Here is a 57,671-nt window from a genome sequence, read left to right on the forward strand (position 1 = left end):
TTTATCCTTTCCAACCTGCCGCCTCTTAACATTTCCTTAATAAAAATAAGGTTACATGAGGCCGCATCCAACGAAGAAGGAAAAAACCACATGAAAGAAAGTGCAGCTATTTTTTTAGCCAAAATAGAAAAAATCCTACCCAAAAAATCCGATCCCCTTCTGATTAAGAAGATTTTAATTGAGTTAAAACTGGATAACCTGGATATAAAAGATAAAGAATTCGCCGAGTTTATAGCCAAAGCGCACATAGATAAAATCGACTTAACCAAACTGACCCTGCACCTTAAGGAAGCGCTGCTCGCGAATGAACCCCTTTGCCAGCTCTTAGCCTTTATTGAAGAAAAAGGCTTGATTGCTGATGCCGACCTTGATGCTATCGCCTCGACACTTGAACTGCAACTGAACATGCTGCTCCTATTTGAAGCTATGTTAGTGACCATGGCTAACAGTAAACACTTTGCTAAAGAAGTGTACGATCATCTAGTCAAATTAAGCGGCAATCGATTTCCAGGCAACCCTCTCGCTGACTTTATTTTTGGCGTACCCTATAATGCCACCTTGTTTGAACGTAAAATGGTTTCCATCAAACCGGTCATGCTGACCGTCCTCTTCCACCGCTCAATGGGTGAAAAGAAAGAAACCCAGGAAGACCTTGACGATTTCATCCGAGAAAACGGTTTATCCGGTTCCAATGCCTGGATTGAAACAACTGAGCCGCACGTGGTATCCGGTAAAACAGTCCCGGTGATGGGGTTAAATATTCTTGAAGCCGCCTGGGAAGACGCAACCGGCCACGCCAGGGACAACGGTGGTAAAGAAAATGCAGAATCCGCTATTGGGCTCATCCAAATCATGGAGCAGCAACAGTATGCCAATCAAATTACAAGGAAACACGGGTTTTATCACTATTTTTAATCGGTAATCTGTTTCTTCATGCCAGTAAAAATAACCCTTTTTTCAAAAACTTTACCTTGCAGAATGCGGATATTATCTTTAAAGAATGGGGTAAGATTAATAAAGAGTACGCTATCCAACAGCTGCACCAGCTTTGCCCCGAGGTACCTGCATCAGCTAAACCCTCTTTAGAAGACGTTTTCGGCTACCATACTCACCTTAATTTCTTAAAACACCTGTACAATTTTATCCGGGACTCCAGTCATTACCGTTTTACGGCTTCTTTTAAGAACCAACAGCCAGGGCCGCAATTCTTTGCACCAGTAAAAACGACCGGTCCCATGGTGTCTTTAAATTAGGAAAAAGCAGAATCGATGAGTCTTTAATCTTCATGGCCTGAAATCTCAGGCCATCTCTGAGATTACATTTTGTGTGATTTTAAAACATCCTGCTGGCAGGATTGCTCGCGCTTGGCCTCTGCAGTCGCCCAAAGGCTTAATGAATGTCCTGGATTGCCTGTCATGGTCGCGGCATATCTTGCCCGCTTACGCAGAGCGGAGTCGCCACATAATTCACCGCATTTGTCCATCATGGCATCGATGGTAGGCAATTTGAATGAATTGCTATTAGCCAGGCCACAACCAAAATAGGCATTATGAATTGAATCGGCTGAATCAAGCTCTCTGTCCTGAGCCAGATACAGTGATTTCCAGAGTGAAAATACCGTACCCTCATACTGGATGCGCCATTCGTTTAAATCTTCATCCTTATTGATTTCAGAAAGCCAGCGGAGTAAATAAAAATAGCCATTGGCTACCAGCAGATAACCTGGGGTTCCATGCCGCTTTGCAAGCCCCTCCTGGTTGTAAAGGATGGCGGCAATATCCTGTATCAATTTCAGATCAGGCTTTTCGACAGCCATAACAATTTCATGAATCCAGGCTTGAGCGGCATGGATGGAGTGGACACTTAACGCCTGACTTAAGTACTCTTGATAACGCTTCATGTCCCCTTGTGTTTTCTCACGCTGAGCCAACAGATAAAGCGTGTGCCCCACCGTTAAATCGGCGTCACATACCCCGTCCTGTGCTTTTAAGGCATATTTGCTGATTGCCTGTCGTCGCGCCTGCCAGAATCCATCCAACTCATTTGTTTTTAGAAGATCATAACTCTCCGGGTATTTTATACAGAACTCTGCGAGTTTGATGGCGCTCCAGGACGCCAACCTGTCAATGACCGCCTCAAACGCTTTCGCGTGCAGCAAATCATCTATAGAAGGGGAACTTTCGTCTGTCATGAGTACCTCAATGGTCAAAACCCGGGAAATATACTCTAATTTAACTACAAATTAACATTCTTTGCACTTATTTTTCCCAACAAGAACAAATAAATATCAAATAATAACCTATATTTACAGTAATCCTTATTCTTCATACTCGATGAGAACAGCATGCCCCTGTCAGAGCAAACCAAAATCAGCATCATTACGCGTTTTCTCACTGAAAACAGTATTCCGCCATTGGATAAAGAACTATCCGATGAAGAAATAAAAACCATGCCCTTGTTTGGCAAACTGAGCAGCAGTCTCGATATGTTGGCTGATTTTGACCCCGTCGTTAATTTTTCTGCCTTGAGCGCAGATATCAATCAGTGGCAATTGCTATCCAATGTGCTAAAAAGTGGTCTTGGTCTTAAGGCAGGTAGCCCATCTACGATCGAAAAGGTAGATTATTCCGCCATGCGGGCCTATACCGATCATCATGCCATCACCCATCTACCGCAACCAGACTATTATCAGCGCGTGCCGAAGCCCAACCCGGGAGCTCAGCAAATGCTCGATCCGCTGATTGACAACGCCCGCAACACACTGGTCAAACTGCTTAAAACATACCCCGAATTTGAAAAATTTGATCCCAATAACAACACAAACATCCAAAAAATTATGGAGATTCTTAAGGGCAATATCAAACAGGCGGAAACCTTTAACGATGACGTGAACCTTGAAAAATTCCGTACGCAACTGATGATATTAGAGGATTTATACAAAATTAATCAATTGAAAATCATCCAGATCCCCAATGAAAATGGCCCTGCTTTAAACTATTGCGAGCTGGCTGAGTCAGCCGGCGGAGTCACTGAAAAAGTGTCATTGATTAGCCTGTCTAAAGTCACAAGCCAATTAACCAGGCTGGTAACAGCCGCACCGACCACCGTTAAGGATTACACCGATCATCGTAATGACTATAAACTCAGTACCCAGGCGATTTTAAAATTACCCAAGCACGGCAAGATTGAAGAGGTTCAGCGCGAAGCCTTAGCCCTTAATTTTTCGCGCCTCTGTGGTCTTGATACCACTCAATCCTCCATGGTGATGTATGGAGGCAAACCCGCCCTGTTTGTTCCTTTTGATGACATTCGGCTGCTTAAGGATTTCGCCCATGGCAAAGTGTTCAAGGCTGGATTGACTGGCTCCCAGACCTATGAACATTACTCCACCATTGACCCGGTCGGTTCTGGTTTGCAATCCAATGTTTTTATTCATGATTTTGGCAAAGGTTTTGGCATATTTTATCTTTGCAGCGATCCGGATTTTGTCGGCGGTTACAATCAAAATAAAGCCTTGCGCAATAACCGCAGCCTTTTTATGTTTGATATGGTGGTCATGCCGGGCGATAAAATGAAGCTCGATAGCCGGTTAAGCCTTCAACCCAATGAATTTTTGGTCAAACATACCCGCCATGGGCAAGGACGAAACCGTACCCTGATTGAAGATTCCTCGTTTCATGAAAAATTCAATAGCCTGATGACCTTGATGCGAAACGATAATCGCATACTGGCCTATCTGGATTTGACCATCAGCAAACATGCCGCACACATTGAGGAGTTGAAAAAATCCCTGGACCATGCTTCCTCAGTCCAGGTGAAAGAAATAAAACAGGAAATCAAGCAGGTGGCCGCTTTACAAAAAGATGCCGAGCTTATCAAACAAAGCATGACCCAGCGCCTCAGCAAAATCATTGAGACATTTCCTGGCTACGACAAAATCAGCTATCACGGCCTGGCTAAAGGCCTTATCCTGGAAAAATTACTCAATAATCCCGCTCTCTTTACGGATGAAGGACGGCCCTACCGTAATCCCTGGACTTACCGCAACGAAATTCAGCTTACCTACATGAAATTTATCCCCGGGCAGGGTAAAGGCGAGGACAAGGTGCTATTAAGCTTTTCATCCATCGTTGCACCGCAAATGGTTGGCTTTCTCAAGCGGCACGGGGCTCCTTCGTTAACCGTCGTTCCGCATCGCAATGAATTTGAGCTCACCCACATGACCATTTCAGTGCAAGATTTGGCAGCTCTTCAGGAAAACATGCTTTACCCTGAAAATTATCTGGATGGACTTTTAAAGACTGACTACCTTAATCTTAACGATTTACAGGCCATTGGCAACGCCTATGGCGAAGGGCACCGTACCCGCATCATTGACTTAATTCAGGATTACAAGCAATTCATGGCCCAAACTGGCGAAAAAGAACCCAGTGTGCACAGTAAATTAAAAGCCATTAATACCGTGGATGCAGAATTGCTTGAATACAGGAATACAGCCAAAGACAAAGGGTTTGCCACTCATGTCCGTAAAAAATTTCAGTTTGAGATCCAGCAGCAATTGCGTAGCATGATTCCCTCAGAGGAACTACCTGACAACCTGGATGAAGCCTTCAGTGCCGCCTTGAAACTGGATCAGATTAGCACCTTCAATCGCGTCATGGAAACCGCCATAGAGACCAAACGCTGGAATTCCAAGAAATTTAAACAATTTCTTCAGGAATGCATTACCCAATATCGACGAGCCACTGATCATGATTTGGCAATCGATGCCAGCAGCAAAGTGGCAAAGGCCGGCGGAGAAGCCATGAACATCTTTAAACTCCCGTTGAAAGCAGTCTTAGCCCCCGTGTCTACAGGCAATAAATCAGAAGATGACAGCCTTCATGCAATCGATCCGCTTGCCATTCAGCACCAACAGCTTGAAGAGCAACGAGAAAAATTAGAAAAAACTGTTTCTATGGCTAATACTAATACTAAAGAGGAGGAAGTAGACGATCTGGAGATATCACCGCCTACTGTCAATGTAGAGGTGAAGTAACAGCACTTTAAAAGGGACTTGAGGAGTGATTATGCCGGTACATGAACGACGACAGCACTTTCGCATCGATGACCAGATTTACTTTGATTACAAGATCCTGCAGCCTGGGGGTTTTTTTTCTGATAAATCAATCACCGATGAGCTATTAGGGCAAAATGGCCAGCGTTACGTGGAAACAACCCAATATTTTCAAAGCCTTGACTACGAGTTGTCTGAACTCACTCAGGAAATCGCTTTGAAAGATCCCACCATGGCTCATTATCTGAATCTTATCAATGCCAAAATTGACCATCTCGCCCATCACCTGTTAATTGGTGAAAAAATACACCTGCGCAAGGTCAATATCAGCTTAGGCGGTATGGCCTTTAAAGCCAAAGACCGTATCAAGGAAAAAACCCGTTTAAAAATAGTGATTTATACTAAACCCAAAATGGTACCTATTATCCTTGATGCCACGGTGGTTTACAGCCAGTTTTTAGGTGAAAGCATGTATAGAACCGCTGTGCAGTTTGAAACCTTAACGAATGAGCAGGAGCAATTGCTGTCGCAGCATATCATGCTGGCCCAGGTCAGATGCCGAGCGGATTAAAATTTAATCACTGCATTGCTGTGTCTGACACAATCCAGCATAATTTGCGCTCCTTTGTTGCTTATTGCAGGTATTAACATGCCCAGACACGTCTTTTGTTCAAAATTAAATCAAGAAGCTGAGGGACTGGATACCCCGCCCTTCCCGGGAGAACTCGGCGAAAAAATCTATCACCATGTTTCAAAACAAGCCTGGACCATGTGGCTTTCCCATCAAACCATGCTTATTAATGAATACCGCTTAAGCCTTATTGATCCCAAGGCACGCGAATTTCTCCTGAAAGAAATGAATAACTATTTTTTTGGCGAAGGCTCCGCCAAACCAGCCGGTTTTGTTCCTGAAGAATAGGTGATGTATGTTTCATGATTTGCTAACTATCCATAGCGAAGTTTTCTCCGCCATTGCCAATCAACAGCCTGTCGTCGTCCTGGAATCGACCATCATTTCGCATGGCATGCCTTATCCTGATAACTTAGCGACCGCCCGTCTGGTGGAACAGCTCATTCGCGAAGAAGGCGCTATTCCGGCGACCATCGCGCTCCATCAAGGAAAAATTCATATTGGTATAGATGAGGAAATCATGGATGGCTTAGCGCAGGCTAAAGGCGTCATGAAAGCGTCACGCCGTGATTTAGCCTATGTGCTAAGTCAAAAGCTGACCGCCAGCACGACAGTCGCCGCCACGATGTACTGCGCTTATTTAGCGGGACTGCCCCTTTTCGCCACGGGGGGTATTGGCGGCGTTCATCAGGGAGTTTTAGACAGTTTTGACATTTCGGCTGACATCATCGAGTTATCATCAACGCCATTAACGGTGGTTTGTTCAGGGGCCAAATCCATTCTTGATTTGCCCAAAACGCTGGAAATGCTGGAAACACAAGGAGTCGCGGTCGTTGGCTACCAAACTGACGAATTCCCTGCCTTCTACAGCCATTCCAGCGGCATTCCCCTGGTTCATCGTTTAGACAGCCCGGAAGCCATTGCCGATATGATGCACTACCAGCGCCGCTTAAACATCCGTAACGGCATTGTGGTCGCTAATCCCATCCCCCGCCATGCTGAAATTCCTGATTCGGATATCACACCCATCATTGAACAGGCACATCGTGAGGCTCAACACATTCAGGGCAAAGCGATTACACCCTATTTATTGCAGCGCATCAGTGATCTCACCGCCGGCCGCAGCCTGACGGCGAACATTGAATTGATCAAAAATAACGCGATTTTAGGCGCCAAAATTGCCATAGCCTATCAAAATCAATTTTTAATAAAAAAATCATAATCCAGTACTTGACTCTGAATCGTTCTCGGAGTTTAATAGCAACCTCTTGGGGCCAGATAGCTCAGTCGGTAGAGCAGAGGATTGAAAATCCTCGTGTCGGTGGTTCGATTCCGCCTCTGGCCACCACGATTTCTTCAGTAAAATCATGGTGTTACCCCAAGCTAAATCACTTCGCTTACCTAACCCTTAAAATCCATTGTGGGACAGAAAATCCAAACAGTCATAAACAAAACACCTTACTTCTTTGAGTTGTTTCTTTCTCTTTTCGATTATTGGGATTGCGCAGTAACGCAAGAACGACCCCACTCTTCTGTTAATAAAATTTACTCTGATACAAAGCTCAACCATTAGACTATCATACGGGCTTTTCGGAATATCATCTTGGATTTCTCGGGTAATTGTTGGCTATTTTTCAAAGGTTTTACAAGATCTTAAAGTTATAAGAAGCGCTAGAGTTCCATTGAATGAATGTGTTCACTCTGCTCTAATAAATGCTTACATCGCTTAATGACAATTTCCTGATATTTTTTTAAATATTTTGCTTCTTTATCATTAATCAAAATAAGTCTGATTTCTTCTTGCAAAGCAACAGTTACTTTTCCAATCAAATATTTTAAACGTTTAGCTACTAATAATCTTGGCAACTGGCATGTATCTGCAAAATCAGCCAACTGATAAGCATTAATATTATTCCCTTCAAATTCATCCCCTAGTGCCATCGCCAAGCCATGCTCAAATTCAGGATACATTTTTATATTAACTAAATCATAAAATGGTGCGAGAGAAATGCCGTTAGCCCCAACAAAAAAACTGAGATTTTTACCGTGAGCATCGCAATTAAATATCAAGATATTAAATAAAACCCAGTCAAGTATTTGTTGCCTGGTTTTTGCAGGATTGATACATTGATTTGCAAAATCAAATAGCTTGGGCAAACTTACCCCATCTCTTATATTGGCCACATCTCGGCTATTTCCAAAATTCTGCTCATACTTATATTCCGGAGGTAAATTCAATGCCTGGCAACCATCTATTACGTGGCGTCTTTGCACTCTATTTGTGGTAATCATTTTCCTATCAAAACGCTCCACCAATAAAGCAGGATGCTGACCAAAGCGTTTCAACTGAACATTAGCAACATTCAATGAACAGCGTTTAGCGAGCTGCATACTTAGATATTCATTTAAAACTAAATAAGATAATTTTTGTTTTTCAAATTTAAGAATATGGGTAGAACACAAGCTGCCTTCTCCAAAACCAAGTTGCTCTTCTTTATTTAACACCACGTTAATTTTATCTTGTACTCCAGCAACTGAAAGACGTGGTTTTCCATCCCAAACCATTAAACTATAGAGATCACGATTATTTAAACGCTCTTCTAACTCCTCCTGAGTTATCAGTCGAAAATTCGCATGTTTAGGAAGTTCTTGATGTGATGGCAAGATCACTAATGATCCAGGTGTATCCAATCCTAAAGCTTGAATAAGTCCAAATGTATTATATTTACTTAAATGAAAAATATTGACTAATACTTCTAAAGGATTTCCTTCGGGTAATAAATTTCGCAGAAATCGCTGCACATTTAATGGTGGAATATCTTCATCTAAAGGTAAGTGTGGAGAAACAGCATATCCTGTCTTTTGCCAATGGGCATTATAATTCCAATACAATTGATCTTCGATAAGCGTGATATGGGCTATTTGATATTCTCCCTGATAGACATCCAAGTCCTGCTTATCTCCAATCATTTTCATCCTCACCATTTTCCATCCATGGCTTTATGTACAGATTTATTCCTAAACCGGAACAAATCTGTAACACACTTGCCAATCGACAGTTCGATTGCCCATGTTCGATTTTCATAAAGGTTTCTTTGGCTACACCACACAAAGCAGCCGCATCCTCTAGCCGTAAATCACTTTGAGTTCGGCGTGCTTTAATGACTTCCCCTAACAATTCTACGGTTAACGGCTGTTGAAGGTTGGGAGTCTTTAATTTTTTAATTTGCTTGGCCATATAATCCTACTAGAGTAGACTTAATATAAGAATTTCGATTTAATTATTCATTAATCCTATTATAGTAGGATTAAATTTAAAAATACAATAACAACCGATTAAAATCCTAACGAAACAGGATTATAGTAAAGATAATAGGTACTTTTAATCCGCATCCTCAACGACCTCTATGGCGCCAACCATCTGTCGATTTAAATAATCCAAAATCCGCTGCATAGGTTTTCTCAATCGCTCCACATGACGCATGATGTATCCTGCGGTTACATCATGCGTCATTTTATGATTGAGTAAACGCTTTAAGGCATAAGCTGGTAAATCAAGACTCTCTGCAGTAGTTGAGATAGTCTGATTTTTGCACTTACACTTTTTCAGTCTTTTATTGCTCAATCATGCTTTTTATTGCACAATATGATTGTATTTTTTCATTCAATAAAGCGCAGCCTTAGATGAGTAAACCTGAAGATCAATCGTTATTTTCCCACCTCCCAAAGGAGATAACGGCGTTAATCTTAAGCCAATCCTCCTTACTCACTAAAGACCCTGTGGCTTTGAGGAAGCTTGAGAAGGAGTTTGATGGTTTTTTTAGTTATGATTTCTGGAAAAAAACCGTCTACAGCTTATTTCCCCATATCACTGTCTATAATCCGCCATCCAAAACCGCCACTCCAGAAGAGGAAAGTCAATTCTTTAAATCGCTGATTCAAAAATAGGCGCCCTGTTTATTAAGTCCATTACAAATCCTGAATTAAAAAAACTCTATCAGGCCATCTTTCGCGACGACCTTCGCCGAGTAAAGGAGATTTTAAATGAATCAAGATTTGATAAAATAGACTTACTGTTGTTTTCGGATGCTATAAGCACCAAGGAATTTCTGCTGCCTGAATTATCCCCTGCCTCGTTAGCGGGCGCTCTGGAACGAAAAGAAATCCTTAGCGCTTTTTATGCGTGGGCTAATGATAATAATACTCCAATTAACCTCTGGTGGGCATGCGCCCTTAATCAATATGCGTTATTAACGCGGAAAAAAGCAGAAATAACCGACTGGAATCAACCGATATTGTATGACGCCACCCTGCTTTGGATTGCCTGTCAAAACGGCCATCTGGACGTGGTGAAAGCCCTGATTAATGCCCGTGCTGACGTCAAAGCATACACCAATGATGGCTCCACCCCGCTTCATATCGCCTGCCAAAACGGCCATCTGGACGTGGTGAAAACATTGATTACAGCCCGTGCTCAAGTCAATCTGGCGCGAACAGATGATGGCGCCACCCCGCTTTGGATTGCCTGCTACAACGGCCATCTGGACGTAGTGAAAACATTGATTACAGCCCGTGCGGACGTCAATCAAGCGCTAACCACTACTGGCATCACCCCGCATGACATTGCCCGCAAGAGGGGCCATACAGAAATCGCTCGTCTTCTCAAAGCACGAGCACAAATGAACGCGCTTGATGAATCCAGTGTGCTGGAGCAATTTAGACATTACGCGTCTAAATTTAATAAGCAGCTCTTCCCCACACACATAGTGCGGTTTTTTGGCTTTCCACTTGGCAATCACTTTGCAGACATTATTCAACAAGCCTTTTTGCAAGAAAAGGAAAATCCGTCTCTTATCGATTTTTTAGGCAGGCTTAAAACCATTGCCGCAGAGAAAAACATCAATTTACGTGCTTATCGTTCAGGCGAGTTAAATGCGCTGCTCACCCTGTCTGAAATGGTACTCGGCGAACCCTTCGAAACGCTTAAGCCGGCTGGCAATGCCGAAACGCAGCAAGCGCCCAAAGGAGCAGGATTCACCCAATGAACCCCCGTGGCTTGTCAAAGGAATGGACAGATTCATTTTTGAGATGAGCTTCAATAAATCAAAGTTCCGTTTTTCGCCGCCCATAGGGTAGTAGTAAGAGAATATAGGCTTCTCATTTGGATAATTTTTGGGCAATACCTTTCTCGTTTCTTGATTAAGTTGTCACCACTGCTTATTTTACAGCCATTATATTCGTTACTTCGATGAGCAAGGGTGTGTGATGGTGACCAGTATGAGCCATAAACATGGAGCCCTTAACCACGAGTTTATTTTGCAATAACCCCTTCCATTGCTGGTATTGTTCTGGAGTCAGCACGAGTTGAAATCGGGATTGGTTTTTTTCCATAATCATTTGTCCCGGATTGTTAAAATCTTCTCCCTGTCCGCAGTAGGGTTTATCGGTGATTAGAATCCAATAGGTTTCTGGTGTATCGCCCTTTTGGATACTTTCATAATCAGGAAGTCCGGCAAAGGTTTCAATATGAATGGTTCCACTTAATTGCGTCTCTTGTCCGGCCACAATACAAGGATCGGAGGTTGCAAAGGCAGAAAAAGAAAACAGACTCAACAATAAATAAAACATCCTATCCATAGCAGTCCTTAATGAATTTATAACTTTTTCTTCAATAACTTATAACAAAACAAGTCCTCATTAAGCTTAGACTATTAACGATCCAACGCGCCACCGTTGGTTTTTGCCACCCACTATAGAATCACGCGCCGTATTAAATATAATTCAGCATTTTTTATCTCTTTTAAAATGATGCTTACTCCCAATCTAAGGCACGCATTAAACCAACTCGAGGACAGAAATAAGCTTATCAAGCAACTGGATTTGTCAGTAAAAGGTGATAAGAAGCAAATTTACAAGCACGTGTTGGCCTTTTGGTTAGAATCCAATATCACACGTAAAAAAATTATCTGGCAGCCATTAACCTCTGGTTGTCAAAGATTCATTGATACCATGTATTGATACCATATATTTATACATCGTTGTATTGGATAAGCAAATGAATAGCCCTCGGGTAAACCATAGTCAGCTTAAATGAATTGTATTTTTGCCAGTCCGAATTAAAAGCTCTCGATATTGTTTACAGTTGAGCCATAAAGATCAATAATAACCCCGATTGTTCCCTTGCTATCAAATAGTAAAAATTAATGCACACTTAACTGGATTCATAGAAAGGAGCTTATGAAGGGCAAACAAGATGAAAGCTGTCTTCGGTTTTTCATTTAATACAACCCATTTGCTACAAGGAAGATTATTAAATAGTAATGACACGTTAAATGTCTTGCTTGACTTAAAAGGTGTAAAATGAAAAAAATAATTACAACTGGTGTAGCATCCTGTTTAATCCTTGCCTCTTTTTCGGTAGTGGCAGAAGACGTAAAGCCTGAGGGTTGGTATGTCAAAGGCTCTTATGAGAACCTCTTTTATAACAATGCCTTTAAATCATTATCCTGGAACACTAAAGACCCTGCTTTCGGAGCAAGTCTAGGCTATAAGTATGGTCGTTTGCGAGGCGAGGGGAAATACAGTTTTCAGCATTTATCGTCATTGGCTAATGCTCATTTATTCAGTGTGAATGGTTACTTTGATTTTGATAATCAAACGTTCTTTTCGCCCTATGTTGGCCTTGGGGTTGGAAAAACCGCTTTTACTCAGGTTAAACACGGGTACAGGATTTCATCAGACGTTCTGCCTGTGGCTTATGTCGGTACAAGGGCTTACCTGAATCAGAATGTTGCTCTTGATTTAGGGTATCAGGCAAGTCTCAATCATCTCTCTTCCAGTAAGGGGAGCGGTAGTGTAACGCTGGGGTTAGCTGTTCATTTTTAAATAAATGTATGCCGTGGCTATTCATTTTTCTTAATTTAAATTGAGCCACGGCATTTCCAGCAGGGAAGGCCTGTGGCTCACTGATTGAGAAAGGTAACTTAAACAATACATCATGCTATAAAATCATTAAAATGATAAACAAGACCCAGATTAAACTGACTGGTTGTTGGGTGTTTAAAGATTAGCAAGCGTAGCCTGTATTAGACGAAGTCGTAATACAGGGTCTATCCCGATCAAGTAATCCCCCTTATAATTTCAATTTGATATACACCTCATCCTCCAACTTAGAGAAACTTTTTCATGGTACGATATCCTAGGTTCCGTAAACCAATTTTAACGCATCCAGATAAGTACTCCAGCCAAATGTAAAAACCCGGAAAAAGCGGTCGTTGTTTTATCAAAACGAGAAAAAATACGTCTAAAATATTTGATTTTAGAGAAAAAAGTTTCAATTATAAATCGCTCTTTGTATTGCTCTCGATCAATTTCCCTTGGTTTTTTCGCGTTCTTTCTGGATGGAATGGTTGCAACGCAGCCTTGATTCTCCAGGGTCTCAACAAACTCTTTTGAATCAGATCCTTTAGCTGCAAGAATATATTCATGCTTTCGGTTTGTACAGGAGCGGCGCTTCATAGAATTTTTTTGTCCAGTACAAAGATGCTTTTGCTTTACTTCTATTCCTTTAATACTGCGTTCACAATTGTCATCTAAAATATAATAAAATCAAAGTGAGCAAATAAAATGCACTTAGTAATCTATTTTTGTGGAACTGGTGACAATGGGGATAGCTTTCCGGAGCAATATGATTATGTCAACAAAGAAGCCGGTGTGCGTACGGTTTTTGTTAAAGGCTGTGATGAACCCGAAGTATGCAACAGTGAGGTATTTCCCAATTTAAAAGGCTTTGCCAAGCGTTTTGTATCCACTTTATTTAAATCTGACGAAATTGATTTAACCTTAAAGGCAGGGAAAACCCCGGATCAAGGGGAAAAAGATGCTCCTAACCAAAAGAAAAAAAAGACCAGGAAGCTCACTGAAAATGAGATTTTAGAAAGCCTGGGTATACGCCTTGATCGCACAGACATTGGCACTGACGATAAAGATAAAAAAATTGAAAGCATCACTTTATGCGGCTATAGTCGTGGTGCGGTTACCTGTTTTGAGGTGGCCAGAGCACTCCATGCAATGAATCCTAAGGTTCCTGTTGATATCGTAGCCAATCAGCCTGTTCCAGGCAATACTTATCAAGGTCCACTCACTAATGCAAGAAGTATTGCGGATTGCAGTGATTTAACCAATCTCCGTAATGTCAGCGTTATTTTAGGGGCTTATACAGGTGAATTGGCCCACGTGAATTTACAAACAAAAAAGCAGCTGCCCAAGTCTTTAAATGCTTATAAAAATACTTACCTGCTGGTTGGTGACCCGCTCTATACAGTGAAAGAGACCGTCAATGACAGCGATCAAAAAGTACGGGAATTTAGTTCGAAGGCTGTTCTTTATTATGTAAATGCTCAAGGAGAAGCCACAAAAGTACCTTACAGGGATCATACTGTAGGTTCGAGACTTCACTCTCTTGATATACACCCAACCAAGGAAAAAAAATATTCCATATCCCCTAATCGATTTAAATCGTTGACTCAAGAAAAAATTGAAGAAAAGGCCTTGTCTTATGAGACCAGCCGCCTTGTCCACCGCGGATTTTTTTCTCAAATCCTACCCAGATTACCTCGCAAGGCGCATCGTGATCTGATTGTCATCCCCCGCGAAAGCCATCACCAGCTCCGGGTCAATGCCCCTTTCGGGGATGAACACATGCACTTACAGATGGCGAGATACCTGAATTCCAGTACAAACTCTGATTCAGGGGAGTCGGGTTTGGTCAAAAAAGGCCACATAAAAATAAAAGAAGAGGAAGCCCGTAAGACCTACAGCTATCACGCCACAGAAAGTGCTAACCCTTTCCCGGTAGCCAGTCAAATGCAGAGCTTTTTTGGTTTAAAAAAGGAGAGCGCTTATCGTTATATCGATAAATTACACCCTGACCGATTAGCCCGCAAAGGCATGGAGTGGCATTCCACCGAAACATTGTTTCAATGGTGGCAACGCCATGATAAAAAAACCTCAGGCTCCCCAACGCCATTGACAAAAGAACTGATCACGCTGCTTAACAGGGCAGGAGACCAACCAAGAGAAGCGTTGCTTAATGAGAAAGACACGTTGCTTACCCTGCTTCGGGAGACCGATCGCTGGCTCGTATTGAAAGAAAATACGTCTACCTCGCGCTATTACCAGGTTGAAAGCCTGCGTGCCCATGTCGTTGAGGCTTTAAAAGAAATTGGGGTTACAGAGGAGAAAATTGCTGATTTAAACCGTCAGGTATTGCATGAAACCGGGTATTTTCTTAAGCATTGGACGGAAGGCAGTCAAGCGGCTTCCTGGTTTAAAACAAAAGAAACCGAGGCATTGGATAGAGCCTTTCAAGAGCATAGTAAGAAAACCCCCTCCAAAGAAAGCGATGAGATCCTTTTAAATGCCATGGACGCTTGGCTTAATATAAAAGAAAAAGCAGGCGGCAAGAGCAGCCGGTACGACCTGGTTCTTGACATGTATGAGCAATTATCTGAGGTTATAGCCAGTTGCGATTACAACCCATCCTTAGCCATGGGCTTTAATATAGGTCAAGGAGTGCACACTTGATGGGATAATCTCCTTGCCTGTTAGCCAAAGCAACGCGTTTGATGTCCTTTAAAGAATAAAATGGGTTGCTTTAGGCGCTATATGCGCGCAATCTAATCATATTGATTCGAAGAAAGTACTGATGAATTGGATAGCAAACATAAGCCACATCCAAAGTGACTAAGGATTACCCAGAAAATCGATCATGCTTAAAGGAAGCCCTTGGGGGTGTCACTGCAATAATTCAACCTTAATCCGACACCACCAGACTAACTGAATCCATCCTCTATTGCTTTTTTTATTTCATCCACATCGACTTCCAATATCACCCGGATGTTATCCGGGATTTCTTCGAGGAGTTTTTGCATGGCTTCTAATAAATTGAAATCCCGGTTGCTGAATGCCAAATCGGCTAATTCTGATAAATAGGCCTTGGAATGGTTAAGGAAAATCTTCCCTTGCGGGTCACTTCTTACATCAATTTCTCCGGCTGTGAAATCATGATTTAACGAGATTTTTCCAAACCCGGACAAGGTTTTTTTTATAGTGTTTTTTTTCGCTGCAATAATAGCCAAAACCAAATCATAAATAATGACGCGTTGTCTTTGTCCCAGGCTTTCCGCATGAAAATAGGGTTTGAGGAAGGCGAGAATAAACTGATTGACCGCATCGGTTTTTTTTGCAATTTTTCCCATAAAATCAACATTATCTACGGTGATTTCATCGATAGCGCCAGGACCGAGAATGGTGAAATCACAAGTGTGCTTGAGTAATACATCTATTGCATGAGGATCGGCATACGCGTTAAATCCAGCCCCTTGTATAGCACCCCGCATTTTTGGGACAGGGAGATTTGCCATCATCAGGATCTTAATCGTCGCCATTTCTTCAGGGAAACGTTGAACCGCTTGAGCCAGATTGGTTGCAGGACCAAGCCCAAGCAAAATCATGTCCGGGTGTGCTCTAGCCGCTGTTGCAATGGCCGCGGGTGCATCCGTTGATAGCTTATCCAGGGGATGTTTTTTTTGACAAGCCCAAAGCCCATCTGGCCCCATGATTAATTTGCTAAAGCTAATGGGGGGAAAAACCAAGGGTTTTTCGGCCCCCATAGTCACGGGTATGTCTTGTCTCTTTATCACATCCAGTACCGTGAGGGCATTGTTTGTGGCATCCTGCAGCGTGCTGTTGCCACAGACTGTGGTCATTCCCAGTATATCGATGTGTTTCTGACGTGCTAACCAGATGATAGCCAGCGCATCATCAACACCCACATCAGAATCAATGAATAATTTAACAGCCTTGTCATGCGCATCCACCATGTGGGGTCCCCTTGGTCAGGCAATATTATTGTTTAATATTAAAAATTTAGATCATCATCACATCGGGTACGGTTCTTCAGGAGATTATCCAGCATATCGCCTACTCGACTGGTTTCATTGTCTGGAAAATCAAAAAAAGAAATGAACTGTTCCCGGTTTACCCAGTGCAGGGATTGGCCTTCCAGACCGAGAATGTTGCCGCTGAATTGCTCAATGAGCCAAACATCATACAACATCTCTTTATCTGCATAATGATAAGGTATTTTAACCAGGGGTTTTGCCTGAATGATTTCAATGCCAATTTCTTCTTTAAATTCACGCTGCAAGGCAGCCAGGGCGTTTTCGCCAGGCTCCACCTTCCCTCCTGGCAATTCCCAGGTGCCAGCCTGCGGCTGATGCTCGCCTCGTTGGGCAATCAGTAGCAGGCCCTTTTTATTGATAATAAGTCCCATCACCGCATGTATCATCTTATCCTTCCATTCTTTTAGAGAGGCAATTTCCCGTGTGAAAAGCCGGTTGACTCCCAACAATCTGAGTTTAAGCGTTCATGGTGTTGGCATGAGCGATAATCTTTTAAGTATAGATTCAAACCCGATGCAGGTAACAGGTTAATGGTTAATTCATCGCTATAAGAGAATGTCAAGCCTATCACTTCTTGCAATTTTCCAGCCATTGTGCAATCTTTTAGTTCAATTCAAAGACAAGGAAAGACTATGCTGGCTGAGGAACTACTTACCGTTATTCAATCCATCATCGCTGAAGAACAGCAGTGGCAAACGCAGGTTCGCTTTAACTGGGTGAGGGAATTTGGCAAAAATTTAGTGATTCTCATGAATCCGGACTATGCGGTTGAGTTTCTGAAACTGGCCGAACCAGAGTTTCAATTGCCCAAGGGCATTATTGCCATTAATCAGTTAATGAACGATAAATACATGCTTCCCTGCACAAAAATTGAGGGCATTAAAATCATTCTGACCGCCAAGGGCTATGATGGCGTTAACGAGCATAAAAGCTGGAATCGTACCGATGCCACACACGGCATCTACTGTCGCCTGGCTAAGCAAATCAGAGAATATGAACAGCAGTGCAATCGTGATGAACGTCATTACACACAGGCTGTAACCTCTCCCTGACTGAGGGGTGCAGCCGTTTGATAATCCGCCTCTCTGGCCATGTCTTGTGCAATAATGGCCAGTTGAATCAGCGAGCTCAAGTAAACCACACTGTTTTCCATGGCGTCTGCACTGACTTTTTCTGCTTCGCAAGCCGCCATCATCTCATCCCTTAATGCATTTAATTGCTGTCTTAGCCCGGGAATCATGTGGCTTTCTCGCCCCGCCTCAAACAAAGCCGTCACCTGAGCTTCCAACACGCGCAAATCACAACCAATCCTGGCCGCTTCAAGACGGCATTTTTCCTGATCGATGTAATCATAAACGTGCGTTATGGTAGCTTGTAGCAACACCATGTTCTGGAAATCCGCTTTCGCTTTGTCAAGCACCGCCTGTTTTTTAGGCGACAACTCAGTCTGATCAAGGGTTTCCAGCAACCCGCGGCAAAACCAGAATAACGATGTCAGATCATAAAGTGGTTTTTTTTGCGCTTCAGGAGCTAAAAGCTGCCTGACATTATAGAGTAAGTACCGCGACAATTTATGCAACCGACCCGTCAGCTGTGTCAACATATCACTTCGCCACACCGCATTGGCCACCAGAAAGGTCGATGCAATCCCAATTAAAATACCCCCTAAACGTTCCAGGGGCGGATCCAGGGCTATCGGCGGGCCGCCTGCCTGTGCCAAGGTGATAATCAAGGCAATATTCGCTTGTAAACCGATATAAGCATAAGTCGTGTATTTAAACGAAAAATAACTGAATCCCCATACACCAAACAATAAAATAATGATTAAGTCATACAAATTCATACGAAACCAGGCGAGCGAAAACAAGGCTAAACCGCCGCCCGCCATACAACCCAATAACCGGTAAAGACTGATGTTTTTCATTTCATAGATGCTTTTTCGTATGGAAATGACAATGCTGCTGATGAGCCCATTTAACCCGCCCGGCCAATTGCTGATAAGCCAGAAACAAAGCGCCAGGGTCACACTCAATCCCGCTTTAATGCTGTGTTTGATAATGTCTGGATCCGTCTGCAACCGCTGTTTTCTGCTGATTAAGCTGGTTTTTGGCGCTTTTTGTTTTTGCCCTTTGACCAGGACCAATTGCAGCGACTGCAGCTGGTTAATCAGCTGTCGCAGTAGATGGCTGATAGCAAAAACAGCCTGCTGGTGGCGGCTGTTTGTGATAGTCAGCGCGGACAAAGCTTTGTCCCATGATTGCAGGGCCTGGATGCCAGCCAGCGCCTTGCCGTCATCCGTTTGCTTTAGAAAATTGCTTTTAATGGACTCAAGATCCTCGGTAATAGCTGAAAAAACCGCTTTCAAGGGTAATGGGGTTTCTTTAATTTCCGCCTGAATTGAGTCATATTGATGCGACGCGACAAAAAAATGCAGGCTGCGATTTAGGCTGTAAAATGAATCAAACAGTAACCGAAGTTGATCAATTTTTTCGCGTTTAAATCCCACCTCACGCCGCATGTACCCTAACATATCCGTTGCCTTCACCACGGATTTTTTAAACGTCTGCATGTTATTTCGCAACTCATCGACTGAATGAGCGTGCGCCAGCAGGTTGTCCTGAACCTGCATCAATAATTCTTTAAAGCCGGTAAACACCTGGCCAACCTCTTTATCCAGGGCTTTATGGATGTTGGTTGGAAAAAGACAAAAAGCAGCCCCCGCCGAGACCAAAACGCCCAAACCAATTTCGATGGGCCGCCATATCGCAACCCAGAAGGCCTCCTCCGGGGCTATCGCCAAATCAGCGATGACAATAAATGCGCTGATAGCCCCCAACAGATAAGCATAGGCATACAGGCTGAAGTTATAGTAATACACCGCGATGGTGACCAATAGGAATGCCGACAAGAGGTACAGTAAAAAGCTATTGGCAATGAAGCCTGCGAGAAAATAACCGCCCCAGGCGCCTGCAAGGGTACCCGCAATGCGCATGATGGCTTTATCAATGATGCTGCCGGTATAGATATTGGCTAAAATGACGGTCGTCATGCCTGACCAATAGGGCTTCTCTAAATGCAGGGCAAAGGCCAGTAATACAGCCACTACTGCTGAAATGGCTGTACGCACAGCAGCCCGGTTTTCTTTGGTCTGTGGAATAAAGGGCTTAAACCAGGTCCAGGTCTCAGCGGTAGGTAACGGTCGTCGCACTGGCGCCTATCCTTAAAGGGTATTGCGGGGATACATCATCGAAGTAAATGCGCACGGGAAAACGTTGTGCGATTTTAATCCAATCCTCCGTGGCTTCGAGATAAGCCAATGTCGATGGGGCCACACTACCTGCCTGCACCCGATTAATACCCCAGCCAATACTGCCGACATGGCCATGAAAGGTTTTGCCGGGATACATGTCTAACTTGATGGTAGCCTTGTCGCCTGGCTTGATTAAACGAATGGCCGTTTCGCGGTAGCGGGTGACTACCCACCAACGCTTGGTTTCGATGAGTGCAAACAGACCCTCACCGGTAGCAATGTATTGGCCGCGGCGTAAATTGAAATTGGTGACATAGCCATCTGCGGGTGCAGTAATCAAGGTATGATTGTACAGGTAGACCGCTTTCTCATACTTCGCTTTAGCCGCACGGACTTCGTTATCATCGAGATTAATTTGAGCAATTCGTAATTGCTCATTAGCTGCCAAAACCTGCGCTTCCTGCTCTTTAATTTTGGCTTCGATATTAATGAGTCGAATTTCTGCCAGCGCCCCCTCGTTTTGCAGTTTTTGATAACGCCGGTAATGATCTTTGCTCAGGTTTAGGATGGATTGGGTTTGCTTAAGTTTCTCTTCTGCCACGGTAATGGCCAGCTTATTGTTTTCATAATTGACCTGGCTCATTTTATAATCAGCCCTGGCCTTGTCCATGGCATATTTAAAGGGGCGCGGATCAATTTCTATCAGCTTTTGTCCTTGTTTAACCGTCTGGTTTTCTTTAATGTAGATAGCACTGATGGGACCGGCAACCAACGAAGCAACATTAATCACATTGGCTGAAACATAGGCATCATTGGAGCGGGTATCGTAATAAGCAAAATAGCGGTAACCGGCAAAAGCCAGGACGATCAGGGTCACAGTTATCACATGCGGCCAATATTTAAATGCCAGAAAACGCTCTTTGTCCATTAACCGCAATCCCCTTGCAACTTTAAATGAAGTATTTCAATATAGCTAATCACAGCGCGTTTGTGGAGAGTAGCGTCCACGCTGCCAACTTCATTTGCCAAACGGAAATACCATGCCTCTGACTCACCCGGATATTATGCGGCAATTGCAGCAACAAAACTACGTACTTGTGCCTTTCGCTTTATCCCCCACGGTTATTCATGACGCCATGGCGGCTTTTTTCAACTTTTTAAACGAGCCTTCCGCGGTCCGGGAACACATCGATTTTACGGTAGCCCCCATGCATCGCCGCGGCGATGTGGGTTTTAAACAGCGGGATCCCAAGGAAGATAGTTATAATGACAGCAAAGAGTTTTTCCATTTTCATCCCGCTATTTTTAAGAACTATGCTGCGTTTCTCAACCAGCAGCCAGTTGTGTATGATTTTATGCGCAAGGCAGAACCCATCTGGCAGGCGGTATCAAGCACCGTTCATGCCCTGTTAACGACGCTTCAGCCATCTTTTCCTGGGCTGGTCCAGCGTGTCTTTGACACAGAGGATGTGCATATTCTTTTACGGTTTTTAAAATACGACTGGCAACAATCTGGTAAATACCTGGCCAAACCGCATTTTGATGCAGGCTCCATGACCTTAGCCATTGCCGAAAGCGGTCCGGGTTTACGCATCGGCAGTGGACCGCATGATTTAAAATTGGTTCAACATCAACCAGGTCATGCGCTTTTTATGCTATCCAGCAATTTTAAGCAAATCATGCCCACGGATGAAGTGACAGCCGGCTGGCATGACGTCATCCAGTTGGATGAAACGTTCATCGGCAAACCTTATTCGCGCTGGGCTTTGGTGGCTTTTATTGAAGCTCATGGCGTCACGGCTTTACCAAGAACCGAAACCCACAAATGGTTTCAGGGTGAAAATAACGCCGATATGCCCCCTAGGCCAGTAAAAAGCGCCAACTGAGTAGGCCGGGCTTAATGAACACAGGGCTTTGCAATTTGCAAGGTTGTTCCGCAACCAGTTGTGCGAAGCGAATCTGTAAAATTTCCCGGTCTGCCGATGCCATGGTTAAACGCCAATGGTGAGTGCTGTACAGGCGGTTTTCCGCCACATGCTGCATGCAGGAAAATACCCCCAGTTCTTCGACAAAATAGCGATAGGACGATTCTTTGGCTACATAAAGACAACCCTGCCCCTGCAGAAGGCGATTAATGACCTGGTTGACGTCGTCTGAGTGTAAAAGGCAAGCCCGACCTTTTCTTAAAAGCCCTTTATCAAGGATGAACCTGAGCTGTTTCTCCATGGCGTGAAGGGACTGATGCTTATGGATCAATCGATTCAATGATTGTTGATAAAGCCATACCAGTTGTTGCTGCGATAAAACCAACAGCATCATCAGGCTTAAAAACAACAGGGCCGTTACCAGAATAAATCCTTTCGTGTTCACGGAATACGCACCGTAGTATTGAAGGTCACGTGCTGGTTTTCCGAAAGCTCCAGCTTAACCATCAGCATCTGCCCTTTAGTGCCGACCTTGAGTCGGGCAAAAAACGAATGGATAGCGGCGCTTAATTCTTCCGCATGACGGGATTGGTAAAACAAAGCCGGTTCACCCGCTTTATTTTTTTGCACAAAGAATTGCTCTTCAAGCCATGCCCCGACATAGGCTGGCGGCGTATAGGGAAATCGCAGAGCATTTTTAAGCGTTAATTCACATAGACTTTGGCCATGCGGCTTAATTCGCTCAATGGTAACTACCTCGGCATGAAAGCAATCCGCAATCAGGATGGAGTGATTGGGTGATAACCCTTGCCGAGCCTCAACCAGCAAATGGAAAGGGCTTAAGATGCGGTTTACCGCAGCAAAATCCTCACTCATGCGCTTGATGGTGAGGTGGTTTTCAGGGACGCCTGACAGGGTAATGGCCGCTAAGGATTGCGGTTTGTCACGCCGGTCTCTGGCCGTTAGCCAGCCTATGCCGGCACAAGGGGTAAATCCTGCCTGCCGGATATTATCCTGCAGTAGATCAACTATCATGTGCACATCATAATTCGCGGTCGCCTGCTGATGGAAAAAGGCCTCATGACGACGAGTCATCAGGTAATGATTAAACAAGGTCCCTAAAAGAATACTGCCAAGCAGCAGGCCAATCATGATTTCCACCAGGGTAAAGCCGGTTTGTCTGGTCATTTTTTTCCCCCATCAAGAGGAAGATACGAGCTAAAGCCTGCGGATTGGCGTTCATGCTCGTTTTCAGTCTTTAGCCAATCGTTGAATTGCGTTTTTGCCTGATTGAACAGGCAGAGGCTCTGCCACTGCTGGGTCAAGAGTCCAAATGATGCACTTAAAATCACCAAAAGCGTGATCAGTACTTCAATCAAGGAGAATCCTTGTGAAGAGGTCATAGTCCATTTCCTTGAGGTTGGTTGCCGGCGATAGCCTATCCTGATTATTTGCTCCAGGCAAGATCACTCTGCGTCATTTTGATCATTCACTTGTGGTATGGGTTGCGGTAAGATGAGGCGACATTATTTTCAAGGAGAGACCTTTGCCCTGCGATTATCATCTGCTGCCTCATGAAGGGATACGCTCACTAAGCCCCTACGTTCCCGGGAAATCCATCGAGGAATTGGCCAAAGAAAAGGGATTAACTGATATTATCAAGCTGGCCAGCAATGAAAACCCCCTGGGGTGTAGCCCTCTGGTCAACGAGGCGCTGGCAAAGCTATCCGGCATGCAACTAGCCACCTACCCGTCGTTGATTCACCACCCTCTTCGCGCGGCACTGGCTGAAAAATTAGGCATTAAAACACCCATGCTGGCGTTCAGCAATGGTTCGGATACGCTGTTTTCCCTGCTGTTAATGCTGTTTGCCCTGCATCAGGACAAACACATGCTGACCCATGCCCACGCCTTTGTCTCCTACAGCATCCAGGCAAAAATTCTTGGCGTACCGGTTGTCACATCACCCGTAAAGGACAATTACGAGGTGGATATCGACCAGATGATTAGTCTCTGCAATGACAAAACCGCCATCATTTTTTTAGCAAATCCCAACAACCCGACTGGCCTGTTTATTCCGCTTACCGAGGTGAAGCGACTGTTGGATGCCATACCGGAAACGACCATTCTGGTACTCGATGAAGCGTATTATGAATTTGCTTATCCACGCGGTGATAAAAGCAGTATCAACCTGTTAAATTATTACCCAAACCTGGTCATCACCCGGACTTTTTCCAAAGTGTATGGACTGGCGGCTCTTCGGCTGGGCTATGTCATGGCTGACCCGGCGGTCATTGACATGCTGTTACGCATTCAGCCCCCCTTTGCTGTCAATCAGGCTGTCCTTGAGGCGGGTTATGCGGCGATTCACGATCTCGATTTTGTTACGCAGACATTGATTACCAATGCACAAGGCATGCAGCAAATGGAAAAAGGCCTGAAGGCTCTGAATTTAAAGACTCTGCCGTCTAAAGGCAATTTCATCAGCTTTGACTGCGGCATGAGCAGCCTGCCAATCTATGAAGGTTTATTACATCAGGGCGTTATCGTACGTCCCCTTGTTCCTTTCGGTTTACCCAATCATTTGCGGGTGACCATAGGAACCATGCAGCAAAATATTCGTTTTTTAAGTGCATTGACCACGTGTTTACACGATCACCGTAAGGAGCTAGAACATGAAAAGTGATTTGCAGCATAAGCATTGTGAATCCTGTGAAGGGATAGGCCAGGCGCTCACCGCCGAGCAAGTAAAAAACTTGATGCCGCAGCTGCATCAAGGGTGGGAAGTGATTAATAACAGCAAAGAAATCAAGCGCTCCTTTTCATTCGCCGATTTTTATGAAACCATGGCCTTTGTTAATGCGATAGCCTGGATGGCCAACAAGGAAAATCATCACCCTGATCTGGAAGTCGGCTATAACTATTGCCACGTACGCTTCATGACCCACGCTCTGCAGGGCTTATCCATGAACGATTTTATTTGTGCCGCCAAGGTGGATGCGCTGCTGGATTAATCGTCGAATAGTAAATTCTCTGGATGGCTCTCTTCCAGAGAATTTACGGTCTAGTTTTACCAGCGCGATTTCTGCTAAGAGTATTACCTAATCCCTGACATTTGACCGCAAATATATCCAATTCTAGCAATATCGGCTTTAGAATATTGCTTATATTCTTCCGAAAACAAAATATCGATAGGATTTTTTAAATGGCTTTCTTTTGTTAGATTATCTAATATATAGAGAGTGGAAATATTGTCCCTAACAACTGTATAGCGCTCTTCTTCCTTGTACATCTTACGAATAAGCTTTTCTGCCTGTAGATGACCAATAATATATGAAACTCTCGTTGAGATAACATTATCTATATCAATCTGGGTATTAACATCATATTCAATAACCAAACCTGATTGAGTTATAGCGATAATCTCATCTCCCATGATTCTAATTTCTATCACCTTGTCATTATTGAGATAATGAAGATCATTTATGCTATTTACATCAACAGGATGCATATTGGAAATAATGTCCGTTGAGTCTTTTATTTGTTTAATTGTCATAGGAGGTAACAAATCTCCTGGACAATCTGTAAAACCAAGAATAATTTTTGATGTTTGCCGATATTCTTCCAAAGTCGATTTAATTTGGTAACGCACCTTACGCAACCGATCTGACTCAATTCGATACCTATAATAAAGTTTTTTAAAATCTGAAATAGACTCTTTTAAATTAGCTAATTGGAATTTCATATGTCTCCGTTCATTAGTTAATTAATATCCGTTGAAAGCATGCCTAATCATTGTTCCATCATAAAAACGAGAATATAATGCGAGTTAATTAACCAAGCAATTCCGGTAATAACCAACTCTCCAATTGTGGATGAAATCACGCTCCTAACAATAAAATGTCTACCACGCATTTTGTTTTTAAGGTTTGACATTAATTTTACATTTGTAAACTGTTATCCTGTACAATTCTTCATTATTGAAATTAAATTGAAGATATAATTAAAGATAAATCGACTTCATACAGAGATTCATCAAAAATAACAGGTTTCGGAAATTTACCAAAAATTTTGAATAATTCTTCTAGAGAAATTATACTCATTTTCTTTCTCCATAATTTGTTTAAACTTTCGGGATGGTAAAAACGCCAATAGATCGCTGCAAGAATAAGGCAACATTTAAAGGTATATAATCTTGCCAAGCTTTGCCTACTAACTGAACACCTATAGGTAGTCCTTCTTTAGAAAAAGCACACGGTATAACTGTAGCCGGCCAACCCGTTAAATTGTGTGCGGTAATATAACCAAAGTCTCTTATATTAGCAAATGTCTCCCCATGATAACGGGCAGGAGTTGTAGCAATAGGAGAAATGATTAAATCATAATCCATCATAAATGATGACATGGCATAGCGAAAGCGCTCTAATTCAATGAAACGTTGCCGTAAATCAGCTGCACTAAAATTACATTTTTTTGCTAATTCCAGATATTCATGGGTCAGAGGCGAAACCGATTGTCCAAATTGACTGAGTGTCTTTGATAATGTTTTTCCACCGTCACCTCCCAGCATAAATGTTTCATAGTGAAGCCTATATACTTCATTTAATACAGGGGGGTAAACTTCTTCAAGTTTACTAACATGCGGCTTTAATAATTCCACAACTTGATGAACCGCTTGAACTGTTTCATTTGTGGGTGAAGTTCCAGTAGGATTGTTATAGAAATAAGCTACTCTAAGATCTTGGAGATTAACTAATTTAGTGCCTTTAATGCTTACAGGTACTGCATGAGGATCTCTACCATCTGGACCAGAGATAATATCCAATAACAATATAAGGTCTTCCACATATCGTGCCATAGGGCCTATCGACACTAGCTGAGAGCCAATCCCATAACCATCTATTGGTATATTTCCTGTATTGGGAACTAACCCGTGAGTTGGTTTATGAGCGCAAATTCCGCAGTAATGTGCAGGCTGTCTAATGCTTCCCCCAGCATCGTTTCCAATTCCAACTGGTAAACCGCCAAGTGCTATAATGGCCGCCTGCCCGCCGCTGCTTCCACCCGCAGTTCTTGCTAAATCATAGGGATTATTGGTTCTTCCATATAATAAATTGTCCGATTCGTAGGCTAATAATAATTCTGAAGTATTTGTAATACCATATATTTGAGCACCAGCGGCTTTCAAACGTGAAACTACTGTAGCATCATAAGAGGATTTTTTCTTATATAACCCCAAACTCCCTTTACTACAAAAAAAATCTTTAACATGAAATGCATCTTTAACAGAAAGTGGTAATCCAAAAATTTTGCCTTCCTCTCGACTTGAAAAGAATTGTTTCTCAGCTTTGTATGCATTAATCAATACGGTTTCCGAATCAAATTGTTGTAACGCATTAACAATAGGATTTATCTCATTTATTCTTTTTATGAATGATTTGGCAACATCGGAAATAAGGATTTCATTTTTTTTAATTTTTCTAATCAATTCAGATGCAGACAAAGTGAATAATTCCATTTATTGATCCTTTTCATCGGAAAGGCAAGTGGCAAAATTTTTATTATATTCATCCATCTTAATTCCATCTATGACCCCATATACAATGACCAGTAATTTAGCAAAATAAACGTAAGGTATGGTTATTATTATTTTTAGAACAAATATGGTCATCAACATTTTAAAAAAACAATCAAAACCATCTTTGTAATAAAGGGCTCCTTGCACAATAAATGACATCACAAATCCGGAAATCGCCGAACAAAGAAAACTTCTTATAATAAAATGTGATTTACGCATTTTTAATTTCAATTTATAAATAAAGTGAATATTTAAAAATGAAGTTATTAAGTAACTAACCGGACCAGAAATTGTGATTACTAGCGACGGCCTTATTAAAAATTCAAATAAATCTTTATTACTCGAATGTAGTAATAGGAAGTTATTTATTAAAGAAAAACAAACTATTATTATATAGGATATAGTAGTTGTGTAATAAGAAACCTTTTTTCCATATACTTCCGTGAGCGAATCTGCCAAAGGATAAATGGCCGGAAATATCAAGACTGCAACACTAAAATTGGTTTCAAAAGAAAATATACTGAACGAGATTTTTGCAATCGCATCAATAGTAGGAATAAAGAGACATAAAGCATATATTGCTGCAAAAGGGGTAATAACTTTATAACTTGGTAACGGATACGCATTTATCCTGACATTTTTTTTTATATTTTGATTTGGCACTCTAATTACACTTCCCTAAAGTATCTATATTTAGGCTAAAAAATAATTTATTGTAATCACTATTCAAGTATTCTCAAAGGATGCGCATGAGATAACAGCATCAGTTATAGCTTTTTTAAACTGTTCTAGATTTTTTAACTCATTAATTACCAAATCAAATGATGGCAAAATAATTTCCTGCTTTATTATTTTACCTTTCGAAGAATACAATTCACCATCTTGAAAATAAAAACAAGGGATATTTAAACTTAATAAATCTTCAATTTCATATTTCATGATCGCCAATGATAATTCCTTTTTTCCTATTAAGCTTGTTTCTAAATAGCTAATCCTTCTTTCTTTATTAATAAGCAAAATTGGATGCATGCTATTTTTTAATAAGTCAAAATAATATGAGGTTGGCTTTAAAATTACTCTTGTCGATTTTGAATGATAATTATAAATAAGGTCAGTTATAAACTGTTTATTACTTTTTACCACATCATAGGCAGAACCAATCCCTTTTATTATCATCTTACTGTTTAAATGATAACGAGACATCATGGAGTGAGAATTTATATTTGTCTTGAGTAATGATGTCGCAGTTATATCATAATTTTTAAACTCTAATATATTCGGATAAAATAGGGTTTCAAAATCAACCAAAACAGGTGTAGAAGAAACCACAAATATATTCTCAAAATGAAAATCTGTTCCTCTTAACAAAGTTAGGAGAAATATTATAGCTCCATAATGATATGAGAACTTATGAATATCATATATCTTTTCATTTTCAATAAACTCTATTAATACTCCATTTTCATCTGATGAAATTTTTTTTAATATATAAAAATCAAAATCTTTAAATTCATTGAACAGGATAAATAAATCATTAATTAAGAGCAAAAAATGACATTGAATTGGTTTAAATATAAATTTTCTATTATCTGACTCCAATAAAACTGTACATTTATTATACCCATGCATATCACCTAATCTAATTATTCTTTGTGGGTTATAAGCATCCACTATACTTGATAAATAATTAACAATATTAATCGATATGTTTTCAATTAAACAATTTAATTTGCTTAATTCATTCAACATTTTATTCTTTTCAAAAAAATGGATGGCATTATAAAAATCATTACTGATGTAGTTAATGTAATCATTAGTGAAATTTTCTATCAATTTATTTTTATTATTAAAACAAACATCGTTTAACAAGGCGTACTTCCATATTTAACTAGATCACTTGGCGGGGCAATTTTAAATTTGGAATAATATTTTTACAATATATGCCTCCATAAAATTCAGGGTTACCACCCATTATTCTATTTGCCGATTGCTTAGCCTACCCTATTCCACAAAAACGTCATCAAAACTTCTGGTGGGAGATCGAAATCTGTGCTAATTCAATTAAAGAGACCTTACCCATTTTATAGACTTACAAGATTTCGATTATACTGCGAATATTTCACAAATCCATGTTTCTCCAGCGTTTTTAAATCTAGCAAATATTAGATTGCCTGAGTATTTTAAGAAGTTGATTTTTTGTTAAATGAGTTTTAAGTGCCTCTTCAAGTTTGTTCTTGATTTTCAAAAAATATCCCTCTACAGTTCGATGAGAAATATTTACTTCTTTAGCAATTTGTTTTGATGTATAACCTTTAAGCAATAATGAGGCACAAATACCTTGCTTCTTTGTGAGATAAATATCTAATGATTCATGCAGTAAAAAATAACGATCAATCTGAGTTTGTTCAATAAATTTCTCCCGCAATCCGCTGGATAATGAAATTTTATTCACCCTGTTCGGACTAATATTTTGCTGCTCGGGTAAATATATACGATTCGTTGCTGCCTCCTCTATTAAGCACCGGCCTTTATCATTAAAGTAATGGATAAACCGTTGTAACATATCAAGATTTGCAATATAGAAATTATTCATTTCATATCGTTCTAATGTTGATGCAAATATGTAAATATAGGTGGCTTCTTCAGTTTTATTCACAAAAGTTATGCCATGATCTATATTAAACTGCCTACCTTGTAAATAGGCTGGCTCCTTTTTATCCATTTCCGTCCATAAATAGTAACCTTTTGGCAACAAGTGCTCAATATCAATTATTGCAGTGGACTGATATAAAGCATTCTCATAAAAGTGCTTCATCCATGGTGCATTGTTAACTAGTAACTCTCTTGAACAATCATTGTTATATACTTTTATATAATTAAAGTACGTAATCCCCAACAGCGGAAGGGATGAATTACATATCTCTTGTACTTTTTGAGAACTTTCTAAAACATGGTGTTTCTCTAAATTTATTCCATTCATACTCTTTCCTGATTTAATAACAATTGAAACTTTTAATTGATTGTCATGCCAATTAGTTCCGAATAATAGAACAAAAAAATTAATTTTCAACTATTAATGGAATTTAATTTTAATTTTCTAAATATAAAATTGATTTTCTACAAATATTTCCATTTGTTTTCTAATTTTAGAACTATTGTGTATAATAGTCTGATTTTTAAAATAGTAATTGTATTTTTAATCTGAAAGTAAAATGAAGATACCTGGCTTCGCTGAGCGCTTAAATTTTTGCCTGGATAAAGAAGGGTTTCCTCCCAAAAATCGGGGGCGCATTCAGCTATTGGCAGAGATGGTTGGTTTAACTCATCGAGGGGCTAGTAAATGGGTTAATGGTGAAAGTACTCCTCCCCATAAAAAATTTGCAGCACTAGCGAAAAAATTAAATGTAAATGAGCAATGGCTGCGGACGGGAGAAGGAGAGATGGATTTATCTGCAGAACACCTTCAAGATAAATCTGATTCATACCTAATTGATGTAAATATATATACCACTGAAAATATTCTAAAAGAAAAAAAAATAATCAAAACAATTAAGTGTAACTTACCTTATAAGTCTAACTTTTTTGGTATCATTTTGGATACTGAAGCCATGTCCCCAAGATTTCCCTCCGGGACTATTGTAATCTTTGAAGAAGCCATGCCAAAAGATGGGGATTTTGTTTTAGTTAATTTCAATGAATACCCTTCTCCCATTTTCAGACAACTTCTCAAAATGGGAGAAGTACTCTACCTTAATGCACACAATCCTAAATTCGACCGATTGATTTTAAATGACTATAGAAGCATTATTGGAAAACTGGTACAAGCCATCATTCGATTTGATTAACTCAAGCGCATTATTAAGATAAATAGTTTAATCAGCTAATCAATTCATTGGAAAATAATAACTTGAAAAAATTCATTACCGCAGCATCCTGGACACTGCGGCATCTTAGAGAAGAATGAATTCGCCTAGGGCCTGTCGTCAACTGCCTTGCGCTCGCCAGGCAGAAAATCTTTGCGATCCAGTCCCATCACCACCGCCAAAGCACCTGCGACGTAAATGGATGAATACGTACCAACGACGATACCGATGATCAGGGCCAAAGAGAAGCCGCGTATGGTCTCTCCGCCGTAGACGAACAGGGCAACCACCACAAACAAGGTCAGAACCGAGGTCATGATGGTTCGGGATAAGGTTTGGTTGATGGAGATATTCATAATTTCCAAGGGTGACGCACGGCGAATTTTAATGAAATTTTCGCGTACGCGGTCAAACACGACGATGGTATCGTTTAATGAATAACCAATCACTGCAAGCAAACCGGCAAGCGCTTTCAAATCAAACTCAATGCCAAACATGGCGAAAACCCCCAGAATCAACACCGGATCGTGGATGAGGGCGACAGCAGAACTTACAGCCAGGCGGTATTCAAAGCGCATGGCAATGTAAATCATGGTGGCCAGCAGGGATACAATGATTGCCAAAGCCCCTTTGGTGGCCAGCTCTTCCCCAACCTGCGGACCGACAAAGTCCACACGCTGTTTGGTGGCATCGGGTAAAGCATTCATGACTTTATCCACCAGTTCGCTTTGCTCCATATCAGCCTTGGGCCCAATGCTGATGAGTACGTCTTTTGACGTCCCGTAGCTAACAACCTGCGCTTCTTTAAAACCCGCCTGATACAGATTCTCACGAATAACCGTCAAGTCAGCCGCTTTATCATAGGTGACCTCAATCTGGGTACCGCCGGTAAAATCAAGCCCCCAGTCCAGGCCGTTGATAATCAGCGCCGCTATGGACACGATGAAGATAAGCGCAGACATAAGGGCAGTCCATTTGCGTGCCCCCATGAAATCGACATTTGAGTTTGGATTAAAAAATTCCATCTAAACCTCGCATTAAATACCAATAGACAGTTTCTTAACATGACGACCGCCGTAATACCAATTCACGATGGCCCGTGTGTAAGTAATACTGGTCAACATGGAAGTAATTAACCCCAAAGACAGGATGACCGCGAAGCCCCTGATCGGGCCAGTCCCGATAGCAAACAGAACAATCCCGACAATTAAGGTCGTTAAGTTAGCATCAAGAATCGTGGAGAAGGCACGATCATAGCCTGCGTAAATAGCCGCCTGCGGCGACAGGCCATTTCGTAACTCTTCGCGAATGCGTTCGTAAATAAGCACGTTGGCGTCAACTGCCATACCAACTGTTAGCACAAACCCCGCAATACCCGGCAGGGTTAATGTAGCCCCCATGATGGACAGGATGGCACTTAACAAAATCAGGTTAAGAAACAGGGCGATGTCAGCGACGAGACCAAAGAAGTGATAATAAACGAGCATCAGTACGAGAATTAATCCCATCCCCACTTCCAGCGACACCATACCACGGCGAATATTTTCTTTACCCAGAGAAGGTCCGACGGTTCTTTCCTCGACTGGGTAAATAACGGTGGGTAATGCTCCCGCTCTTAGCAGCAGAGCAAGGTTGCTTGCTTCCTTGCTGTCGGACAGGCCCGTAATCTGGAAATTGTTACCCAGCGCATTTTGAATGACCGGGGCACTGATCACCCGTTCTTCACGGCGGGTAATACGCTTATTTATCCCATTAACGTTTTGGATGCTGGTCTTGGTCTCCACAAAGACAATCGCCATGCGCTTGCCTATGTTTTCCCGGGTGATTTTGGTGAATAAATTTTCACCGCCCCCACCTAATTGAACCTGCACCGCCGGTGTTGCCGTTTGTTGATCAAAGCTGGATACCGCACTGGTAATGGAATCTCCGCTTAACACAACCTGACGCTTCAGTAAAATCGGTTGGCCTTCCATCATATACAGTTTGCTGTTAACAGGCACAGCACCCGTTTGTTTTGCCACTTGCGGATCATTTTCCTGATCAACCATATGAAATTGCAAGGTTGCCGTACCGCCAAGAATTTGTTTGGCGCGGGCGGCATCCTGAATGCCAGGCAAATCCACAGCGACGCGTGTTGCTCCCTGTTGCTGCACCACAGCTTCACCAACACCCAGCTCGTTCACGCGGTTGCGCAAAATGCTCATGGTCTGCTCAATGGTGTTCTGGCGTATCGTGTTGAGTTCATCCGGCGATAAAGAAGCCGTGATACTTAAGGTCTTGGGTGAGGAGGCAAACACCAAGCCTGAGAAATTCTCACGCACATTTTCTTCCGCGTCACTCATGGCTTTGGGGGTGCGGAAACGAATCTGAATCCCCTTATTGTTGATGTAACGGATACCGGCGTAGCGTATGCCGCTTTCACGTAAATTTTGACCAACGTTTTTCATCAACCCTTCATAACGACGGTTCACGACACTGTCGACATCAATTTCAAGCAGGAAATGCACCCCGCCCCGCAGGTCGAGACCCTGCTTCATCGGTTCCGCACCAATACGGCGAAGCCATTCGGGCGTAGACGGCAGCAGGTTAAGCGCCACCGTGTAATCAGCGCCCAAGCCATTTTTAATGACGTCCTGCGCTAACAACTGCGTGTCGGTTGATGGAAAACGTATTTCCACCCCTTCGCGGCCCTGCTCAATAGAACTGTAATCCAGTTTGGATTGTTCAAGCAGTTGAGTCACCTCTTCTTTTAATTCATCGGTGTTGGCACCGGATTGTGAACTCACCTGCACAGCGGGATCTTCGCTGTACAGATTGGGTATTGAGTAAATAAGACCAGCCACTGCAATTAACAGCAGCGCCAGGTTTTTCCAGAGGGGGTATTTATTCTGCATTTCCTTTCCCTGTGACAAACTTAGAGGGATTTAATCGTGCCTTTGGGCAACACATTACTCACCGCATTACGCTGAATACTGATTTCAACCCCTTCAGCAATGCTGGCTTTAATGAATTGCTCATCAAGGCTTACCACTTTTGCGACAATACCGCCAGAGGTGACAATTTCATCACCCTTTTTTAATGCTGTAACCATTTCACGGTGCTCTCTGGCACGTTTGTTCTGAGGTCTAATCAACATGAAGTAGAACAATACAAAAATAGCCACAATCATAATCAGTGAGAACGCACTTTCAGATTGGTTAGCGGGTGCAGCCGATGTCGCCGCCGCCATGGCATCGCTAATAAAAAAACTCATCACACTCTCCTCAAGTTCACTGCCTGCCCATCGTAAATCAATGGGACAGCCGAGATAGCGTGACATCATAGCGAGATTTCGGCCTGACGTAAATGAACATTCACGGGAAATTCATCACCTGAGAGGCTATTAATCAATGGTTTTGACAATAATGAACATTGTGTTGGATTAAAAACCTTTGGGCCAACAACGGCGTGTGCTGGAGCAGGTGATGAAAATAAGCACGCGTATAGCCTTGAGGGCAAACGGGACAGGTGCATCCCGTCGAGAGCGCCGTAAAATCCTGGCTATATTGATTATCAAGCAGGTTGATTGCCTGGCCCTGATCATAGATACGGCCCTGCATGGCATCTTCCGCTGGAAAGTCAGCTTCAATCAGTCCGGCCTTGCTTTTATCTGCCAGAAAATCAGCCAAGCGGTTTTGATAATGATAACTCCCCTCCTCAACCGACAACAATCGAATGCCCTGCCATTCGGGCTGAAGGAATTGGCACTGGTTTTTAAGGCTTTGAGACAGCACGATATAATCCGGCTTCAAAGCAAGCATTAATGCGATAATGGCCGGCGCATCCATCTCGATTATTTCCCCATCATACTGTGATCGCACGCGATAAAGCCCGGCCTTATTTTCATGAAGGGTGGATGCATTGAGCACCAGTTCCCCAGACCAGGGGTAATAACTTTTTAAATTGCCCTGGGACTTTAAAAAATCCAGACCGGGTTTCATCAAGAGCGCATCAAGGTACAAAGCCCCCAAGGTGATGCCGGCTTGCTGCCAGTTGTTCAATGTTAGGCAGCTGCCGGCATGGGATGTTAAAACAGGGACTAAGCGAGCGGTATTCGTCATAGGGAATCTCGATAATTAGAGCAATAAAGTGGCATCACCATAACTGAAAAAGCGATAACGCCTGGCAATGGCCTCCTGATAAAGATCCATCGCGCGGCCATGGCCAATAAAAGCGGAAACCAGCATCAGTAATGTCGACTCCGGTAAATGAAAATTGGTGATTAAGCCATCACAAACTTTAAACTCATAACCAGGGTAAATGAAAATATCCGTTTCCTTTACACAGGGTTGCAGCAGCCCATCTACCATGGCGCTTTCGAGGCTACGAAGCGCGGTGGTGCCAACAGCAATCACCCGCTTACCGGCCGCACGCGTGCTGTTTACCGCCGCGGCCAGTTCCTCGCTGATAGTCAATTGTTCACTGTGCATTTTGTGGTCTTCAATGACGTCACAGCGAACCGGCCTGAATGTTCCAGCCCCGACATGCAGGGTCGAATAAGCAATACGCACTCCTTTTTGCTGAAGCGTGGCCATCAAGGGCTCGTCGAAATGCAAACCAGCCGTTGGCGCTGCCACCGACCCCTTATGCAAGGCATAAACGGTTTGATAGCGCTCAAAATCGGCTTTTTCATCATGACGGGCAATGTAAGGAGGCAAGGGGATATGGCCAATGTCAGCGAGCATGGTTTCCAAATCACCAAGCGCCTGACAATGGTACAAATCATCCAGCTTGGCAAGAATCTGAACCTGCCACCCGTTAGCCAAATCAATGATCATCTCCGCTTTTGGCGTTTTGCTGGCTTTGATGTGGGCTAAAAACTGGTTATCCGGTTTAAGGCGCTCGATAAGAAACTCCACCTGACCGCCGCTCGGCTTTCGCCCGAAAAAGCGTGCGGGAATGACTTTGCTGTTATTCATCACCAACAAATCCCCCTCATTTAAAAAGTCAGGTAATTGTTTAAATTGTTGATGATGGTACTGCTCATCCCCGCGATGATAAACCAATAGGCGGGAATCACTTCGCCCGGGCAGAGGATATTGCGCAATCAATTCTTCAGGTAAGTCGAAATAAAAATCGTGTTTGTACATTAGTCAACCTGTCAAGCAAATTGGCGCTATTATACTGCGACTCGCACAGGATGTGCATAGTCACAAGTAAGAAAACCGGCATTAGCCCATTAAATTATGATACGATAGCCCCTCTTTGTATTGATTTGATGTGGCTATGTTAACCCTGCGGCAAATTACCCTGTCTCGCGGCAATAAAGTGCTCTTGCAAAATGCCAGCGTAACCCTTTATGAAAAACAGAAAGTTGGTCTTGTGGGCAATAACGGCTGCGGCAAATCCAGCCTGTTTGCTTTACTCCTTGGTCAGCTTGGTCATGACCACGGCGAATGGTTCCTTAATCCCGATACGCGCATCAGCCATTTGTCGCAGCAAATTCCAGACAGTACAGACGCTGCTCTTGATTTTGTATTGGCAGGAGACGAAGACTACCTCAACCTCCAGAGGCAATTGCAGGAGGCCGAAAACACCGGCGACCATGAAGCAGTCCTTCATTGCCATACCCGCCTGAATGAAACCGGCGGCTACAGCAAACCGGCTCAGGCCGCAGCCATTATGTCAGGTTTGGGCTTTAAACCTTCTGAACAAAATAACCCCGTTAACAGTTTTTCCGGTGGTTGGCGCATGCGTTTGTCATTGGCCCGCTGCCTCATGAAACCAGCGGATTTACTGTTGCTCGACGAACCTACCAACCACTTGGACATGGAGGCCATTTTCTGGCTCGAGAAATGGTTAAAACAGTCACCCAGCAGTATATTGCTGATTTCACATGACCGCGAATTCCTCGATGCCTTTGTCAGTCATATTCTGCACATTGAAAATCAGAGCCTGTCCCTTTACAGCGGCAATTATAGCCGCTTTGAGCAAACCCGGGCCCAACAACTGGCTTTGCAGCAGATTATGTTTGAAAAGCAACAGCAAAAAATCAGCCACATGATGGTGTATGTGAACCGCTTTCGAGCCAAAGCATCCAAAGCCAAACAGGCACAAAGCCGTCTTAACGCCATTGCCAAAATGGACATCGTCGCTCAGGCGCAGGTGGATTCACCTTTTTCGTTTGAATTTTATCCCTGCCCGCGTGCTGGCAATCCCTTGCTTAATTGCGTACAAGTGGCGGCAGGATACAATTCAGACCAGCCCATCCTTAAGCGCTTGAATCTGATTTTGAACCCAGGCGATCGCATCGCCCTGCTTGGTCCGAACGGTGAAGGCAAATCAACCTTAATCAAGACATTAACCGGCAGTCTGCCGGTGCTGGCGGGTGACATTCATCGCTCACCGCATTTGAAAATTGGCTATTATGCCCAGCATCAATTGGAAGAACTGGACGACAAGGCGAGTCCGCTGCAGACTATCCAGGCTCTGTCACCGGAGGCACGGGAACAAAGCATTCGTGATTACCTGGGCGGCTTTAATTTCATCGGTGACATGGCGGTCAACCCCATTACCCACTTCTCAGGCGGTGAAAAGGCAAGGCTTGCTCTAGCCAAACTAGTCTGGCAAAAACCCAATCTGCTTCTATTGGATGAGCCAACCAACCACCTGGATTTAGGCATGCGGGCTGCCATCGAAATAGCCTTGCAAAGTTATGAAGGTGCGTTGATTCTGATTTCCCATGATCGCCACCTGCTGAAAACCACAGTGGATGATTTTTATTTGGTTTATCAACATCAGGTGCAGGCTTTTAAAGGCGATTTAGACGATTATTATCAGTGGTTGCAGACGAAAGACAGTCAAAAAGAAACATCATCCACGAATAACGCCAACCAATACAAAGAAAAGCGCAGTTTGCAAAACCGCATGAAAAAGCTGGAACAATTGATTGAAGGCTGCCAAACCCAATTAGCTGCCCTGGAACAGGCGCTGGCGGATGGGGCGTTATATGAGTCTAAGCAACAACATCAATTAAACAAGCTATTGGCTGAACAACATCAACAGCGGGAAGCATTGGCTCAGGCTGAAGAAGAATGGTTGGCCATCGTCAGTTCACTGGAGGAATGAGGCCCTGAATCAGGGCCTGTGTTTCAACTGTTGTAACAATAACTGCGCCGCAATCTGCTCGGCTTTACGCCGGCTTGCGCCGACCCCCTGGGTTACCGCCTTGACCCCTTGCACTTTGCAGGTGATATAAAAAACCTGATCATGCTCCTCGCCTTCGGTTTTCTCAAGGAGGTATTCTGGAAGCGGCATTTTCTGTGATTGAAGATATTCCTGCAACAGCGTTTTTGCGTCTTTTAAATTGTCATGCAGGCTGTCGTCCTGTAAGCGGCTTTTAAACAGGTGATGGATCATCTGGCGGCTGGCCTCAATACCGCCATCGAGGTAGACTGCGGCAATCAGTGCTTCCAGGGCATCGGCTAAGGTCGATGCTCGTCTGAAACCGCCGCTTTTCAATTCGCCCTGCCCCAGATAAAGGTAGTCGCCAAGCTCAAGTTCCATGGCAATTTCAGCCAGCATTTCACCTTTAACCAGGAAGGCGCGAAGGCGGCTCAGTTTGCCTTCGCTGTAGTCAGGAAATAACTGAAACAACGCATGGGCAATTATAAAGCTAAGAATGGAATCGCCAAGAAACTCATAGCGTTCGTTGTTTTCACTGCCCATGCTGCAGTGGGTTAACGCCCGCTTTAAATGGTTCAGGTCTTTAAATTGATAACCCAGGCGCCGGCAAAGGCGCTGTAAATCATTTTTTACCAATATTAACCTCTTTGGTCTCGTCAAAATTAAACATCAGGCTGATGTTATAAAACAAAGGCCTGACCACGGTATATTTGACGTTAATATTAAAATTGCCCTGGCCATCGGGGACAATATTGACTTCATCCAGTTTAATCTCATCCAATCCGTTGATAGTAAACTGATTGGCCAGACGCTTGCGTAAAACCATTGCATTCGCTGCTGTATCGGTGCTGAACTCAGCTGCATCAATGTTTTCAAGGGCACTGATTGAACGTTTAACCTCAAAATGCTGAATGTAGACCGGAACGACTCGCATGATGACAAGACCGGCGATACAAACGACAATAACCGTGAACAACATACCGATTAACGTGATTCCCTGTTGTTTACGCATCCTGATTCCTTCCCTGATTAATGAATAAAACGCCCTATTTTAGACCAACGCAGACTATCAGTTTTGCCATTCCAGCTCATCCAGACAAAAAAAGCTTTGCCGCGCAAGTATTGGTCTTCAACAAATCCCCAGAACCGACTATCCGCACTGTCGTCACGGTTATCGCCCATCATAAAATAATAACCCGGCGGCACTTCAATTTCAAAATCCGACGCCGGGATATCGGGTCGCACATAGATATCATGTTCAACACCGTTTAAATTCTCACTGTACCGCGCCACCGCCTTACCAGAACTTTCATCCGTCGTATACTCAATAAATTTTTGTTTGGCTTCCTGACCATTGATAGTCAGTACTTTATTCCGGTAGCTGATTTTATCGCCGGGTACACCAATAACCCGTTTAATATAATCATAGCCTGGATTTGGCGGCCAGCGAAAAACGGCAATTTCTCCGGTTTTGGGATTGGCGATAGGGATAATTTTCTTTTCCCATACCGGCAAACGAATGCCATAGGCAAATTTATTCACTGCCAGAAAATCCCCAACCAGCAAGGTCGGCTCGAGCGATCCCGAAGGAATGCGAAAGGGCTCAATCAAAAAGGAACGCAAAAGCAAGACCAGAAAAAACACAGGAAAAAAGGAACGGGAATACTCGATAATCTTTCCGGGTTGTTCATCCGGCTCACGTTTTTTTGCCCAAAAAAGAATATCCAGTAAATAGATAAACCCTGATACAGCCGATAAAACGACTAACAATAAAGCAAAATTCATGTTGTATCCTATAGAATCAATAAGGGCTTAGAGGCCTTGGGTTATTTTTTTCTGTCGGTTTGAAACACGGCCATAAATGCCTCCTGCGGTATTTCCACGTGGCCTACCTGTTTCATACGCTTTTTACCGGCCTTTTGTTTCTCCAGCAGTTTACGCTTACGGGTGACGTCACCGCCATAGCATTTGGCCGTTACGTTTTTACGCAGCGCTTTGACCGTCTGGCGGGCAATGATGTGATTGCCCAGGGCGGCTTGAATAGCGACATCAAACATCTGACGGGGAATGAGTTCCCGCATTTTCTCAACCAGGGCTTTGCCGCGGTTATAGGCGGCATCGCGATGGACAATCACGGCCAATGCATCGACTTTTTCACTGTTAATGAGCACATCCATCTTAACCATGTCCGCCTCATCAAAACGCAGAAAATTATAATCAAGCGATGCATAACCACGGCTGACTGACTTTAATTTGTCGAAGAAGTCAGACACGACTTCGCTCATGGGTAAATCATAGGTTACTGACACCTGACGGCCGCTGTACATCATATTGATCTGCACACCGCGGCGTTCGACGCAAAGCGTGATAATCTGACCGAGGTAATCCTGAGGAACTAAAATATTGGCGCGGACAATCGGCTCAAACATTTGTTTGATTTGCTGCGTCGGCGGCAATTGCGACGGGTTGTCAATCATGACCGTCTCGCCTTTTGTGGTAACCACTTTATAGACCACCGTGGGTGCTGTTGAAATCAAATCAAGGTTGTATTCCCGCTCCAGACGCTCCTGAATGATTTCCATATGCAGCATCCCTAAAAAGCCACAGCGAAAACCAAAGCCTAAGGCCTCTGAAGATTCGGGCTCATAAAACAGGGAGGCGTCATTGAGGCTTAATTTGGCCAAGGCTTCGCGGAACGCTTCGAAATCGTCGGCACTGATGGGGAAAAGGCCGGCATAGACCTGGGGTTTCACCCGTTGAAACCCGGGCAAAGGCGCCTGGGCAGGATTTTTTTCAAGCGTCAGGGTATCACCCACCGGTGCACCCTGAATGTCTTTAATACCCGCCACGACATAGCCGACTTCGCCAGCCTGCAAAGCATCCTGTTTTGTGCGTTTGGGCGTAAAGATGCCGACCTGGTCAATTTCATAAGTCCGGCCAGTCGAGATGACTTTCATCTTGTCGCCTTTGCGCATGGCGCCGTTGACAATACGCACCAGGGATACGACGCCCAGGTAACTGTCAAACCAGGAATCAATGATCAAGGCCTGGAGTGGGGCTTCAATCTCCCCTTCAGGCGGCGGTATACGCGCCACCAGCGCCTCAAGCACATCCTCGACACCAAGCCCGCTTTTTGCACTGGCGCGAATAGCGTCGTGAGCTTCAAGGCCAATGATGTCTTCGATTTCAGCAATAACCCGCTCAGGCTCAGCCTGCGGCAAATCAATTTTGTTCAGTACAGGAAGCACTTCCAGTTCCTGATCAATGGCGGTGTAACAGACTGCTACCGTCTGGGCTTCCACGCCCTGAGCCGCATCAACAACCAGGATAGCGCCTTCGCAGGCTGCCAGCGAGCGGGACACTTCGTAGCTGAAATCCACATGCCCGGGTGTATCAATAAAATTCAAGAGGTAGGTTTTGCCATCGCGCGCCTTGTAATTTAAGGAAACGCTTTGTGCCTTGATGGTAATACCACGTTCCCTCTCGATATCCATGGAATCAAGGACCTGATCCGCCATTTCCCTGTCGCTTAGGCCGCCGCAGAGTTGAATGAAGCGATCAGCCAAGGTGGATTTACCATGGTCAATATGGGCAATAATGGAAAAATTGCGGATTCGAGTTAAGTCGCTCAAGTGAAAAACCTGTTTATAAAAGGGGTCATTTTAGCTCAATAATCCGTCGGCAGAAAGTCTCTCAAGCCATGTATTGCCCTAATTCCCTAAGAAAAAAATGCTGTGATTGCAAAATTTTGCAAAAATAGCGATGATCCATGGAGTTTATGCTCGGTTTATACTGTTTACTGGCCAAGACAAAGGATTATTTTTAGTCAAATGTGACCAATTCAATTTGCTGTTGTTTTAAATTTTTACTACAATCGGCTTTTTTGATCAAAACATAAAGGGATGCCCCATGCGACGACTTGCTCTTTTCTGTCTTACTCTCCTGGCTCTGTTAACCCATGGCTTATCCTATGCCGATCGTGCGTTTACGCAACGCCAAGACGTTCAAAAATTCATCAACACCATGGTTAAACAACACCATTTTAACCGCCAGGAATTGACGGCCGTCCTGAATGAGGTGCAATTACAGCCGCAAATCATTAAGTCCATGGAAAAACCGTATGAGAAAAAAACCTGGGATGTTTACAAACAACTATTCCTGACGCCTCAGCGTCTACAGGGCGGCCTGGAATTCTGGAAAGCCAATCAGGCCACCCTCGCGAAAGCTGAAAAACAGTATGGTGTGCCAGCCCATATTATTGTTGCCATCATCGGTGTGGAAACCCTGTATGGCAAAAATCAGGGCAATTACCGCGTCATCGATGCCCTGTCAACGCTAGCCTTCAATTACCCCAAGCGCTCAGGTTTCTTTACCAAGGAATTGGGCGAATTTTTGCTGTTATGCCGCGAACACCGCGTGAAACCCACCCAGTACATGGGTTCTTATGCCGGCGCCATGGGCAAACCGCAATTTATGCCAAGCAGTTACCGTAACTTTGCGGTAGATTTCACTAACAACCCCCGAAAAGACTTAATGAACGATGACCAGGCGGTCATCGCCAGCATTGCTAATTATTTCCACAAACATGGCTGGAAAAATAATCAGGGCATTGCACAGCCGGCTCAAGTCAAGGGTTATGGCATCAAGCGCATCAATACCAATTACCGAAGCGCCGTTTACAGCATGCGGCAATTGGCCGCTGCCGGGGTAAAGCCATTGACGGCCGCACTCAATCAACCGCAGAAAGTCGGTTTAATTGAATTAACCACACAAACTGGCCGCGAGTATTGGCTGGCTTATCCGAATTTCTATGTCATAACCCGCTACAACTCCAGTCCGCAATATGCACTGGCTGTGTATTTGCTGTCGCAGCAATTAAAAGCACAGTGGACAGCGAGTCAAACGGGTAAACAATTTGCCTATGCCTGAAAAATCCGCGATGCTGTTGGTCTGTAGTCCGGCAATGGGCTGTACTTTTAAACAAGGATGTTAACGTGGCGACCACCTTTATCTTTGCTGAGACGTTAACGGAAGAAACCTGTGTCAGTCTGGTTATCGAGCAGGATAATCAACTCATTCAAGGCTGCGCTTCGCGGCGTTTTGAAGCCATTCGCCAACTGCAGACCGGCACAAAAACCATCGTGGTCCTTCCAGCAACACAGGTGACCTTCCATTCCGTGCAATTGCCCTGGCTTGGCGACAAAAAAGCCCGTGCGGCCCTGCCTTATGCCCTTGAGGATCAATTGGCGCAAAATGTTGAGGAATTGCATGTTGCCTTTGATCGGCAATATTACAACGAAGGCCGTTACCTGGTGACAGTCAGCGCTAAATCATACCTTCAGAACATCATCCGGCGCCTTGAAGACAACGGTATCGATTTTGATGTCCTGACCATCGATTGGTTTGCCTTAAATCCTCACGAGACCTGTGTTCTACCAGATTATCTATTGGTTCATAGCGACCATTTTTGCGGTGCCTTGACTCGGGATATACAAAATCTGCTTCCAAATGAGAGCGACCAAAAAACCTGGTTTTTCACCGACAGCCCGGCCAATCAGATTCCTGCCGAGGCCCTGGCCGCTGAAAAAGAATCCCGTATCTGGCTAGCCGAGCGTTTACTGAAAAACAAGCCCTTTGATCTCTGCCAGGGCCCCCTGACCCACGGCTCGGACAAAACCCGACTTAAATATTGGTTAATTGCCGCCGCGACCATGGTTCTCCTCTGGGTAAGCAGTCTTATCACGGTCAACTGGATTAAACTGCACGAATTAAATAATAAAATGTCAGCCATCGACAGCCAGATTGCGGTGATTTACCGGCAGTTTTTCCCCGAAGCAAAACAGGTGATAAGCCCGCGTTCTCGAATCACGCAGTATTTAAAAAGCAATCAGGGCATGCAGGATCAACCCTTCTTTGCCCTGCTCGATAAGCTGGCTAGAGCAGCCCAATCGACTAGTCAGATCGAGCAATTACGATTTCAGAATAAATCCCTGCAGGTCAGCTTATCCACCAGCGATTTTGCAAGCCTTGAGGCCTTGCAAAACCGCTTAAAACGCGACAAAGTGACAGTAAAACAAAACCAGGCCTCGACGGTCGAGGGGAAAGTCGTCAGTACCTTGGAGCTTACTCTGTGATTGCTTATTGGCAGAATTTAAATGATCGTGAACGCTGGATGGTGGGGATTGCCGCCTTAGCCGTCGTGGTGTATGGGTTTTATTTATTCATCTACTCCCCATTGACCTCGGCAGTCAACACCCGCACCCAGCAATTAGAAGAAAAAAGCGAAACCCTGGTGTGGATGCAGGGGCTTAAACGGCAAAGTGGGCAACATCGGCCGCCACAAGCCATCGATAACAGCAAATTATTGTCAGTCATTGCCTCGCAATTAAGCAGCAAACCATTCAGTCCCTTCCCCTACCAGCTTGAACAAACAGGCGTTGGAGATATTCAACTGAGTTTTGAACAGGTCCCTTATGCGGCCATCCTGCGCTGGCTCTGGGCGTTAAACAATGATTACAGCGTAACGCTCAAACAAATCCGTATGGATAAAACGAATACACCTGGTGTGGTTAAGTTGATGGTCCTGTTGGCGGCCGCTTAAAGCCTGAAAGGCGGCTTAATTGAATAAATCCCGCGGCGTGGGCGCCGGTGATAATCCTTCTTTCAGCGCAAACTCTCTTGCCTCTAAAAACTCATCCACTTCCTGCATCGCCTTTTCACTGCTTCCGAGAAGCTGACTTTTGATCAAAACCAAATCGTCTTTTGAGTAAGGTTTGAGATTCACTTTCTGAAACCGGTTAAGCAGTGCATCAGATAGGGCTTGCCGTTTGCCATAATGAATTGGATTTTGCGTACCGATCACAAAAAAGCCTGGATTCGCTGCTGGTTTTCCTTCCAAATCTACACCCGAAAGCAACGCGTTAAGCACTCTCTCTAAGGGCAAGGAATTCATTTCATCAATCACAACGACAGCCCCCTCATGAAAAGCCTTTACCAACCGCTTTTCCATGGTGGCCGGGTCAGTCGGCGTCAGATAACAATAATTGTCCTTGCTGTTAACCCCATCGGGATCAGCCGGCGTGATGTTTCTCGACTTCAAAAATTCGATAGCCATACGGCTCTTGCCTTCCCCTGCCTCCCCTTCAAAAATCAGTCCGCACGTTCCCACAGCCTGAAGCCCTGTCACGTTGTTTTTGATTTCCCTGATATTGAATGCATCATTGAGGATGCGCAGGGGATTAATGCGCTTTTTAGTCATTAAAAAGGCTTCGTTTTTAAAGTGTGTCTGTTTTTTTAAGTCGGCTTTGACCTGCTTCACCGAGACGCCAAAATTTTCCGCAAGCCATTTTTGCAATGCTTTTCGCTGCCCCTGATTCATCATGCCGCTGATTTCATCGTAGACCGCATGGCAAGCCGCTGTTTTGATGTCACCCGTTTTAAGATGAGATTGCGATGCCCGCAGCACCATCATCTGCAAGTTTCGGGCAGTCACCGGGTGTTTATCAGGAAATTGGCTGTTCACCTGGTGGTACGCTTTTAAAAAAACCTCATTGAAAATCGGGGTGTGATCCTCTTTAAATAAGGGCTTGGCCACAGGCGCAATGATATGCTTCGTCAGGAAGCTATCCGGTAATTCTTTAAACGTAATAACATGGCCTCTATCCGCAAGAAAGCGATGCCGTTCACGATCGGCAAAATAGCCAAAATTACCGGCGAAAATAACCTGGTGTTTTTTTGACACCGGTTTGAGATCGCCGTCCAGCACCGAAGGCGGATTACTGAATAAGCCTTCGAAACGATCCAAAACGCCCGGAGCCAGCAAATTGGCCTCGTCAATAAACAGGTAGTTGTGTTCTTTGTCAGATTGCAGCCAACTGGTCAGTTTATCCAGTCCGGTGAAGAGTGCGTAATCTTCTCCATGGGCTTTCTTTAGTTCCTGCTGTATAAACGTAGTCTTCCCAACGCCTGATGATCCAACAATAAACACATACGGCGACACATCAAGATGAGAGAACAGTTTTTCCCTGCGTTTCTCCATAACGGAGAGCATAGCGTCAGATTTTACTTTTTTGTCAAAAGACATTCTCCATGCCATTTCGGCAAAGGTTTTGTTCGTCTGGTACGTTTTCTCCAATCTTAAAATTTGTTTCAATGGATTGCTTTCAGGATGGGTTTTCATGAACTTAAGCATGGTCGCCAATTGAATGTAGGCAAACGGTTTAGCACCGCTTATCCTGTAGTATTCGCGGCAAACAGGAATTAATCGCTCAACTTCATCCGGATAGTCTTTTTTCAAAGCCTGCCAGTACGCTTCCTCGGTATAGCGGAGATCACTGGCTCTGGCTGTGGGAAAAGGGTTGACATCATCAGTAATCAACAGGAGTCTATTTTTGGGAGCTTTGATTCGCTCGCCATTTAAAATCATGTAACCATCGGGTAAAAACAGCGACTCAATCTGTCTGGCTAAAACAGGCGACAATCGACCTTTTAAAACAATAGGACGATCGGCATGGCTGGCGATTGCGCCAACTTGATGAGTAAACCGCTTTTTGCCATTTGTCCCGTCACTGATTGCCATGTTTTCGATGAGATCGGCATAGGTTGTATGCTCATCGACCGGGATGACCAAAGGGTCCTTCCAATCCAATTGTTTTTCTGCAAAATGAATGTCATTGGTCACCAGGACGGCGGACATGCACGCCGGCTTTTCCTCATCGACACTGAATTTGACAGGCGTTTGACTGGTCTTCATTTCAGCCGGGATGGTCACATCAGGAGAACAGGTAATGTACAACGACGTGTTCTGTTTGCCAGCTTCCATGATAATCCGGGCCCACTGTTCTTTATTCAGCGTGTCTGTTACATGCAGCGGCAAGGTTTTGTTTTTATAAGCCGCCAACAGACCCGGTAATTCAACAAGCCCTTCTTTTTCGACGCGGTAGTGTTTGAACAAATGATTGACCGTATAGGCATTCAGCACCCATTGTTGATTGACAGGCTGGCTTGATGCTTTATCTTCGATTGTGTATTTTGCTAAACCGTAGTCATAGGGGGCATCCAGGCGAATGAACTGGAATTGCTCCGGTATGGCATAGTCTTTACCATTGATGGTGATTTTGCGATTGAGGTTGACTTCGCGCATAAACAGCCGAAAGGCCTCGTCATGCCAGGGCGCATTTCTCAAGATGAGGCCAGGTTTATTGTCTTTTAGTGCCGAGACCAGTTCCGATTCCAGAAATTGATAACGTTCACCCTGGATTTGAAATTGGCCTTTTAATTCAGACTCCCAGTCCTCCCCAAAAAAATCAATTTTAGCACAGTTTTCCTGTTCTTTAGTCAGTGACGAAACGGCAGCAGGGGTTGGAGGCTCCCCTATTAATGCAGCTGAACATTGGCTTTTTACGCGAAAACGTGAGTAGAAATCTTCCCCCATGGCCTGCCCCTCGGGCAATAAGCCAATGACCATCAGCCCTTCCGGTAGTTTTACCCCGTTTAATGTCCTTATTTTATCCATTATCGAGTTGTAGCCGACATGCTGCGCCTCAAAATTTGACCAGTTGATGCACAACACATCCCCTGGCTTGGCTTCTTTAACAAAGCGCATCAAGGGGCTGTCGACGCGATGATAGTCTCCGGAGGCATTATCGATTACACAGGTGAATTCACTGATGTCATCGAGGCTGTTGATGTAGAAACATCGGTTTTTTTTCTCAATCACACGCTGGTATAAGGCGGCATGCACGGATTCGATCTGGCTTCATTTCAACGTGCATAAAATCGTTTGGCGGCCATCCGGCAACTGCGCGCCCGCTTTCAACAACTCGTCAGCATAGTGGGTATAGTTGGTCGCTGTTGAGCGTAGGGTATCCCAGGTTCTGTATTTGTTATTGTCTAAAGAAACTGCCTTTTTATGCGCGATGGCTGAATTGTTATTATTCTGTTCTTTAGCCGGCATGGCCCTGGATTTTGGCTTGCTGGTCTCTAAGGTCTCAATTTTTTGATTGACAGGAGCCCCTCCCAAATCCACTCGCTGCCAGTCGTCCTGCTCTTTGACTTCAATATAGGCATGGCAGTCATTGTAAATGGCCCGCGCCTCGAGATTCAGCACGTCTGCCAGGGCCATAAAGGCCCAGGTTCTATGCCTGCAGGCCCCCTGCCGCTCATGAATAATGCTATTTAAGATCGCGACGCTGCTATTGGTATCCCCCTTTAAATCGTTGAGATCAAATTGGCAAAAGGCCATGAGTACATTGAGGCGTTGCTTATACGAATAGGATCTTATTTTTTTCAAGGCAGGCGTGTCGAGGTAATCGCCGTTTTCATCAAATGTCACCTGTTGAAGGGCAAGAACATCTTCAGGATTGACTTTATCCAGAGCAGGCGCTGGTTGCGCCATGTCATAATAATAATCCGACTGGATTAAATAAGTCACCGTGAAAATCGTCTTTGATGGATCCTTAGGCCTGACGTAGTATAAATTTTCCTCCTCGCAATACACGATTTCAACATCAGTTTTTGGGTTGGTTTCAAAGCCAACCAGGCGATCATAGGGGGCTAATGAGGTGAGTGCTGTTTCACCTGAGACAATTTGTTTGCCCAAATAATAGGTGAGCTTGGTTTCGTATTCACTGAAATACACGGACTTCAGATCGTCAACACGGTCGACCTTCACTGTCTTGAATTGTTTATCGGTGACTTCTACGAGTTTAACCTGCCCTTTTCGCTGCAGTTTTGGAAAGACATGCTTTCGGTAATGATCGGGTACGGGGTATTTGGAGTTCGGCTTGTAATAAAACACCTGGGAGGTGCTGACATCAACGTTTTTTAAGCCAGTGTTCTTATCAATTTCTTTCGACGGTTTATTTTTTCCCCTGAGAGGGTGTTGAGCCTTGCCTGGGGAATGGCTACTTGTTGAATAGCCACTTGTTGAATACCGGGAAGAGTATTCGTTGGTCTCCTTCAGTGAACTGCCTTCCATGTTCGATTGATCATGAAAAGAGTTCTCGCTCTTGCCAAGGCTTTTCACTAAATCAGGAAAACGGGTATAAACCCTGTCCAGGGCTTCCGCATCCAGCATTAAAAGCAGATCTTCCGTCAGCTGGTTGGAGGAAAATGAATCAATGGATAAGGTCGATAGCTGTTTACAACGGTTTAAAATAACCGCTAATGCGTCATTGGTGACGTAAGTTTTTGCAATGACCAATTCCTTTAGATTTTCCAAGGCCGGTGATTCTGGAAGCGTAAAGCCATTTTCGATATCCAAGCTGCAATGGGTTAATGACAATTGGGTTATAGCCGGGAATTTTTGCAGGAAAATTTCTAAGGCGTCTTTTGGATTTGTAATCCCCTTCAAAGACAACCGTTGCAATAAGTCATTCTGGACAAGCTTCGTCATGTAAGTTAAAGGAAAATTGACAGCTTGTTCAAAATTTAATTCGGTTAACTGCCGGGCCTGATTGATCAGAGGGATAAACAGGTTATCGTTTCCCTCGCATGCAATATTCAATACACGCAAAGAGGCAAGACTCTCCGGGTTTAAATAAAATGAAATATGCCCATACTCTTCTTCGATGTGCCTCACAGTAAGCATCATTAACTGCGAAGACGCATTGAGCAGGGAAGCCAGCCCGGATTCACTCACGGGACCAGCCAAATCAAGGTAGAGTAAATTGTTAAGCCCCTTTTGGAGAGTTACGTTATCAATCAGTGCCTTGGATTCTATACGTAACGAACGTAATTGAGGGCAGCGGCCAAGTAACAATCCTATGCTCTCATTAGTCAGTCCTTGTCCGATACGACTACCTTCTGTAATCTCAAGATGAGTCAGCCTGGGAAATTCACTCAACTGAAAAAAGAAAGTGTCACGAGGGCTAAAGTCGTTATTGATTTTCAGGTGCTCAAGCTGCGGCATCCGCTGCATCACGAAGCACCACCTGTCTTCGGTTAACGAATAAAGAGTGGGGGATAGCGTGAACGACTTAAAACCGAAGGTATCCGACTACATCATACCCGGATGATTAAGATAATGAATGAGCTTCCCTCTTTTTAATTTGGGTTTGTAATCTTCAAGTTTGGCTACTGTTCTGGGGCTTAATTTATGAATCACTGTCTCAGGTGAAGTCATCTGGGATACAGGCGGTGAGAGTAATTCCGTCAGATTCGGAGCTTGATGGATTAAGCGAACGTAATCATCGTCTTCTATACTCGTCAAACTTAAATTAAGATAAGTCAGGTTCTTCATCGCGTTTTTTTCGAGCGACTGAGTACACCCTTTTTCCAAATTAGCCCCTCCTAAATTCAAAACGGTTAACCCGGGGCAGGCATTGAGCAATTGAGCCAATTCACCGCTTTGGAAAGTGTATTCAGAAAAAGCCAGATGTTTTAAATGAGGGCAGGCCTTAATTAAAGACAACAGTTTATTAAACGGCAGATTCTCCCGGGTTTGGTTGATGATTAATCCGTTAATAGTGCCCAGCAGTCCACTCTCTTCCATTAAGGAACTGGCGATGGTTTTATCGTATTTCAATAAAATGAAAACCTTGCCTTTGAGAATCGATTGACGTATAGACTGGTTTTCTTTACTCTGCCAAGTCTCTAAACCCGCCTTCGAGTCGATAGTCACATGAATAGGCTCGCTTTTATCCAGAAACTCGTAAGCCTCTTTTATGTCCATGGCATTGACCGATTGATACCATGGATCACTGGTGTTTTTTTGCCATGTTTTCTTGGGAAAGGAATGCAGTAACTTTTCTACTTGCCTGGGGTTAGCCACAAATGCTTCATCACGACTGATATTCGCATCAGCCAATTGCTGCGTCATTCGTGGGGACGGCGGCATGGTTTGAGGCAATAATCGGACTAAATCAGCCTGGGTTCTTATTGGGGTGAATGTCTCTGTGTACGCATAAAGTTCGTAACCTTGATTAAGCAGCGCCGTCCATAACATCAGGGTATCCTGATCGAATCCCTGATCCATTTTCTCCGGACGAGTAAGAATGATTTTTTTCTTTTTAAGCTGACTAATAGCCTTGGGTAAACGCCAACAATCCTTTTTCCCCTGCAACAAACGGGGTAAATCCAAATCATGGGTCATGGTGCCTGTATAACGCTGCGCAGTGGCCGCACTGGATACGCTATACATTAACCCCAGACGCTCAAATAATTTATTGTGCATAATCAAGAATCCAGACTGTTTAAGATCAGCCCTTCTCCCTTTCAAATTGGAAAAGCATTGATCCCTCTATCTGGATAATTTTATATCATAATGACAATAATTAAAGCATTAACAAGTGCAAATGATCCGTTAAAAAATCGATAAAGCAGATTTAAGTTATTGTAAACATAAAAATCATGCCAATTCTCAGTCCGCCATGTTGCTTTGCACGCTGCCCCAATTTTTGATTCCCGCCCCTTGCTTTAGGTCTTCAGGCAAGGCGTTCAGAGCCTTTTGCGCGTCCTCATAGCTGTTATAACTACCGTAAAGGCCTTTGTAATAGGTACTGCCGTTTTGATGGTATTTGATTTCCGCCATGCGATCATTTTTGGGTGCCCTGTACAGCTTGCTGGCTACTTTTGCCGCTTTTTGATCATTGGCAATTTCAATCGTATACCCTTGAGGATTTTGATTACTGACCCAGTTTCTATCCCTATCCTTAGCGCGTGTTGGCGAATGGTAAGCACCCACATGGTAGCTTTCAGGAACGGTCACCATGCCGCTGCCGGTCATGGGGTATTGTGAGTAGTTATCCGGGTTGACATCATAGGTCTGACTATACTGCAACTCGGAATAATTGTAGGCCGCATATTGGCTGTAATCTGGCGAGTCATTAACCGTACAGGAACATAAGGCGCCGGCGCCGAGGCTAATGACCAATCGTTGCAAACGGTTCATAATTCCCCCTTTTCTTATTATTGCCTGCATTGCGTAAAACTTGAGTTCTATAACAAAGATAGCATAAAGTATTCCATTTCCTTTGGTTGAAGTGACTTATGTGGACTCATCGACGCTCCGGACAAATCCATCAACGCGGCACGCAGGACCATCGCGACCCTTATGAACGGGACAGGACACGGGTCATCCACTGCCCCGCATTCAGGCGCCTGCAGCGAAAAACCCAGATTTTAGGGACAGACGAAGGTGATTTTCACCGCACCCGCCTGACGCATTCACTGGAGGTCGCCTCTATCGGTCACAGTATTGTTCGTAATTTAGCCACCAACCTGAACGAGGGTATGGTGTTGAGCCTGTTGCCAAGCGATGATTTGATTACTGTCATTTGTCTTTTACACGACATTGGTCATCCGCCCTTTGGCCATGGCGGTGAAGTGGCTCTTAACTTTATGATGCGCGATTATGGCGGCTTTGAAGGCAATGGCCAAACGCTTCGCCTGTTGACTAAAGTCGAAAACAGTTACGGTGCATTCGGTCTTGATTTGACGCGGCGCTCCCTGCTGGGCTTGCTTAAGTACCCCGTCAGCCGCAGCCAGGTTGTAGCCCCGGAGCGGCCCGAACACACACCCATGATGCATAAAACCATCCGCATCAATGACTGGCTGCCGCCTAAGGCCTACTTTGACTGTGAGCAACCGGAAGTCGATTGGCTGCTGTCGCCGTTTGACCATGACGATCGCGCCCTGTTTCAATCCCTGCAATGCAATCCGTCGGGTCGCCAGCACGGCAAGGCCGCCTACCATTCCTTTGATTGTTCCATCATGGACATTGCCGATGACATTGCTTACGGCGTGCATGATCTGGAAGATGCCATTCATTTACGCCTGATTGATAGAGACCAACTCGATAATGACACCTTCCGCCAATTGCTTTTGGCAACGCCTTTAGGCCGGGACCTGAACGCCCTGCTTGACAATCTGTTTGCTAATGAAATTTTTCTGCGCAAGCAGGCTATTGGTGAAATAGTCAATTACCTCATCACCTCGACACAAGTGCGGATTATCAATGACCATTTTAATGATAATCTGTTAAAGCATAACCTGGTTTTAGTCCCTGAAGCTCAGACCCTGCTCCGTTATTTAATGGATTGCATCTACCGACATGTGATTGATTCACAGGAAGCGAGAACCTTTGAATACGGCGGACAAACCGTTGTGCTTCGCCTGTTTGAAGCCATCAGTTCCAACCCCGGAAGCCTGCTTGATATAAAAAACCGTGAGCTGTTTAATGAGGCAAACAATGAGCAGGAAGCCTTTCGCATCGTCTGCGATTACATTGCCAACATGACGGATGAATATGCTTACCGCATGCATGAACGCTTGTTTGGATTTAATACGAGAACGATTTTTGAACGATTGTAAAGCCATCGTTGACAACGATGGCGTCCCCAGGGGGATTCGAACCCCCGTTACCGCCGTGAAAGGGCGATGTCCTGGGCCTCTAGACGATGGGGACCCTGTGACTTTGTAACGCGATTTGTAACACACACCAAAATGGCGTCCCCAGGGGGATTCGAACCCCCGTTACCGCCGTGAAAGGGCGATGTCCTAGGCCTCTAGACGATGGGGACCTGGAACTTATTCATCAACCCTAAGGTTGATGGTGGAGCTAGGCGGGATCGAACCGCCGACCTCTTGCATGCCATGCAAGCGCTCTCCCAGCTGAGCTATAGCCCCAAAATTGAGATTCGAAGTTTAATTATGCCCTCAATGACTGTCAAGCAATTTTTACGAATAACGCAGGAATTCTTTTTATTTCAACCAAGCAGCTCAACCAAAGACTAAAAAATTACCATAAACGGCCCCAGCATACCCTAAACAGGCAAACCGCATTCTTTTAAAAAGCGGCTAAAAAAGAGATGGGCTTCATCACCATCAGGTAAAAGACAATCAGCAGGCTGATGAAAGCAGGCCAACCCAACACAAACCACCATTTAAAATAACGATAATAGGACAGTGGCAACGGTTGGCTGGTGCGGGCAGCCTCCAACGTGATGTTTTTTATTTTAATTTGCAGGTACACCACAATAAACCAGCAGATGGCGGTGACGGTGTAACCGATTATGGCCCCCCATATCCAGAATAAGGTGAAGGAGTACCCTGCCAGATAAACCATCCAAAGACCCGTTACCACCTGAATAAAGCCTGAAGAGCCCGTAAACAACCAATCGACCCAGACCACGTATTGGTTGATGCAGGCCATAAGGGGGATATTTCTGGTGTAGTGCCCGTATAACATGACGCTTGCTGTACCAAGACCCGTACCAAATAGAATCGTGGAACTTAACACATGAATGTATTTGAGCCAAAAATAGAGCATTAATCCCTCTCCAGTGCGTATAAAATCATAATCCCTGCCAGAATGGGGATATTTTTGACAACAGGACCAAAGGGCTCCAGCCACAAATAAGGCAATCCCATGGAAATGATGAAGGTGTAGGCGAGGATAACCGCCATCTGCACCCAACAAAAAAAGCGGGTTTTGACATGCAGGAGCAACGCGATGCCAATGAGGGCATTCAGGGTGGCTGCGCCATAGAGCAATATGGATTGCCCGGCAGGGGGAATGCCGAGGTCGGACAATAAGGCATAGGAATGTTCCTGACCATAAAGAGAACTGGTCAACGCACTCACAATCCACATCAAGGCCAGGCTTAGGCGCAGCAAAGGGGTTAACACCAGAAATTGAGCGCTTAAGCGATCCCAGGGCGTGCTCGGGGTTTTCTGCAAACCCTCTGCAAACGATTTCGGTTTAATGCCGCTTGTGTGCTCAAATTGCTGCACTTCATCCCGACTTGCGGTATTGCCTTTTTCAAGCATTTGCAGTGCTGCGCTATTAATACGGGATTTTGAACTGAAATTACCAAACCAGGCTATGCTGTTTAATAGCCACAGTGGCAGTGGCAAAAACAACGTGGGCTTTAACCTCAACCAGTGCCGTAAAGTCAGCAACAGGGATTTGATACTGATTTCCTGGCTGCTTACGGCGGCTAAGATTTCAAACCGGGATAAGGGTTTATCCACCAGATGATGAACCGCCTCACTCAAATCATCAATATGAATGGGTTGCAAACATTGTTCGCCATGGCCAGGCAACGGGACGATGGGCAAGGACGCGAGGCTCGCCATTAATGCCATACCGCCGCGTGCGCCTTGACCATAAATGAAGGATGGGCGAAGCACGCAAGCTGGAATGGTTAAGGTTTTTAACCACTCTTCCGCCGCCAGCTTGCTTCTGGCATATTCGGTGTCATACGGCTCGATGCCCAGCGCTGAAATATGGATGATTTTTTTAACCTGCTGTTTTTCCGCCGCGGTGTATATGGCTTTCGGCGTTAAATAATGCAGGGTCCAAATCACTGCTTTGTTGACGTGATAAAAAATCCCCACACAATTAATGAGGACATCCACTCCATGAAGCCGCGGCAACCAGATGGCCGGAGTTGTGTCCTCTAAAAAATCGCAGGCCATCACGTTAGCGTTGGGGAATTTATCCAGGATATCCTCGGGATGACGTGCTGCGCAAATGACCTCATGGTCACTGTCAAGCAGGCGTTTTGTCACGTGCCCACCCAGAAAACCATTGGCACCCAGAATCATGATCTTCATGAGGTATGTCCAGTTAAGGCGTGGGTTTCAGGGGTGCGCGTATACCCTAAAAATCCCCCGGCACAACTACTGAGCGCCCCAATAAAGAACAGGACAAAGGTAAGCAAAGCATTGAGGGTCAACACCTTCTTACGCGTTTCTATGTTGATGTGAAGCGGTGATTTTTTTTTGATATCAGCGACGGTCTCGGTCAGCATGGGGGCATCATTGGTTAATTTGATAGCCACCAGATTCGACGTAAAATTGGAATGAAACGCGGCGTACTGAATCATGTTGGTAATTAAAATAATCGTCATGATGAGCAACATCGACCAGGCGATAAAGCCAATCAGCAAGCCAAAAGCCCGGGCTTTTACCACCACGGGACTTAATTTTCCCGCAATCCAGCCGGTCATGAACATGGCTAACACAGCAGCCAAACAAAAACACAGGAAACCCGCGAAAGAAAAAAAGGTATTGCCTTCGCTGTCAATCGAAAAACTGCTGATCCCTAATCCAAGCGACAACAGATTCAACAGAAAATTAAGGCCCACGCCGGCTATCGCGCCGGCAAAAATAGCCGACCAGGAAAGGTAACGTCTTTTTTGTTTCATGGTTAATAACCTTGAAACAGCGGCTGTACAGGGATATAGAGATTACCCGTCGAATGACTGGTTGTCATGCCGCCTATCTGATGCGCCTCGATGATGGCAACGGTTTTTTTGTTGTTGATTAATTCCATGGCCGCCGTCACCCCGGTTATCCCGCCGCCGATAATAACCACATCAACATCAATGGACTTATTCAGTTCAGGATAATATCGGGATTTGGCATGGATTACTTTCCATAAAGGTATATGTTTCATAAGTCCCCTCCCTGGGAAAATAATCGAATACTTTATGACTTAATGATTAGATTAGAATCATCACAACAGAACAATCGATTGAGGTTATCCTCAATAGTATAGGCTTAATTTAGGAAGGCATGTAAAAAATGGTGGTAAAAAAAACGGCACGTTGTGTGCCGCTTTTACATCAGGCTGAAGTCGTTTCAGAGCGTTTTTTGGCTTGTTTTTTTAATTTTTTCCACTCGCGGTCTTTATTAAAAACGAAACCGGCTGCCTCTTCAATGAAAAAACCGATGTCATCAATATTTGCCCAAGCACAATAAGCATTGATTTTCTCGAAAGTTTCACTGCTGATTTCAGCCTTGATTTTTTCTTTTTTCTGGAAACGATTCCCACTAATAATAGGCATTTTCTACCTCAGTTGTTAATTAAGCAAATAAATCTTAACAAAATATAGTACGCTTGCAAAGTAAATATCCTGCAATGATTTAGAAGAAAGATGTTCATTTGACAAGGGGGAATGGTCTCTCGATTTCAGGGTAAAACATGCTCCAAATTCGCTCACAATAATTTAGAATATTACGGTGTTTTTGCAGATAGGATTTTAAAGGATCGTCATAAGGGACCCAGACCATATTGACCAGAAAAGCAAAAGCCGTCGCATCAATACTGGTCAATTCATCACCAAGAAAATACTTTTTATCGCCAAGCGTTATCGCGATGGCGTCAAGTGTTTTGACAGCGAGCTTAAAAACCTCGTTGGGCTTATGACGGCCGGTGCCTTGCTGGTGAAGCGCCTTGAGGGTTGCTTTCCTGACGCTGTTGGCGACAAACCACTGGGCAATACCCGGCAGC

Annotated in this window: 53 protein-coding genes, 4 tRNA genes and 4 pseudogenes (1 of these 61 running past the window's edge); 20 read left to right on the forward strand and 41 right to left on the reverse strand. The window is 44.0% G+C overall.

Translation table 11 applies throughout. The features are described 5' to 3' along the window. Positions 1–915 (forward strand): annotated as a pseudogene (locus tag Lery_RS01320) (hypothetical protein); the annotation flags it as partial. Between the two features lie 400 nt (positions 916–1,315). On the opposite strand, the gene Lery_RS01325 reads toward Lery_RS01320, so the two are convergent. Continuing rightward, on the reverse strand, positions 1,316–2,191 hold the full coding sequence (locus tag Lery_RS01325; RefSeq protein ID WP_058525446.1) for a DUF5630 domain-containing protein: 876 nt from the start codon (positions 2,189–2,191) through the stop codon (positions 1,316–1,318). 153 nt (positions 2,192–2,344) lie between these two features. Here Lery_RS01325 and Lery_RS01330 point away from each other — a divergent pair, with 153 nt between their 5' ends. The 5 genes from Lery_RS01330 (at position 2,345) to Lery_RS01350 (ending at position 7,035) form a co-directional block, all read left to right on the forward strand. After that, on the forward strand, positions 2,345–5,038 hold the full coding sequence (locus Lery_RS01330; RefSeq protein WP_058525447.1) for a hypothetical protein: 2,694 nt from the start codon (positions 2,345–2,347) through the stop codon (positions 5,036–5,038). A gap of 31 nt (positions 5,039–5,069) precedes the next feature. Further along, positions 5,070–5,627: a PilZ domain-containing protein gene (locus Lery_RS01335; protein ID WP_058525448.1), complete on the forward strand. Its 558-nt coding sequence runs from the start codon at positions 5,070–5,072 to the stop codon at positions 5,625–5,627. Between the two features lie 78 nt (positions 5,628–5,705). Continuing rightward, positions 5,706–5,975, forward strand: coding sequence for an oxidative damage protection protein (locus Lery_RS01340; RefSeq protein WP_058525449.1), 270 nt, complete (start codon positions 5,706–5,708; stop codon positions 5,973–5,975). Between the two features lie 7 nt (positions 5,976–5,982). Beyond that, positions 5,983–6,909 (forward strand): pseudouridine-5'-phosphate glycosidase, encoded by a 927-nt coding sequence (locus Lery_RS01345; RefSeq protein WP_058525450.1) that lies wholly within the window; start codon positions 5,983–5,985, stop codon positions 6,907–6,909. Between the two features lie 50 nt (positions 6,910–6,959). Next, positions 6,960–7,035: transfer RNA gene (locus tag Lery_RS01350), tRNA-Phe, on the forward strand. A 323-nt stretch (positions 7,036–7,358) separates the two neighbouring features. On the opposite strand, the gene Lery_RS01355 is transcribed toward Lery_RS01350, so the two are convergent. From Lery_RS01355 to Lery_RS15565, 3 genes and pseudogenes are all read right to left on the reverse strand, one after another. Beyond that, the gene (locus tag Lery_RS01355; RefSeq protein WP_058525451.1) at positions 7,359–8,663 is read right to left on the reverse strand and encodes a HipA domain-containing protein; all 1,305 of its coding nucleotides are present in this window, start codon (positions 8,661–8,663) and stop codon (positions 7,359–7,361) included. Beyond that, positions 8,644–8,925, reverse strand: coding sequence for a helix-turn-helix domain-containing protein (locus tag Lery_RS01360; RefSeq protein WP_058525452.1), 282 nt, complete (start codon positions 8,923–8,925; stop codon positions 8,644–8,646). The genes Lery_RS01355 and Lery_RS01360 overlap by 20 nt, the downstream gene beginning before the upstream one ends. Positions 8,926–9,069: 144 nt before the next feature. Then, a pseudogene (locus Lery_RS15565) lies at positions 9,070–9,273 on the reverse strand (integrase); the annotation flags it as partial. Between the two features lie 98 nt (positions 9,274–9,371). Here Lery_RS15565 and Lery_RS01370 point away from each other — a divergent pair. Further along, a complete protein-coding gene (locus tag Lery_RS01370) occupies positions 9,372–9,635 on the forward strand; it encodes a hypothetical protein (RefSeq protein ID WP_058525454.1) in 264 nt (87 codons plus the stop codon). A gap of 128 nt (positions 9,636–9,763) precedes the next feature. After that, complete coding sequence (locus Lery_RS01375) at positions 9,764–10,732, forward strand: ankyrin repeat domain-containing protein (RefSeq protein ID WP_058525455.1); 969 nt, start codon at positions 9,764–9,766, stop codon at positions 10,730–10,732. Between the two features lie 172 nt (positions 10,733–10,904). Here the strand turns inward: Lery_RS01375 and Lery_RS01380 are convergent, their stop codons facing one another. After that, positions 10,905–11,324 carry a DUF4431 domain-containing protein gene (locus Lery_RS01380; RefSeq protein WP_082657091.1) on the reverse strand — a complete coding sequence of 140 codons (420 nt, stop codon included), beginning with the start codon at positions 11,322–11,324 and terminating at the stop codon, positions 10,905–10,907. Between the two features lie 723 nt (positions 11,325–12,047). On the opposite strand from Lery_RS01380, the gene Lery_RS01390 reads away from it, so the two are divergent. Then, positions 12,048–12,572, forward strand: a complete 525-nt coding sequence (locus Lery_RS01390) for an outer membrane beta-barrel protein (RefSeq protein WP_058525458.1) — start codon at positions 12,048–12,050, stop codon at positions 12,570–12,572. Between the two features lie 333 nt (positions 12,573–12,905). Here the strand turns inward: Lery_RS01390 and Lery_RS01395 are convergent. Next, positions 12,906–13,166, reverse strand: a pseudogene (locus Lery_RS01395) (transposase); the annotation flags it as partial. A gap of 147 nt (positions 13,167–13,313) precedes the next feature. Here Lery_RS01395 and Lery_RS01400 point away from each other — a divergent pair. Then, positions 13,314–15,272: a hypothetical protein gene (locus Lery_RS01400; RefSeq protein ID WP_058525460.1), complete on the forward strand. Its 1,959-nt coding sequence runs from the start codon at positions 13,314–13,316 to the stop codon at positions 15,270–15,272. Between the two features lie 248 nt (positions 15,273–15,520). Here Lery_RS01400 and Lery_RS01405 read toward each other — a convergent pair whose 3' ends face one another. After that, positions 15,521–16,570 carry a nucleoside hydrolase gene (locus Lery_RS01405; RefSeq protein ID WP_058525461.1) on the reverse strand — a complete coding sequence of 350 codons (1,050 nt, stop codon included), beginning with the start codon at positions 16,568–16,570 and terminating at the stop codon, positions 15,521–15,523. A gap of 38 nt (positions 16,571–16,608) precedes the next feature. Beyond that, on the reverse strand, positions 16,609–17,037 hold the full coding sequence (locus tag Lery_RS01410; protein WP_058525462.1) for an NUDIX domain-containing protein: 429 nt from the start codon (positions 17,035–17,037) through the stop codon (positions 16,609–16,611). Between the two features lie 246 nt (positions 17,038–17,283). On the opposite strand from Lery_RS01410, the gene Lery_RS01415 reads away from it, so the two are divergent. Continuing rightward, positions 17,284–17,703 (forward strand): hypothetical protein, encoded by a 420-nt coding sequence (locus Lery_RS01415; protein WP_058525463.1) that lies wholly within the window; start codon positions 17,284–17,286, stop codon positions 17,701–17,703. On the opposite strand, the gene Lery_RS01420 is transcribed toward Lery_RS01415, so the two are convergent. Further along, positions 17,676–19,859, reverse strand: coding sequence for an FUSC family protein (locus Lery_RS01420; protein WP_058525464.1), 2,184 nt, complete (start codon positions 19,857–19,859; stop codon positions 17,676–17,678). The genes Lery_RS01415 and Lery_RS01420 overlap by 28 nt on opposite strands. Further along, positions 19,834–20,829 (reverse strand): HlyD family secretion protein, encoded by a 996-nt coding sequence (locus Lery_RS01425; protein WP_058525465.1) that lies wholly within the window; start codon positions 20,827–20,829, stop codon positions 19,834–19,836. The genes Lery_RS01420 and Lery_RS01425 overlap by 26 nt, the downstream gene beginning before the upstream one ends. Before the next feature lie 112 nt (positions 20,830–20,941). Here Lery_RS01425 and Lery_RS01430 point away from each other — a divergent pair, with 112 nt between their 5' ends. Continuing rightward, a complete protein-coding gene (locus Lery_RS01430) occupies positions 20,942–21,787 on the forward strand; it encodes a hypothetical protein (protein ID WP_058525466.1) in 846 nt (281 codons plus the stop codon). On the opposite strand, the gene Lery_RS01435 is transcribed toward Lery_RS01430, so the two are convergent. From Lery_RS01435 to Lery_RS01445, 3 genes are read right to left on the reverse strand one after another with little or no spacing between them, the layout of a single operon-like run. Beyond that, complete coding sequence (locus Lery_RS01435; RefSeq protein WP_058525467.1) at positions 21,762–22,271, reverse strand: hypothetical protein; 510 nt, start codon at positions 22,269–22,271, stop codon at positions 21,762–21,764. The genes Lery_RS01430 and Lery_RS01435 overlap by 26 nt on opposite strands. After that, positions 22,268–23,014 carry a PilW family protein gene (locus tag Lery_RS01440; protein WP_058525468.1) on the reverse strand — a complete coding sequence of 249 codons (747 nt, stop codon included), beginning with the start codon at positions 23,012–23,014 and terminating at the stop codon, positions 22,268–22,270. Before Lery_RS01440 ends, Lery_RS01435 begins: the two co-directional genes overlap by 4 nt. Then, positions 23,011–23,229, reverse strand: coding sequence for a type IV pilus modification PilV family protein (locus Lery_RS01445; RefSeq protein ID WP_058525469.1), 219 nt, complete (start codon positions 23,227–23,229; stop codon positions 23,011–23,013). Before Lery_RS01445 ends, Lery_RS01440 begins: the two co-directional genes overlap by 4 nt. Positions 23,230–23,372: 143 nt before the next feature. On the opposite strand from Lery_RS01445, the gene hisC reads away from it, so the two are divergent. Beyond that, on the forward strand, positions 23,373–24,512 hold the full coding sequence (hisC, locus tag Lery_RS01450; protein WP_131750937.1) for a histidinol-phosphate transaminase: 1,140 nt from the start codon (positions 23,373–23,375) through the stop codon (positions 24,510–24,512). Next, entirely contained in the window at positions 24,502–24,840 is a 339-nt protein-coding gene (locus tag Lery_RS01455) for a 4a-hydroxytetrahydrobiopterin dehydratase (RefSeq protein ID WP_058525471.1), read from the forward strand. The genes hisC and Lery_RS01455 overlap by 11 nt, the downstream gene beginning before the upstream one ends. An 83-nt stretch (positions 24,841–24,923) precedes the next feature. On the opposite strand, the gene Lery_RS01460 is transcribed toward Lery_RS01455, so the two are convergent. From Lery_RS01460 to Lery_RS01480, 6 genes and pseudogenes are all read right to left on the reverse strand, one after another. After that, on the reverse strand, positions 24,924–25,571 hold the full coding sequence (locus tag Lery_RS01460; RefSeq protein ID WP_058525472.1) for a hypothetical protein: 648 nt from the start codon (positions 25,569–25,571) through the stop codon (positions 24,924–24,926). Positions 25,572–25,618: 47 nt separating this feature from the next. Continuing rightward, positions 25,619–25,771, reverse strand: a pseudogene (locus Lery_RS15850) (hypothetical protein); the annotation flags it as partial. A 178-nt stretch (positions 25,772–25,949) separates the two neighbouring features. Continuing rightward, positions 25,950–27,344, reverse strand: a complete 1,395-nt coding sequence (locus tag Lery_RS01465) for an amidase (protein ID WP_058525473.1) — start codon at positions 27,342–27,344, stop codon at positions 25,950–25,952. Beyond that, entirely contained in the window at positions 27,345–28,067 is a 723-nt protein-coding gene (locus tag Lery_RS14920; protein WP_162262933.1) for a VUT family protein, read from the reverse strand. Positions 28,068–28,130: 63 nt separating this feature from the next. Further along, positions 28,131–29,273 (reverse strand): DUF4135 domain-containing protein, encoded by a 1,143-nt coding sequence (locus Lery_RS01475; RefSeq protein WP_058525475.1) that lies wholly within the window; start codon positions 29,271–29,273, stop codon positions 28,131–28,133. A gap of 283 nt (positions 29,274–29,556) precedes the next feature. Next, entirely contained in the window at positions 29,557–30,384 is an 828-nt protein-coding gene (locus tag Lery_RS01480) for a helix-turn-helix transcriptional regulator (protein WP_082657093.1), read from the reverse strand. A gap of 232 nt (positions 30,385–30,616) precedes the next feature. Here Lery_RS01480 and Lery_RS01485 point away from each other — a divergent pair, with 232 nt between their 5' ends. Then, complete coding sequence (locus tag Lery_RS01485) at positions 30,617–31,249, forward strand: LexA family transcriptional regulator (protein ID WP_058525477.1); 633 nt, start codon at positions 30,617–30,619, stop codon at positions 31,247–31,249. A 125-nt stretch (positions 31,250–31,374) separates the two neighbouring features. Here Lery_RS01485 and secF read toward each other — a convergent pair whose 3' ends face one another. From secF to queA, 5 genes are all read right to left on the reverse strand, one after another. Next, complete coding sequence (gene secF / locus Lery_RS01490; RefSeq protein ID WP_058525478.1) at positions 31,375–32,292, reverse strand: protein translocase subunit SecF; 918 nt, start codon at positions 32,290–32,292, stop codon at positions 31,375–31,377. Between the two features lie 12 nt (positions 32,293–32,304). Continuing rightward, the gene (gene secD / locus Lery_RS01495; protein WP_058525479.1) at positions 32,305–34,161 is read right to left on the reverse strand and encodes a protein translocase subunit SecD; all 1,857 of its coding nucleotides are present in this window, start codon (positions 34,159–34,161) and stop codon (positions 32,305–32,307) included. Positions 34,162–34,181: 20 nt separating this feature from the next. Beyond that, the gene (gene yajC, locus Lery_RS01500) at positions 34,182–34,520 is read right to left on the reverse strand and encodes a preprotein translocase subunit YajC (protein ID WP_058525480.1); all 339 of its coding nucleotides are present in this window, start codon (positions 34,518–34,520) and stop codon (positions 34,182–34,184) included. A gap of 133 nt (positions 34,521–34,653) precedes the next feature. Then, positions 34,654–35,367, reverse strand: a complete 714-nt coding sequence (locus Lery_RS01505) for a tRNA guanosine transglycosylase family protein (protein WP_058525481.1) — start codon at positions 35,365–35,367, stop codon at positions 34,654–34,656. A gap of 15 nt (positions 35,368–35,382) precedes the next feature. Then, a complete protein-coding gene (queA, locus tag Lery_RS01510; RefSeq protein ID WP_058525482.1) occupies positions 35,383–36,396 on the reverse strand; it encodes a tRNA preQ1(34) S-adenosylmethionine ribosyltransferase-isomerase QueA in 1,014 nt (337 codons plus the stop codon). A 136-nt stretch (positions 36,397–36,532) separates the two neighbouring features. Here queA and Lery_RS01515 point away from each other — a divergent pair, with 136 nt between their 5' ends. Then, positions 36,533–38,374 carry an ABC-F family ATP-binding cassette domain-containing protein gene (locus Lery_RS01515; protein ID WP_058525483.1) on the forward strand — a complete coding sequence of 614 codons (1,842 nt, stop codon included), beginning with the start codon at positions 36,533–36,535 and terminating at the stop codon, positions 38,372–38,374. A gap of 9 nt (positions 38,375–38,383) precedes the next feature. Here the strand turns inward: Lery_RS01515 and rnc are convergent, their stop codons facing one another. The 4 genes from rnc to lepA are packed head-to-tail and all read right to left on the reverse strand — an operon-like array spanning position 38,384 to position 42,063. Further along, positions 38,384–39,070 carry a ribonuclease III gene (rnc, locus tag Lery_RS01520; protein WP_082657102.1) on the reverse strand — a complete coding sequence of 229 codons (687 nt, stop codon included), beginning with the start codon at positions 39,068–39,070 and terminating at the stop codon, positions 38,384–38,386. Continuing rightward, the gene (locus Lery_RS01525; RefSeq protein ID WP_058525485.1) at positions 39,054–39,443 is read right to left on the reverse strand and encodes a DUF4845 domain-containing protein; all 390 of its coding nucleotides are present in this window, start codon (positions 39,441–39,443) and stop codon (positions 39,054–39,056) included. The genes rnc and Lery_RS01525 overlap by 17 nt, the downstream gene beginning before the upstream one ends. Before the next feature lie 17 nt (positions 39,444–39,460). After that, on the reverse strand, positions 39,461–40,216 hold the full coding sequence (gene lepB / locus Lery_RS01530; protein ID WP_058525486.1) for a signal peptidase I: 756 nt from the start codon (positions 40,214–40,216) through the stop codon (positions 39,461–39,463). 41 nt (positions 40,217–40,257) lie between these two features. Further along, positions 40,258–42,063, reverse strand: coding sequence for a translation elongation factor 4 (gene lepA, locus Lery_RS01535; RefSeq protein ID WP_058525487.1), 1,806 nt, complete (start codon positions 42,061–42,063; stop codon positions 40,258–40,260). A 277-nt stretch (positions 42,064–42,340) separates the two neighbouring features. Here lepA and mltB point away from each other — a divergent pair, with 277 nt between their 5' ends. The 3 genes from mltB to gspM all read left to right on the forward strand — a co-directional run bounded on the left by mltB (position 42,341) and on the right by gspM (position 45,032). Then, a complete protein-coding gene (gene mltB / locus Lery_RS01540) occupies positions 42,341–43,360 on the forward strand; it encodes a lytic murein transglycosylase B (protein ID WP_058525488.1) in 1,020 nt (339 codons plus the stop codon). A gap of 65 nt (positions 43,361–43,425) precedes the next feature. Continuing rightward, the gene (gene gspL / locus Lery_RS01545; RefSeq protein WP_058525489.1) at positions 43,426–44,565 is read left to right on the forward strand and encodes a type II secretion system protein GspL; all 1,140 of its coding nucleotides are present in this window, start codon (positions 43,426–43,428) and stop codon (positions 44,563–44,565) included. Further along, on the forward strand, positions 44,562–45,032 hold the full coding sequence (gene gspM / locus Lery_RS01550; RefSeq protein WP_058525490.1) for a type II secretion system protein GspM: 471 nt from the start codon (positions 44,562–44,564) through the stop codon (positions 45,030–45,032). Before gspL ends, gspM begins: the two co-directional genes overlap by 4 nt. A gap of 15 nt (positions 45,033–45,047) precedes the next feature. On the opposite strand, the gene Lery_RS01555 is transcribed toward gspM, so the two are convergent. From Lery_RS01555 to Lery_RS01570, 4 genes are all read right to left on the reverse strand, one after another. Next, complete coding sequence (locus Lery_RS01555) at positions 45,048–48,173, reverse strand: P-loop NTPase family protein (protein WP_058525491.1); 3,126 nt, start codon at positions 48,171–48,173, stop codon at positions 45,048–45,050. A 15-nt stretch (positions 48,174–48,188) separates the two neighbouring features. Further along, positions 48,189–50,354 (reverse strand): hypothetical protein, encoded by a 2,166-nt coding sequence (locus Lery_RS01560; protein WP_131750936.1) that lies wholly within the window; start codon positions 50,352–50,354, stop codon positions 48,189–48,191. A gap of 75 nt (positions 50,355–50,429) precedes the next feature. Next, entirely contained in the window at positions 50,430–51,605 is a 1,176-nt protein-coding gene (locus Lery_RS01565) for a hypothetical protein (protein ID WP_058525493.1), read from the reverse strand. 186 nt (positions 51,606–51,791) lie between these two features. Then, complete coding sequence (locus Lery_RS01570; RefSeq protein WP_058525494.1) at positions 51,792–52,322, reverse strand: SPOR domain-containing protein; 531 nt, start codon at positions 52,320–52,322, stop codon at positions 51,792–51,794. Positions 52,323–52,420: 98 nt separating this feature from the next. Between Lery_RS01570 and Lery_RS01575 the strand changes: the two genes are divergently transcribed. Continuing rightward, entirely contained in the window at positions 52,421–53,743 is a 1,323-nt protein-coding gene (locus Lery_RS01575) for an anti-phage deoxyguanosine triphosphatase (RefSeq protein WP_058525495.1), read from the forward strand. An 18-nt stretch (positions 53,744–53,761) separates the two neighbouring features. Here the strand turns inward: Lery_RS01575 and Lery_RS01580 are convergent. From Lery_RS01580 to Lery_RS01620, 9 genes are all read right to left on the reverse strand, one after another. Then, positions 53,762–53,837 (reverse strand) — tRNA-Glu (locus Lery_RS01580). A gap of 39 nt (positions 53,838–53,876) precedes the next feature. After that, positions 53,877–53,952, reverse strand: a tRNA-Glu gene (locus Lery_RS01585). A gap of 30 nt (positions 53,953–53,982) precedes the next feature. After that, positions 53,983–54,058 (reverse strand) — tRNA-Ala (locus tag Lery_RS01590). Positions 54,059–54,218: 160 nt separating this feature from the next. Next, complete coding sequence (locus Lery_RS01595; protein ID WP_058525496.1) at positions 54,219–54,701, reverse strand: DUF2269 family protein; 483 nt, start codon at positions 54,699–54,701, stop codon at positions 54,219–54,221. Then, on the reverse strand, positions 54,701–55,990 hold the full coding sequence (locus Lery_RS01600; protein ID WP_058525497.1) for an SDR family oxidoreductase: 1,290 nt from the start codon (positions 55,988–55,990) through the stop codon (positions 54,701–54,703). The genes Lery_RS01595 and Lery_RS01600 overlap by 1 nt, the downstream gene beginning before the upstream one ends. Then, positions 55,987–56,583 carry a hypothetical protein gene (locus Lery_RS01605; protein WP_058525498.1) on the reverse strand — a complete coding sequence of 199 codons (597 nt, stop codon included), beginning with the start codon at positions 56,581–56,583 and terminating at the stop codon, positions 55,987–55,989. Before Lery_RS01605 ends, Lery_RS01600 begins: the two co-directional genes overlap by 4 nt. Before the next feature lie 2 nt (positions 56,584–56,585). Beyond that, a complete protein-coding gene (locus Lery_RS01610; protein ID WP_058525499.1) occupies positions 56,586–56,834 on the reverse strand; it encodes an FAD-dependent oxidoreductase in 249 nt (82 codons plus the stop codon). Between the two features lie 169 nt (positions 56,835–57,003). Then, complete coding sequence (locus tag Lery_RS01615; protein WP_058525500.1) at positions 57,004–57,225, reverse strand: hypothetical protein; 222 nt, start codon at positions 57,223–57,225, stop codon at positions 57,004–57,006. A 94-nt stretch (positions 57,226–57,319) separates the two neighbouring features. Beyond that, on the reverse strand, positions 57,320–57,671 hold the 3' portion of the coding sequence (locus Lery_RS01620; protein ID WP_058525501.1) for a glutathione S-transferase family protein. It continues 377 nt past the right edge of the window; the window shows 352 of its 729 coding nt (coding positions 378–729); the start codon falls outside the window, past its right edge; the stop codon is at positions 57,320–57,322.

Origin of the sequence: Legionella erythra (assembly GCF_001467615.1) — a bacterium.
In the GTDB taxonomy this organism is placed as follows: Bacteria; Pseudomonadota; Gammaproteobacteria; order Legionellales; family Legionellaceae; genus Legionella_C; species Legionella_C erythra.

Excerpts from the sequence above, each read along its gene's own strand:
- Lery_RS01325 (WP_058525446.1), bottom strand. The coding sequence starts at position 2,191 with ATGACAGACGAAAGTTCCCCTTCTATAGATGATTTGCTGCACGCGAAA.
- Lery_RS01330 (WP_058525447.1), top strand. The coding sequence starts at position 2,345 with ATGCCCCTGTCAGAGCAAACCAAAATCAGCATCATTACGCGTTTTCTC.
- Lery_RS01335 (WP_058525448.1), top strand. The coding sequence starts at position 5,070 with ATGCCGGTACATGAACGACGACAGCACTTTCGCATCGATGACCAGATT.
- Lery_RS01340 (WP_058525449.1), top strand. The coding sequence starts at position 5,706 with ATGCCCAGACACGTCTTTTGTTCAAAATTAAATCAAGAAGCTGAGGGA.
- Lery_RS01345 (WP_058525450.1), top strand. The coding sequence starts at position 5,983 with ATGTTTCATGATTTGCTAACTATCCATAGCGAAGTTTTCTCCGCCATT.
- Lery_RS01355 (WP_058525451.1), bottom strand. The coding sequence starts at position 8,663 with ATGAAAATGATTGGAGATAAGCAGGACTTGGATGTCTATCAGGGAGAA.
- Lery_RS01360 (WP_058525452.1), bottom strand. The coding sequence starts at position 8,925 with ATGGCCAAGCAAATTAAAAAATTAAAGACTCCCAACCTTCAACAGCCG.
- Lery_RS01370 (WP_058525454.1), top strand. The coding sequence starts at position 9,372 with ATGAGTAAACCTGAAGATCAATCGTTATTTTCCCACCTCCCAAAGGAG.
- Lery_RS01380 (WP_082657091.1), bottom strand. The coding sequence starts at position 11,324 with ATGGATAGGATGTTTTATTTATTGTTGAGTCTGTTTTCTTTTTCTGCC.
- Lery_RS01390 (WP_058525458.1), top strand. The coding sequence starts at position 12,048 with ATGAAAAAAATAATTACAACTGGTGTAGCATCCTGTTTAATCCTTGCC.
- Lery_RS01400 (WP_058525460.1), top strand. The coding sequence starts at position 13,314 with ATGCACTTAGTAATCTATTTTTGTGGAACTGGTGACAATGGGGATAGC.
- Lery_RS01405 (WP_058525461.1), bottom strand. The coding sequence starts at position 16,570 with ATGGTGGATGCGCATGACAAGGCTGTTAAATTATTCATTGATTCTGAT.
- Lery_RS01410 (WP_058525462.1), bottom strand. The coding sequence starts at position 17,037 with ATGATACATGCGGTGATGGGACTTATTATCAATAAAAAGGGCCTGCTA.
- Lery_RS01415 (WP_058525463.1), top strand. The coding sequence starts at position 17,284 with ATGCTGGCTGAGGAACTACTTACCGTTATTCAATCCATCATCGCTGAA.
- Lery_RS01425 (WP_058525465.1), bottom strand. The coding sequence starts at position 20,829 with ATGGACAAAGAGCGTTTTCTGGCATTTAAATATTGGCCGCATGTGATA.
- Lery_RS01430 (WP_058525466.1), top strand. The coding sequence starts at position 20,942 with ATGCCTCTGACTCACCCGGATATTATGCGGCAATTGCAGCAACAAAAC.
- Lery_RS01440 (WP_058525468.1), bottom strand. The coding sequence starts at position 23,014 with ATGACCAGACAAACCGGCTTTACCCTGGTGGAAATCATGATTGGCCTG.
- Lery_RS01445 (WP_058525469.1), bottom strand. The coding sequence starts at position 23,229 with ATGACCTCTTCACAAGGATTCTCCTTGATTGAAGTACTGATCACGCTT.
- Lery_RS01455 (WP_058525471.1), top strand. The coding sequence starts at position 24,502 with ATGAAAAGTGATTTGCAGCATAAGCATTGTGAATCCTGTGAAGGGATA.
- Lery_RS01460 (WP_058525472.1), bottom strand. The coding sequence starts at position 25,571 with ATGAAATTCCAATTAGCTAATTTAAAAGAGTCTATTTCAGATTTTAAA.
- Lery_RS01465 (WP_058525473.1), bottom strand. The coding sequence starts at position 27,344 with ATGGAATTATTCACTTTGTCTGCATCTGAATTGATTAGAAAAATTAAA.
- Lery_RS01480 (WP_082657093.1), bottom strand. The coding sequence starts at position 30,384 with ATGAATGGAATAAATTTAGAGAAACACCATGTTTTAGAAAGTTCTCAA.
- Lery_RS01485 (WP_058525477.1), top strand. The coding sequence starts at position 30,617 with ATGAAGATACCTGGCTTCGCTGAGCGCTTAAATTTTTGCCTGGATAAA.
- secF (WP_058525478.1), bottom strand. The coding sequence starts at position 32,292 with ATGGAATTTTTTAATCCAAACTCAAATGTCGATTTCATGGGGGCACGC.
- secD (WP_058525479.1), bottom strand. The coding sequence starts at position 34,161 with ATGCAGAATAAATACCCCCTCTGGAAAAACCTGGCGCTGCTGTTAATT.
- yajC (WP_058525480.1), bottom strand. The coding sequence starts at position 34,520 with ATGAGTTTTTTTATTAGCGATGCCATGGCGGCGGCGACATCGGCTGCA.
- Lery_RS01505 (WP_058525481.1), bottom strand. The coding sequence starts at position 35,367 with ATGACGAATACCGCTCGCTTAGTCCCTGTTTTAACATCCCATGCCGGC.
- queA (WP_058525482.1), bottom strand. The coding sequence starts at position 36,396 with ATGTACAAACACGATTTTTATTTCGACTTACCTGAAGAATTGATTGCG.
- Lery_RS01515 (WP_058525483.1), top strand. The coding sequence starts at position 36,533 with ATGTTAACCCTGCGGCAAATTACCCTGTCTCGCGGCAATAAAGTGCTC.
- Lery_RS01525 (WP_058525485.1), bottom strand. The coding sequence starts at position 39,443 with ATGCGTAAACAACAGGGAATCACGTTAATCGGTATGTTGTTCACGGTT.
- lepB (WP_058525486.1), bottom strand. The coding sequence starts at position 40,216 with ATGAATTTTGCTTTATTGTTAGTCGTTTTATCGGCTGTATCAGGGTTT.
- mltB (WP_058525488.1), top strand. The coding sequence starts at position 42,341 with ATGCGACGACTTGCTCTTTTCTGTCTTACTCTCCTGGCTCTGTTAACC.
- Lery_RS01565 (WP_058525493.1), bottom strand. The coding sequence starts at position 51,605 with ATGCACAATAAATTATTTGAGCGTCTGGGGTTAATGTATAGCGTATCC.
- Lery_RS01570 (WP_058525494.1), bottom strand. The coding sequence starts at position 52,322 with ATGAACCGTTTGCAACGATTGGTCATTAGCCTCGGCGCCGGCGCCTTA.
- Lery_RS01575 (WP_058525495.1), top strand. The coding sequence starts at position 52,421 with ATGTGGACTCATCGACGCTCCGGACAAATCCATCAACGCGGCACGCAG.
- Lery_RS01595 (WP_058525496.1), bottom strand. The coding sequence starts at position 54,701 with ATGCTCTATTTTTGGCTCAAATACATTCATGTGTTAAGTTCCACGATT.
- Lery_RS01600 (WP_058525497.1), bottom strand. The coding sequence starts at position 55,990 with ATGAAGATCATGATTCTGGGTGCCAATGGTTTTCTGGGTGGGCACGTG.
- Lery_RS01605 (WP_058525498.1), bottom strand. The coding sequence starts at position 56,583 with ATGAAACAAAAAAGACGTTACCTTTCCTGGTCGGCTATTTTTGCCGGC.
- Lery_RS01610 (WP_058525499.1), bottom strand. The coding sequence starts at position 56,834 with ATGAAACATATACCTTTATGGAAAGTAATCCATGCCAAATCCCGATAT.
- Lery_RS01615 (WP_058525500.1), bottom strand. The coding sequence starts at position 57,225 with ATGCCTATTATTAGTGGGAATCGTTTCCAGAAAAAAGAAAAAATCAAG.